The 56,348-nt window shown below is 70.7% G+C and carries 53 protein-coding genes and 1 pseudogene; 24 read left to right on the top strand and 30 right to left on the bottom strand.

The window, feature by feature from the left end:
- Positions 1-37: 37 nt before the first annotated feature.
- From FLX07_RS08300 to FLX07_RS08285, 4 genes are all read right to left on the bottom strand, one after another.
- Positions 38-1,078, bottom strand: a complete 1,041-nt coding sequence (locus tag FLX07_RS08300; protein ID WP_223853033.1) for a BMP family lipoprotein — start codon at positions 1,076-1,078, stop codon at positions 38-40.
- 314 nt (positions 1,079-1,392) lie between these two features.
- Positions 1,393-2,634 carry an amidohydrolase gene (locus tag FLX07_RS08295; protein WP_189104895.1) on the bottom strand — a complete coding sequence of 414 codons (1,242 nt, stop codon included), beginning with the start codon at positions 2,632-2,634 and terminating at the stop codon, positions 1,393-1,395.
- Positions 2,635-2,873: 239 nt separating this feature from the next.
- Positions 2,874-4,046 (bottom strand): glutamate--cysteine ligase, encoded by a 1,173-nt coding sequence (locus tag FLX07_RS08290; RefSeq protein ID WP_142569237.1) that lies wholly within the window; start codon positions 4,044-4,046, stop codon positions 2,874-2,876.
- 66 nt (positions 4,047-4,112) lie between these two features.
- The gene (locus FLX07_RS08285; RefSeq protein WP_079316017.1) at positions 4,113-4,313 is read right to left on the bottom strand and encodes an SCO4848 family membrane protein; all 201 of its coding nucleotides are present in this window, start codon (positions 4,311-4,313) and stop codon (positions 4,113-4,115) included.
- Positions 4,314-4,407: 94 nt separating this feature from the next.
- Here FLX07_RS08285 and FLX07_RS08280 point away from each other — a divergent pair, with 94 nt between their 5' ends.
- Complete coding sequence (locus FLX07_RS08280; protein ID WP_142569235.1) at positions 4,408-5,712, top strand: D-alanyl-D-alanine carboxypeptidase family protein; 1,305 nt, start codon at positions 4,408-4,410, stop codon at positions 5,710-5,712.
- Positions 5,713-5,743: 31 nt separating this feature from the next.
- On the opposite strand, the gene FLX07_RS08275 is transcribed toward FLX07_RS08280, so the two are convergent.
- The 3 genes from FLX07_RS08275 to FLX07_RS08265 all read right to left on the bottom strand — a co-directional run bounded on the left by FLX07_RS08275 (position 5,744) and on the right by FLX07_RS08265 (position 9,193).
- Positions 5,744-6,706: a YihY/virulence factor BrkB family protein gene (locus tag FLX07_RS08275; protein ID WP_223853032.1), complete on the bottom strand. Its 963-nt coding sequence runs from the start codon at positions 6,704-6,706 to the stop codon at positions 5,744-5,746.
- Positions 6,707-6,784: 78 nt separating this feature from the next.
- On the bottom strand, positions 6,785-7,801 hold the full coding sequence (gene trpS, locus FLX07_RS08270; RefSeq protein ID WP_142569233.1) for a tryptophan--tRNA ligase: 1,017 nt from the start codon (positions 7,799-7,801) through the stop codon (positions 6,785-6,787).
- 72 nt (positions 7,802-7,873) lie between these two features.
- A complete protein-coding gene (locus tag FLX07_RS08265; RefSeq protein ID WP_223853031.1) occupies positions 7,874-9,193 on the bottom strand; it encodes a hemolysin family protein in 1,320 nt (439 codons plus the stop codon).
- 158 nt (positions 9,194-9,351) lie between these two features.
- Between FLX07_RS08265 and galE the strand changes: the two genes are divergently transcribed.
- Complete coding sequence (gene galE / locus FLX07_RS08260) at positions 9,352-10,305, top strand: UDP-glucose 4-epimerase GalE (protein WP_142569230.1); 954 nt, start codon at positions 9,352-9,354, stop codon at positions 10,303-10,305.
- A gap of 157 nt (positions 10,306-10,462) precedes the next feature.
- Here the strand turns inward: galE and FLX07_RS08255 are convergent, their stop codons facing one another.
- Positions 10,463-11,227, bottom strand: a complete 765-nt coding sequence (locus FLX07_RS08255; protein ID WP_167748157.1) for a CARDB domain-containing protein — start codon at positions 11,225-11,227, stop codon at positions 10,463-10,465.
- A gap of 229 nt (positions 11,228-11,456) precedes the next feature.
- The gene (locus FLX07_RS08250) at positions 11,457-12,884 is read right to left on the bottom strand and encodes an MDR family MFS transporter (RefSeq protein ID WP_223853030.1); all 1,428 of its coding nucleotides are present in this window, start codon (positions 12,882-12,884) and stop codon (positions 11,457-11,459) included.
- A 56-nt stretch (positions 12,885-12,940) separates the two neighbouring features.
- On the opposite strand from FLX07_RS08250, the gene FLX07_RS08245 reads away from it, so the two are divergent.
- The gene (locus FLX07_RS08245) at positions 12,941-13,477 is read left to right on the top strand and encodes a PadR family transcriptional regulator (RefSeq protein ID WP_142569225.1); all 537 of its coding nucleotides are present in this window, start codon (positions 12,941-12,943) and stop codon (positions 13,475-13,477) included.
- 21 nt (positions 13,478-13,498) lie between these two features.
- Here the strand turns inward: FLX07_RS08245 and FLX07_RS08240 are convergent, their stop codons facing one another.
- The 3 genes from FLX07_RS08240 to FLX07_RS08230 form a co-directional block, all read right to left on the bottom strand.
- The gene (locus FLX07_RS08240) at positions 13,499-15,601 is read right to left on the bottom strand and encodes a serine/threonine-protein kinase (RefSeq protein WP_142569223.1); all 2,103 of its coding nucleotides are present in this window, start codon (positions 15,599-15,601) and stop codon (positions 13,499-13,501) included.
- A 196-nt stretch (positions 15,602-15,797) separates the two neighbouring features.
- Positions 15,798-17,015 carry an NADP-dependent isocitrate dehydrogenase gene (locus FLX07_RS08235; protein WP_142569222.1) on the bottom strand — a complete coding sequence of 406 codons (1,218 nt, stop codon included), beginning with the start codon at positions 17,013-17,015 and terminating at the stop codon, positions 15,798-15,800.
- A 106-nt stretch (positions 17,016-17,121) separates the two neighbouring features.
- Positions 17,122-17,406, bottom strand: a complete 285-nt coding sequence (locus FLX07_RS08230) for a DUF3017 domain-containing protein (RefSeq protein ID WP_142569220.1) — start codon at positions 17,404-17,406, stop codon at positions 17,122-17,124.
- A 156-nt stretch (positions 17,407-17,562) separates the two neighbouring features.
- Between FLX07_RS08230 and FLX07_RS08225 the strand changes: the two genes are divergently transcribed.
- Positions 17,563-18,765, top strand: coding sequence for an RNA-guided endonuclease InsQ/TnpB family protein (locus FLX07_RS08225; protein WP_142569218.1), 1,203 nt, complete (start codon positions 17,563-17,565; stop codon positions 18,763-18,765).
- Between the two features lie 34 nt (positions 18,766-18,799).
- Here FLX07_RS08225 and FLX07_RS08220 read toward each other — a convergent pair whose 3' ends face one another.
- Positions 18,800-19,921, bottom strand: a complete 1,122-nt coding sequence (locus FLX07_RS08220) for a citrate/2-methylcitrate synthase (protein ID WP_142569217.1) — start codon at positions 19,919-19,921, stop codon at positions 18,800-18,802.
- 181 nt (positions 19,922-20,102) lie between these two features.
- Between FLX07_RS08220 and FLX07_RS08215 the strand changes: the two genes are divergently transcribed.
- The gene (locus tag FLX07_RS08215) at positions 20,103-20,759 is read left to right on the top strand and encodes an FHA domain-containing protein (protein WP_142569215.1); all 657 of its coding nucleotides are present in this window, start codon (positions 20,103-20,105) and stop codon (positions 20,757-20,759) included.
- Positions 20,760-21,002: 243 nt separating this feature from the next.
- Here FLX07_RS08215 and FLX07_RS08210 read toward each other — a convergent pair whose 3' ends face one another.
- From FLX07_RS08210 to FLX07_RS08200, 3 genes are read right to left on the bottom strand one after another with little or no spacing between them, the layout of a single operon-like run.
- Positions 21,003-21,575: a hypothetical protein gene (locus tag FLX07_RS08210; RefSeq protein WP_142569212.1), complete on the bottom strand. Its 573-nt coding sequence runs from the start codon at positions 21,573-21,575 to the stop codon at positions 21,003-21,005.
- Between the two features lie 7 nt (positions 21,576-21,582).
- Positions 21,583-22,413 carry a hypothetical protein gene (locus tag FLX07_RS08205; RefSeq protein WP_142569210.1) on the bottom strand — a complete coding sequence of 277 codons (831 nt, stop codon included), beginning with the start codon at positions 22,411-22,413 and terminating at the stop codon, positions 21,583-21,585.
- 17 nt (positions 22,414-22,430) lie between these two features.
- Positions 22,431-23,840: a PE-PGRS family protein gene (locus FLX07_RS08200; RefSeq protein WP_142569208.1), complete on the bottom strand. Its 1,410-nt coding sequence runs from the start codon at positions 23,838-23,840 to the stop codon at positions 22,431-22,433.
- 57 nt (positions 23,841-23,897) lie between these two features.
- Here FLX07_RS08200 and FLX07_RS08195 point away from each other — a divergent pair, with 57 nt between their 5' ends.
- Both FLX07_RS08195 and FLX07_RS08190 read left to right on the top strand, forming a co-directional pair.
- A complete protein-coding gene (locus FLX07_RS08195) occupies positions 23,898-24,152 on the top strand; it encodes a hypothetical protein (RefSeq protein ID WP_142569206.1) in 255 nt (84 codons plus the stop codon).
- A gap of 87 nt (positions 24,153-24,239) precedes the next feature.
- Positions 24,240-24,914 carry a hypothetical protein gene (locus FLX07_RS08190; protein ID WP_142569204.1) on the top strand — a complete coding sequence of 225 codons (675 nt, stop codon included), beginning with the start codon at positions 24,240-24,242 and terminating at the stop codon, positions 24,912-24,914.
- Here FLX07_RS08190 and FLX07_RS08185 read toward each other — a convergent pair.
- Positions 24,853-26,685: a phosphatidylglycerol lysyltransferase domain-containing protein gene (locus tag FLX07_RS08185; RefSeq protein WP_142569202.1), complete on the bottom strand. Its 1,833-nt coding sequence runs from the start codon at positions 26,683-26,685 to the stop codon at positions 24,853-24,855. The genes FLX07_RS08190 and FLX07_RS08185 overlap by 62 nt on opposite strands.
- Positions 26,686-27,062: 377 nt before the next feature.
- Between FLX07_RS08185 and FLX07_RS37580 the strand changes: the two are divergent.
- A pseudogene (locus FLX07_RS37580) lies at positions 27,063-27,668 on the top strand (alpha/beta hydrolase); the annotation flags it as partial.
- Positions 27,669-28,027: 359 nt separating this feature from the next.
- Here FLX07_RS37580 and FLX07_RS08175 read toward each other — a convergent pair.
- The 4 genes from FLX07_RS08175 to purN form a co-directional block, all read right to left on the bottom strand.
- Positions 28,028-28,873 (bottom strand): bifunctional methylenetetrahydrofolate dehydrogenase/methenyltetrahydrofolate cyclohydrolase, encoded by an 846-nt coding sequence (locus tag FLX07_RS08175; protein ID WP_142569200.1) that lies wholly within the window; start codon positions 28,871-28,873, stop codon positions 28,028-28,030.
- A 38-nt stretch (positions 28,874-28,911) separates the two neighbouring features.
- Positions 28,912-29,079: a hypothetical protein gene (locus FLX07_RS36350; protein WP_167748156.1), complete on the bottom strand. Its 168-nt coding sequence runs from the start codon at positions 29,077-29,079 to the stop codon at positions 28,912-28,914.
- Positions 29,080-29,205: 126 nt separating this feature from the next.
- Positions 29,206-30,747, bottom strand: a complete 1,542-nt coding sequence (gene purH, locus FLX07_RS08170) for a bifunctional phosphoribosylaminoimidazolecarboxamide formyltransferase/IMP cyclohydrolase (RefSeq protein WP_142569198.1) — start codon at positions 30,745-30,747, stop codon at positions 29,206-29,208.
- Positions 30,744-31,400 (bottom strand): phosphoribosylglycinamide formyltransferase, encoded by a 657-nt coding sequence (gene purN, locus FLX07_RS08165; protein WP_142569195.1) that lies wholly within the window; start codon positions 31,398-31,400, stop codon positions 30,744-30,746. The genes purH and purN overlap by 4 nt, the downstream gene beginning before the upstream one ends.
- A 167-nt stretch (positions 31,401-31,567) precedes the next feature.
- On the opposite strand from purN, the gene FLX07_RS08160 reads away from it, so the two are divergent.
- The 3 genes from FLX07_RS08160 to FLX07_RS08150 all read left to right on the top strand — a co-directional run bounded on the left by FLX07_RS08160 (position 31,568) and on the right by FLX07_RS08150 (position 33,618).
- Complete coding sequence (locus tag FLX07_RS08160) at positions 31,568-31,972, top strand: hypothetical protein (protein WP_142569194.1); 405 nt, start codon at positions 31,568-31,570, stop codon at positions 31,970-31,972.
- Between the two features lie 175 nt (positions 31,973-32,147).
- Entirely contained in the window at positions 32,148-33,179 is a 1,032-nt protein-coding gene (locus FLX07_RS38315) for an MDR family NADP-dependent oxidoreductase (RefSeq protein ID WP_142569192.1), read from the top strand.
- A 19-nt stretch (positions 33,180-33,198) separates the two neighbouring features.
- On the top strand, positions 33,199-33,618 hold the full coding sequence (locus tag FLX07_RS08150; protein WP_142569190.1) for a MerR family transcriptional regulator: 420 nt from the start codon (positions 33,199-33,201) through the stop codon (positions 33,616-33,618).
- Here the strand turns inward: FLX07_RS08150 and FLX07_RS08145 are convergent.
- From FLX07_RS08145 to icmB, 4 genes are all read right to left on the bottom strand, one after another.
- The gene (locus FLX07_RS08145; protein WP_142569188.1) at positions 33,597-35,258 is read right to left on the bottom strand and encodes a cell division protein PerM; all 1,662 of its coding nucleotides are present in this window, start codon (positions 35,256-35,258) and stop codon (positions 33,597-33,599) included. The two genes, FLX07_RS08150 and FLX07_RS08145, sit on opposite strands and share 22 nt — an antisense overlap.
- A gap of 311 nt (positions 35,259-35,569) precedes the next feature.
- Complete coding sequence (sucD, locus tag FLX07_RS08140) at positions 35,570-36,442, bottom strand: succinate--CoA ligase subunit alpha (RefSeq protein WP_142569186.1); 873 nt, start codon at positions 36,440-36,442, stop codon at positions 35,570-35,572.
- Positions 36,442-37,623 carry an ADP-forming succinate--CoA ligase subunit beta gene (sucC, locus tag FLX07_RS08135; RefSeq protein ID WP_142569184.1) on the bottom strand — a complete coding sequence of 394 codons (1,182 nt, stop codon included), beginning with the start codon at positions 37,621-37,623 and terminating at the stop codon, positions 36,442-36,444. Before sucC ends, sucD begins: the two co-directional genes overlap by 1 nt.
- 157 nt (positions 37,624-37,780) lie before the next feature.
- Positions 37,781-38,182 (bottom strand): coenzyme B12-dependent isobutyryl CoA mutase small subunit, encoded by a 402-nt coding sequence (gene icmB / locus FLX07_RS08130; protein ID WP_142569183.1) that lies wholly within the window; start codon positions 38,180-38,182, stop codon positions 37,781-37,783.
- A gap of 317 nt (positions 38,183-38,499) precedes the next feature.
- On the opposite strand from icmB, the gene FLX07_RS08125 reads away from it, so the two are divergent.
- Positions 38,500-39,387: a hypothetical protein gene (locus FLX07_RS08125; protein WP_142569181.1), complete on the top strand. Its 888-nt coding sequence runs from the start codon at positions 38,500-38,502 to the stop codon at positions 39,385-39,387.
- Between the two features lie 201 nt (positions 39,388-39,588).
- Here FLX07_RS08125 and pcrA read toward each other — a convergent pair whose 3' ends face one another.
- A complete protein-coding gene (pcrA, locus tag FLX07_RS08120; protein WP_142569179.1) occupies positions 39,589-41,862 on the bottom strand; it encodes a DNA helicase PcrA in 2,274 nt (757 codons plus the stop codon).
- Between the two features lie 66 nt (positions 41,863-41,928).
- Between pcrA and FLX07_RS08115 the strand changes: the two genes are divergently transcribed.
- From FLX07_RS08115 to FLX07_RS38690, 4 genes are all read left to right on the top strand, one after another.
- Positions 41,929-42,648 (top strand): PIG-L deacetylase family protein, encoded by a 720-nt coding sequence (locus FLX07_RS08115; protein WP_189104903.1) that lies wholly within the window; start codon positions 41,929-41,931, stop codon positions 42,646-42,648.
- Positions 42,649-42,757: 109 nt separating this feature from the next.
- Positions 42,758-43,246, top strand: coding sequence for a hypothetical protein (locus FLX07_RS08110; RefSeq protein WP_142569177.1), 489 nt, complete (start codon positions 42,758-42,760; stop codon positions 43,244-43,246).
- A gap of 9 nt (positions 43,247-43,255) precedes the next feature.
- Positions 43,256-44,413, top strand: a complete 1,158-nt coding sequence (locus tag FLX07_RS08105) for a sensor histidine kinase (RefSeq protein WP_142569175.1) — start codon at positions 43,256-43,258, stop codon at positions 44,411-44,413.
- Positions 44,410-45,336 carry a response regulator transcription factor gene (locus tag FLX07_RS38690; protein ID WP_142569173.1) on the top strand — a complete coding sequence of 309 codons (927 nt, stop codon included), beginning with the start codon at positions 44,410-44,412 and terminating at the stop codon, positions 45,334-45,336. Before FLX07_RS08105 ends, FLX07_RS38690 begins: the two co-directional genes overlap by 4 nt.
- On the opposite strand, the gene FLX07_RS08095 is transcribed toward FLX07_RS38690, so the two are convergent.
- Positions 45,300-46,145, bottom strand: a complete 846-nt coding sequence (locus FLX07_RS08095; RefSeq protein WP_229689529.1) for a CPBP family intramembrane glutamic endopeptidase — start codon at positions 46,143-46,145, stop codon at positions 45,300-45,302. The genes FLX07_RS38690 and FLX07_RS08095 overlap by 37 nt on opposite strands.
- A gap of 110 nt (positions 46,146-46,255) precedes the next feature.
- The gene (locus FLX07_RS08090) at positions 46,256-47,716 is read right to left on the bottom strand and encodes a glutamate-cysteine ligase family protein (RefSeq protein WP_142569169.1); all 1,461 of its coding nucleotides are present in this window, start codon (positions 47,714-47,716) and stop codon (positions 46,256-46,258) included.
- Between the two features lie 127 nt (positions 47,717-47,843).
- On the opposite strand from FLX07_RS08090, the gene FLX07_RS08085 reads away from it, so the two are divergent.
- On the top strand, positions 47,844-48,089 hold the full coding sequence (locus tag FLX07_RS08085) for a transposase (RefSeq protein ID WP_229689528.1): 246 nt from the start codon (positions 47,844-47,846) through the stop codon (positions 48,087-48,089).
- Positions 48,090-48,136: 47 nt separating this feature from the next.
- Positions 48,137-49,321: an RNA-guided endonuclease InsQ/TnpB family protein gene (locus FLX07_RS08080; protein WP_142569166.1), complete on the top strand. Its 1,185-nt coding sequence runs from the start codon at positions 48,137-48,139 to the stop codon at positions 49,319-49,321.
- A 92-nt stretch (positions 49,322-49,413) separates the two neighbouring features.
- On the opposite strand, the gene FLX07_RS08075 is transcribed toward FLX07_RS08080, so the two are convergent.
- Positions 49,414-50,052, bottom strand: coding sequence for a response regulator (locus tag FLX07_RS08075; RefSeq protein WP_139573562.1), 639 nt, complete (start codon positions 50,050-50,052; stop codon positions 49,414-49,416).
- Complete coding sequence (locus tag FLX07_RS08070; RefSeq protein WP_373292475.1) at positions 50,049-51,227, bottom strand: ATP-binding protein; 1,179 nt, start codon at positions 51,225-51,227, stop codon at positions 50,049-50,051. The genes FLX07_RS08075 and FLX07_RS08070 overlap by 4 nt, the downstream gene beginning before the upstream one ends.
- A 143-nt stretch (positions 51,228-51,370) precedes the next feature.
- On the opposite strand from FLX07_RS08070, the gene FLX07_RS08065 reads away from it, so the two are divergent.
- The 6 genes from FLX07_RS08065 to FLX07_RS08040 all read left to right on the top strand — a co-directional run bounded on the left by FLX07_RS08065 (position 51,371) and on the right by FLX07_RS08040 (position 56,329).
- The gene (locus FLX07_RS08065; protein WP_142569163.1) at positions 51,371-53,314 is read left to right on the top strand and encodes a PspC domain-containing protein; all 1,944 of its coding nucleotides are present in this window, start codon (positions 51,371-51,373) and stop codon (positions 53,312-53,314) included.
- Positions 53,304-53,510, top strand: coding sequence for a hypothetical protein (locus FLX07_RS08060; RefSeq protein WP_142569161.1), 207 nt, complete (start codon positions 53,304-53,306; stop codon positions 53,508-53,510). The genes FLX07_RS08065 and FLX07_RS08060 overlap by 11 nt, the downstream gene beginning before the upstream one ends.
- A 57-nt stretch (positions 53,511-53,567) precedes the next feature.
- Positions 53,568-54,155 (top strand): CGNR zinc finger domain-containing protein, encoded by a 588-nt coding sequence (locus FLX07_RS08055; RefSeq protein WP_142569158.1) that lies wholly within the window; start codon positions 53,568-53,570, stop codon positions 54,153-54,155.
- A 201-nt stretch (positions 54,156-54,356) separates the two neighbouring features.
- On the top strand, positions 54,357-54,824 hold the full coding sequence (locus tag FLX07_RS08050; protein WP_142569156.1) for a VOC family protein: 468 nt from the start codon (positions 54,357-54,359) through the stop codon (positions 54,822-54,824).
- A 1-nt stretch (position 54,825) separates the two neighbouring features.
- Positions 54,826-55,707, top strand: coding sequence for a pyridoxamine 5'-phosphate oxidase family protein (locus FLX07_RS08045; RefSeq protein ID WP_142569154.1), 882 nt, complete (start codon positions 54,826-54,828; stop codon positions 55,705-55,707).
- A gap of 85 nt (positions 55,708-55,792) precedes the next feature.
- The gene (locus tag FLX07_RS08040; protein WP_142569152.1) at positions 55,793-56,329 is read left to right on the top strand and encodes a PadR family transcriptional regulator; all 537 of its coding nucleotides are present in this window, start codon (positions 55,793-55,795) and stop codon (positions 56,327-56,329) included.
- The last annotated feature ends 19 nt before the right edge of the window (positions 56,330-56,348 follow it).

Below are 56,348 nucleotides of genomic sequence, written 5' to 3'. Positions count from 1 at the left end.
TCCGTTATTCACCCCACGCCGCACCGTGACCGGGGCGTCAGCCTGGGGAAACCTTGAGCCTGCCGTGGATGATCTCCTGCTTGAGCCGCTCCAGGCGCGGATGGAGGTCGGCGATGTGGCCGCCGGTCAGGCTGTAGTCGACGCCGCCGCGCTTCAGGTCGTACACGATCCGGCCGCTGGTGACGGTGTGATCGGCGACGCCGGCGAGGTAGTCGTAGACCGCGACGTCGATCCTTTTGATCATCGAGGTCAGGATCACGTGGCGTACGGCGGGGTCGGCGCTCTTGGCCTGGTCGTAGTCGACGCCGATGGCCCACGCATCGGCCTGATCGGCGGCGCGGAACACCCCGGCGCCCGAGGCCCCGGCCACCTGGTAGACCACGTCGGCCCCGGCCCGGTACATGCGCCGCGCGGTCTTGCACGCCTTGTCCGGCCGGTCGAAGCCGCTCAGGTCGTGCGGGTCCGCGAGGTAGGCGATCCTGATCCGCGCCCGCGGCTTCACATGCTTCACGCCCTGGACGTAGCCGACTTCGAACTTCCTGACCAGCGGCGACCGGTTGCCCCCGACGAAGCCGACGTCGCCGGTGCGCGACCTCATCGCCGCCGCCGCGCCCATCAGGAACGAGCCCTGCTCCGAGGCGAACAGCAGGTTGGTGATGTTGGGGCCGGACACCGTCGGCTCGTCCACGATCGCGAACCGGGTCCGGGGAAACCTGGGGGCGATGCTCGCCAGCGCCGGCGCGTACGAGTAGCCGACGGCGATGATCGGGTCGTAGCCCGCCTCGGCGAGCGCCCGCACCCGCTCCACCTTGCGGCCGGCGGGCTCGCCCTGCGCGGCCTCGACCTCCCGCACCCGCAGGCCGGTCAGGTTGCGCTTGGCTTCGTCCACTCCGGCGGCCGCGGCGTCGTTGTAGGACCGGTCGCCCCGTCCGCCGATGTCGTACACGAGCCCGACCTGCAGCGGGCGGGAGCGCGGCGTCGTCGTCTCCGCACCGCCGCCGCATCCCGCGGCGACGGTCACGGCGGCGGCGACGGCACCCGCCATCACCGCCCGGAACGCCCGCAATCGGACCTCCAACCCGGAATGGTGGTCCCCGATCCGCGATACCCGCTGGGCGCGTGGGAGAACACGCCGGACAAAGACCCTGACCGATTAATCCGTTTTGAGTCAATATGGGCGAGTAAGGGATACCGATCTTCCGGACGCGGGGGGAGAGACGTCGGGCAGGGCGGTGTACGGTTCAGCGCCGTTCAGCGGCGCGGCGTTGTTCGGTGGCGCCATCCGTTCAGCGCGGCCTGTTCGGCGCCGTCTGGTCAGCGCGGCCTGTTCAGCGCAGTCTGGTCAGCGCCGTCTGGTCAACGTGGCCTGTTCGGTGCCGTCTGTTCGGCTGTTCAGCGGGCGCCGCCCCACAGCGCGGTCAGCGCGGTGGCGGCGAGAACCTTGACGCCGATCCCGATCGCCCGCTCGTCCACGTCGAACAGCGGCCGGTGGATGTCGACCTCGTCCACGACCCCCGGCGGCCGGGTCCCCAGCCGGGCGAGCGCGCCGGGCACCGATTCGAGGTACCAGGAGAAGTCCTCGCCGCCGAGGCTCTGCGGCGTGGGCACGGCCGCCCCCTCGCCGATGATCTGGGTGACCGCGTCGTGCAGCATCTGGATGCTGGTGGCCTCGTTCACCGTGGGCGGGGTGCCGCGCCGGTAGTCGATCTCGGCGTCCACGCCGTACGCGCCGGCGACCGAGTCGAGCAGGGCCTTGACCAGGTCGGGAGCCTGGTGCCAGGCATCCTCGTCGAGCGACCTGACCGTGCCCTGGGCGACCCCGACGTCCGGGATCGCGTTGGCCACCGAGCCCGCGGCGATCTGGCCCCACACGAGGCTGAGGCTGGAGCGAGGGTCCACCCGGCGCGACAGCGCGGCCGGCAACTCGGTGACGATCTTGCTGAGCGCATAGACGAGGTCGACGGTCAGGTGCGGCCGGGCGGTGTGCCCGCCCGGGCCCGCGACGCTGATGCGCAGGCTGTCGCAGGACCCGGTGATCGGGCCGGTGCGCAGGCCGACGTGCCCGACGTCGAGGCGCGGGTCACAGTGCACCGCGAAGATGCGGTCGACCTCGTTGAGGCCGCCGTCGCGCATGACCTCAAGCGCGCCGCCCGCGACCTCCTCGGCGGGCTGGAAGATCAGCCGGACCCGGCCGGGGAGCGCGCCCGCGTCGGCCTGCGACGCCAGGAACAGCCCAGCGCCGAGGACTATCGACGCGTGCACGTCGTGGCCGCAGGCGTGGCACGCGTTCGGGTTCGTGGAGCGGTAGGGGACGTCTTTCTCGTCCTCCATCGGCAGCGCGTCGATGTCGGCACGCAGGGCGACCGTTGGGCCCTCGTCCCGGCCGAAGTCCACCCACAGTCCGGTGCCGCGCGACAGCGGGCGCGGGGTGAGCCCGGCGTCCGTCAGCCGCTCAGCGATCTTCTCGGTCGTGCGATGCTCGCTGAAGGCGATCTCCGGGTGCGCGTGTACGTCGCGCCGGAACTCGATCAGCTCATCGTTGTGCCCGCGAAGGAATTCCGCCAGCTGTCCGGCCAGGTCGTTACTTCCCGGCACGGCCGCGTCCGGCGTAGCGAGCTTCGATGAGGTGGCCACGGGTCTTCCCTTCTCCGGCGCGCCGTCCCGCCACGGATCGCCGGATCGTCCATATGATCACAAAAGGTCACAGAAAAGCCTAAAAGGGTCAAGCGGGCGAGTCTCGCCTCCACCGACCCTTCAATCACAATCCTTCCATGCCGCGACCCTTCGATACGGCGGATTGCCCAGTATTTACACCGGCCTCCGCACGTTGTCAGAACTGAGGCACTGTTGCCGGATATATCAGGCCTACCCCGTCAGGTGGCTGATTGTCCGATCTCGTGGTTGGGGTTCGAGGTGACGAACCTGTCCTCGGCGAGCTCGATGACCGTGGCGTCGACCACGTCCTGGAGGGTCCCTCCGTCGGCGAGGATCGCCCGCTGGCGCTCGGATGAGCTCCCCTGCTCCAGCACCTCGGTCACGACCGCCAGTTCGTCGGCACAGCCGAGCCGCTCGGCGACGGGTTCGAGTTCACGCTGAAGTTCATACAATACGTCTCGCATCGGCGCCGTGGAGCCATGGTCGTCGGTGATGACGTCCGCGTCGAGGCCGTAGCGCGTGGCGCGCCACTTGTTGTCGCGCACCACCCACGCCGCCGGATGCGGCAGCGTGTACCCCCGGTCGAGCTGCTGATCGAACTGCTGCACGAGGCACTGGGTCAGCGCGGCCACCATGCCCACCTCGCGCGGCGTCGGGATGCCGTCGAACATCCGCACCTCGATCGTGCCGAAGTCGGGATGCGGCCGGATGTCCCACCACACCTCCTTGATGCTGCGGATCGTGCCCGCCCGCAGCAGCGTGTCCATGTACTCCTCGAACTCGGCCCAGTCGGCCAGCAGGTGCGGCGGCCCGGCCGTGGGCAGCGAGCCGAAGACGATGGCCCGGCTCGACGCCAGCCCGGTGTCCTGCCCTCCCCAGTAGGGGCTGGAGGCGGTGAGCGCGAGGAAGTGCGGCAGGTACGCCGCGAGGGCGTTGACGATCGGGATGACCTTGTCCCGGTCCTTGACGCCCACGTGGACGTGCACGCCGAACGTCTGGATCCGCCGGGCGAGCCACTGCAGGTCCTCGACCAGCTCCACGTAGCGCTGGCTCGGCGCGTAGACCGCGTCACGCCAGTCGCTGATCGCGTGGGTCCCCGTGCAGGCGAGCGCGATGCCGCGCGGCTCGACGGCCTCGGTCAGCCGGTCGATGCTCTTCTTCAGGTCCTGCACCGCCTCGGCCACCGTGTGGCAGACGTCGGTGATGATCTCGACCTGCGACTGCATGAGCTCGTGCATGGCCTTGGGCCGCGGCCCCTCGCTGAGATCGGGAACCGCGCCGAGCACATCCTTCGCGTCCTGGCGGAGATGACGCGTAAGCCGGTCGACGAGCTGAAGCTCCCACTCCACGCCGAGGGTCGCGCCGCGCGAGGGATTGAAGTCGATCGCCAAAGCTTGCCTCCATCACGTTCGGTCCCTGTCGACACTCAGGTCACAGTGGACAAGGTCGTTCCAGGATCAGGCCCTACCCTTCATCCATCCCCGCACGCCGACCGCCCCGAGCGCCAGTGCCAGGAGGATGTTCACCGCGATGAGTACGCCGTGGACGACGTAGAAGGAAGTCTCGTGCCCGTCGGCGAGGTTGAAGCCGAGGTTGATCCATTCGAAGATCATGAAAGCGGCGAGTGCCACGAGAAAGATCGATACACGTCTCGTCATGCTGACAGTATCGGGCGGCCGCCTGCGTGGCCCTGTGGCATATGGGGCATATGTCGCTTCATGCGAAGGCAGTCAAGGCTAGGCTGAGCGACCTATGGGGACGAACCTGCGGGCTCTCGCCGCGGACGTGACGGCGGCGGGAGTGCTGACGACGGCGCTGTTCGGCGCCCCTCCCGCCGCGGGCGCGGGGACCGTACCGGACCTGACACCGTGGCAGACCGGCACGGCCGTTGCCGGCACCGCGGTGGCCGGCACCGCCGTGGCCGGAATCGGCAAGGGCAACGGCACCGTGGGCGGAGACCTGCTCGCCGGACACGGGATCATCCGGCCCGCCGGGATCAAACCCCCGCCCAAGACCGAGGCCAGCGCGTACGTCGTGGCCGACGCCGACACCGGCGCGGTGCTCGCGGCCAAGGACCCCCACGGGCACTACCTGCCCGCGAGCACGCTCAAGACGCTGACGGCCGTCACGCTGATCCCCAAGCTCGACAAGAACCGCAAGGTCAAGCCGAGCGAGGAAGCCTCCAACGTGGAGGGCAGCGCCGTCGGCATCGTCCCCGAGCCGATCTACAAGATCGACGACCTCATGCGGGCGCTGCTCATGGTCTCCGGCAACGACGCGGCGGTCGCGCTCGCCGAGGCGAACGGCGGCGTGAAGAAGACGCTCGCCGACATGAACAAGGAGGCGCACAAGCTCCAGGCGTACGACACGGTGGCCAAGACGCCGAACGGCCTGGACGCCCCGGGCCAGCGCAGCTCCGCCTACGACCTCGCCCTGATCGCGCGGGCCGGGCTGGCGCTCCCGGACTTCCGCGAATACATCAGCACGAAGGTCGCGAAGTTCCCCGCGCCCAAGGACGACCCCAAGAAGAAGAAAAAGAAGAAGAAGCGCGATGACGACTCCGAGGCCAGTGAGTCTCCCGCGCCCGCCTACTACGAGATGGCCAACCACAACCGGCTGCTCGGAAGTTACAAGGGCATGCTCGGCGTCAAGAACGGCTGGACGTCCAAGGCTCTGGGCAGCTTCGTGGGGGCGGCCCGGCGGGACGGCCACACCATCCTTGTCGTGATCATGCATCACCCCGGCGGTTTCTGGGAGGAGGTCGCCAAGCTGCTCGACTGGGGCTTCGCCGCGAGGGGCAAGGTGGCCCCCGTGGGCCAGCTGGTCGGGCCGGCGCCCGACCCCAAGCCCTCCTCCTCCCCCCTGGCCGTACGGCCCTCTCCGACGCCGGGTGCGGCCGACGCGGGCGCGGCCAAGGCGCGCGGAGAGGACCCCGCCTCCAATGGTGCGGGCGCGACCACCCCGCTGCTGATCGGCGGCGGCGTCCTCGTGCTCCTCGCCCTCGGCGCGTACGGCCTGCGCCGGCGCCGCAGGACGCCCGGCGACGCCGACGGCTAGCGGGCAGGCGGGGCGGGGATGGCATGCTCGGTCAGGCGGGGCCTGTGGTGGGCGTGGTCGCGGGCGACGGCAGCGGGGTGGGCTCGGGCGGCGGGCCCAGCGTGGCCGTCGCCGTCCACGCGGCGGCGTAGAGGATCACCCGGGACGACAGGTTGATCCACAGCAGCAGCCCCACGACCACCGCGAACGTGCCGTACACCGGGTTGCGCAGGGTGCTGTAGAGGATCAGCGCCGCGAGCTGCTTCAGCACGCCGAAGCCGACCGCGCCCAGCAGGGCGCCCTTGAGCACGACGAAGAACGGCTGGGGCGGCTTGGCCAGCCAGCCGAGGATGACCAGGAAGAGCAGCAGGTCGGCGACGAGGCTCGCGGCGATCCCGGCGAGCCAGACCCCGAAGCCGGCCAGCGGCGAGGAGCCCAGGCCGAGCCATCCGGCGACCATGCTCGTGGCCCCCGTGGCGAACCCGCTCGCGATCACCGAGGCCAGCATGGCCAGGCCCATCAGCACGAGCGCGACGAGGTCGCGGAGCTTGCCGACGAAGTAGTTGAGCGGCGGCTCGCAGGTCATCCAGACCGTGCGCAGCGCCCCGCGCAGGGCGTCCATCGCGCCCAGCCCGGCGTACAGCAGGCCGAGCAGGCCGATCAGCCCTGCCCGGGCCCGGGCCCCGGCGAGCTGGTCGATGTGGAGCTGCCCGGCGAGCCCGGGAAGCTGGCTGTTGATCGCCTCGGTGAGCGTGGCGAGCGCGTCCGGGCGGATCGTCACGACATACCCGAACAGGGCGAACGCCAGCGCGATCAGCGGGAAGAACGACAGGAACGCGAAATAGGTGATGGCGCCCGCCAGCCGGTCCCCCGACTGCACCTGGTAGCGCTGGACGGTCCTGATGAGGTGGTCGAGCCAGGGAAAGCGGATCCGGTCGCGCTCGATCCACATCCGGCCCCACGCCTTGACTTCGTCGACGCGCCGCGTGACCCGGTCGACCATCGCCATCCCCATCGGCATGGTGTACCCGGAGAAGGCGTCTCGATGCGCGGCGACCACGGCCCGGGGCGGGGCCGCGGTCTCAGGCGTGGGTCACGCGGAGGTCGGCGGCGTGGGCAGCAGGCCGAGGCGCTCGCGGACCTGCTCCATCGTCTCGCGGGCCACCTTGCGGGCCCGTGCGGCGCCCGCGACCAGCATCCGGTCGAGCTCGGCCTCGTCGGCCAGCAGCTTCTCCGTACGCTCCCGGATCGGGGAGAACGTCTCGATGACGGCCTCGGCGACCTCCTTCTTGAAGGTGCCGTACCCCTGCCCGGCGAACCGGGTCTCCAGCTCGGGGATCGGCGTGCCGGTCAGCGCGGACAGGATCCTCAGCAGGTTGGTGACGCCCGGCTTGTTCTCCTCGTCGGCGACGACGTCGCTACCGGTGTCGGTCACCGCTCGCATGATCTTCTTGCGCAGGACGTTCGGCTCTTCCAGCACGTCGAGGATGCCCTGCGGGCTCGACGACGACTTGGACATCTTCGCGGTCGGGTCCTGGAGGTCGGTGATCTTCTCGACCTCCTTGAGGATGTACGGGCTCGGCACCTTGAACGTCTGGCCGTAGCGGCTGTTGAAGCGCTGCGCGAGGTCGCGGCTGAGCTCCAGGTGCTGCTTCTGGTCCACCCCGACCGGCACCTGGTCGGCCTGGTAGATCAGGATGTCGGCCGCCTGGAGGATCGGATAGGTGAACAGGCCGACGCTGGCCGAACTCTCGCCGTACCGCGCGGACTTGTCCTTGAACTGGGTCATCCGCCCGGCCTCGCCCATGCCGGTCTGGCAGATCAGGTACCAGGCGAGCTCGCTGTGCTCACGCACCTGGCTCTGCGCGAAGACCGCGGCCCGCTCCGGGTCGAGCCCCGCGCCGAACAGCTGGGCGGCGGCGATCCTGGTGCGCCGGCGCAGCTCCTCGGGCTTGGGCGCCACGGTCAGCGCGTGCAGGTCGGCGATGAAGAAGAAGGCCTCATGGGTGTCCTGCAGTGCCACGTACTGACGGATCGCGCCGAGATAGTTGCCCAGGTGGAACGAGTCGGCGGTGGGCTGGATACCGGACAGGACGCGAGCAAGAGCCATACGGCAATTCTGTCAGCAGTCGCGGGCTGCCCGCGACAGACACGGCCAGGGGTGGGCACAGCCGCCCGCCGCTCAGCCGGCGGTCACGGGCGCCGTGCTTTCGGGGGGATTGCGGGTGACGCGGACACGGGAGACGCGGCGTCCGTCCATCTCCGTCACGGTCAGCTTCACGCCCGGCGCCTCGGCGACCTCGCCGCTCTGGGGCAGGTGGCCGAGGGATGCCATGACGTATCCGCCCAGGGTCTCGTACGGCCCGCTGGGCAGCCGCACGCCCGTCTGCGTGTGGAACTCGTCGAGGTTGACCAGCCCCTCGACCTCCATGTCTCCGGCGATCACGCGTACGGCGTCGCCGCTCTCGTCGTATTCGTCGCGGATGTCGCCCACGAGCTCCTCGACCAGGTCCTCCAGAGTCACGATGCCGTCGGTGCCGCCGTACTCGTCCACCACGATGGCGAGGTGGTGGCCCTCGTCGCGCATCTCCGCGAGCGTGGCCAGGACCCGCTTGCTCGCCGGCACGAGCTTGACCGGACGGATCGGCACGACCTCGCTGATCGGCTCCAGCCGTCCGGTGCGCACGGGGTCGAGCAGATCCCGCACGTGGACGAACCCGATGACGTCGTCGTAGGTGTCGCGGTAGACGGGGAACCGGGAGTGCGGCATGGCCGCGGCGAGCACGGCGGCCTCGGCGAGCGGGGTGTCCACCGCCATGAACTCGACCTCCGTGCGGGGCAGCATGACCTCCCTGAGCTGCCGCTTGCCCGCCGCGAACACCTCGGCGATCACGTCGCGCTCGTCCTGGGTGAGGTCCGTGTGGCCCACGACCATGTCGCGCAGCTCCTCGGTGGTCATGGCCGCCCTGTCCGCGGACGGGTTGCCGCCGAGCAGGCGGACGACGCCGTTGGTCGACTTGGACAGCAGCCAGATCACCGGCCTCGACAGCGTCGCGATCCGGTCGAGCAGCGGGGCGGTCGCGAGCGACAGGTTCTCCGCCCGTTGCCGGCCGAGCCGCTTGGGCGCCAGCTCACCGAGCACCAGGGTCACGTACGAGATGGCCAGCGTGACGGCCACGAACGCGACGGACGCGGCCGCGCTCGGCCGCAGGCCCCACTGCTCAAGGACCGGGGCGAACCGCGGGCCCAGCGCGTCGGCGCCGAGCGCGGCCGACAGCACGGTCGCCACGGTCACCCCGACCTGGATGGCCGACAGGAAGCGGTTGGGGTCGCGGGCGAGCTTCTGCACCCGCGCGCCGCGGCGTCCCTCGTCGCGGCTCAGGCGGCGGATCTGGCTCTCCCGCAGCGAGACCATCGCCATCTCGGCCGCGGCGAAGAAGCCGCCGATCAGGATGAATATCAGGACCAGGGCGATGGTCACCGCGACGTTGCTCAACGTCATCAGTCCGTTCGGGTGTCAGGCAGGCCAGGCCGGTCGTCGCAATCCCCCGCGGCTTGCTGAGATTGCGGTACTGGTGGCATTTAACCCGCTCCTCCTGGGAACCGCGTAAGCTAGGCCCTGGACGTACATAATCCAACAGATTTGAACAGGAGTAAACAGTGAAGCTGCTGGTTACTGGTGGAGCCGGGTACATCGGCAGCGTCGTGGCGGCGCAACTCCTGGAGGAGGGGCACGAGGTCACGGTGCTCGACGACCTGTCGACCGGGCACGCCGACGCGGTGCCGCCCGGGGCCTCGTTCGTGCAGGCGTCGATCATCAAGGCCGAGGGCGTGCTCGCCGACGGCTATGACGCCGTGCTGCACTTCGCGGCCAAGTCGCTGGTGGGCGAGTCGGTCGAGAAGCCGGGGCTGTACTGGTCGCACAATCTCGGCGGCACGCTCGCGCTGCTCGACGCCATGCGTCGGACCGGGGTGAACCGGATCGTGTTCTCCTCCACCGCCGCCACCTACGGCGAGCCGGAGCGCACTCCCATCCTGGAGACCGACCCGACCCGCCCGGGCAACCCCTACGGCGCGTCCAAACTCGCCGTGGACACCGCGCTCACCGCCTTCGCCGGGCTGTACGGCCTCGGCGCGGTCAGCCTGCGCTACTTCAACGTTGCCGGGGCGTACGGCGCGTTCCGCGAGCGGCACACGGTCGAGACCCATCTGATCCCCAACGTCCTGAAGGTGGCTCTGGGCGAGCGCGAGTCGGTCAGCGTCTTCGGCACCGACTACCCCACGCCGGACGGCACCTGCGTCCGCGACTACGTCCACGTCGCCGACCTCGCCCGCGCGCACCTGCTCGCCCTCGACGCCTGCACGCCCGGTGAGCACCGGATCTACAACCTCGGCAGCGGCGCGGGCTTCTCGGTCAAGGAGGTCGTGGACGTCTGCCGCGAGGTGACCGGGCACCCCATCCCGACCACCGTCGCGGCGCGCCGTCCCGGCGATCCGGCCGTGCTGGTGGCGTCGTCGGAGAAGATCCAGCGCGAGCTGGGCTGGAAGCCGGCTCACGCGACGCTGCGGGACATGGTCGCCGACGCCTGGACCGCCTCCGCGAAGCCCGCCTGAACCCCGCTCCCCCGCGGGCTCCCCCGGCCGGGCTCTCGATCACCGGCCGGGATCTCGATGCCCGGCGGACTGCCGGTCCCCGGCTGGACTTCCCATCCCCGGCCGGACTCCCGACGCATGTGTGACCCGGCGGCCCGGCCGACGGCGCGCCGCCGGGTCAGGCCCGGCGCAGAGCCACCCGTACGCTCGCCTTGTTGTTGGCCGGGCGGCGGTCGCCGTAGCGGCGCGAGTAGACGGTGGCCATCGTCGCCACGGCGTGCGAGGCCCGGGACGGCACCCGGAACACGAGTTCGAGCAGCCCGCGCGACCCCGACCTGATCGGCGGCAGCGAGCACCCCACGAACTGGCGGTTCCCCCGGCAGCGCCCACCCCGGGCGGACTCCAGCCGGGCCTGGCGCGGCTGGAAGAACACGTAGGCGTCCCGCACGACGCGCGGCCCCCGGTTGCGCACCTCCGCCCGCACGGAGAACCAGTGGCCCGGGCGGATGAATTTGGTCGAGGAGCGGAACCGCATCGCCAGGTCGGCCCCCTCGTCGACCTTGTTCACCGCCTCGGCCGTGTTGTCGGTCTCGTCCTGGTCGAGCACCTCGGAGGACAGGTCGGCGCGCGCCCGCAGCGGACCGTGCGCGCCCGGCGCGATCACTCCCGTGATCGTCATGTCGCCCGAGCCGCCGGGCAGGACGTCGTCGGACGAGTGGCAGACGACCCGGTTGCGCGCCCGGCCGGGCTCGCACTCCGCCACGCCCACGTTGACGATCTGGAAGTCCTTCGGCAGCGCGACCCGCAGCGTCGGCAGCACGGCGTCCCCCGGGCCCTTGTTGTGCACGGTGACGTGGTAGGTCAACGGCTGCCCCGGTTGCGCCACCTTCGGCGAGGCGGTGATGCCGACCTTCAGGTCGGCCGTGCCCCATTGATTTTCCAACGGCTCCTTCACCGGCGCCGGCCGGGGAGGCTCCCCGGAGGCGGCGAGCGCCGGTTGCGGCGCTCCGGCGACGAACACACAGACCAAACCCGTGACGACCCTACGACCCACTGCCGCTCCCCCGAACGCTTGAGATCAATTCAATCGTGTCGGACGGGCCCCGCGCACCGTCCGACACGCCGCTCGCAGCGCCGCTGACGCACCGCTTCACGCCCGTCTCGCGCCCGTCTCACGCGGCGACGAGGTCCCGCTGCGGTGCGGGCCCGCCGAGCCGCGCATCGCCCCGCGGCAGCAGGGTGAGCGCGAGGAGGGCGACGACCGCGCCCACGACCCCCAGCCAGGGGATGACGGTCGCGGTCGCGGCGGCGTGAGCCGCGGGCATGCCGTGCACGGGCGCCTCCCGCGTCACCACCGACGTGTACGCCGTGCCGGCGACGGCCAGCGCGACCGAGCCGCCGATCTGCCGGAAGAACGTCAGGTTCGCGCTGGCCGTGCCGATATACCGGGGCGGGACGGATGTCTGGATCGCCACGGTGAGGCCGGACAGCATGGGCCCCATGCCGAGCCCGATCAGCGCCATCCATGCGGCGAGCAGCGGCGTCGAGGTGCCGACCTCGAGGTTCGCGCACAGCGCCGTGCCCGCGACGAGGAAGACCGGCGCGATCACCAGCCACGGCTTGTAGCGGCGCGTACGCGAGATGAGGGCGCCGGTGACCGCGCTGCCCACGACCATCGCCAGCATCAGCGGGTAGATGTGCAGCCCCGAGGAGGTCGCGCTCAGGCCGTGCGCCTCCTGGAAGTAGCGGGGCAGGAAGACCACCCCGGCGTACATGCAGAACGCCGTGAAGAACGACGCGACGTTGACCAGCGAGTACGTGCCGTTCGAGAACAGGTGGAGCGGCACGATCGGCTCGGCGGCCCGCCGCTCGACGAGGACGAACACCACGAGCAGCGCGAGCGCCGCGCCGAGCGGCCCGGCCACCGGCCCGCTCGTCCAGGTGTGGCCGTCGATCCCCTTCTCGGTCAGGCCGACGAGCAGGGCGCTGATCGCGGCGCTGAACACGGCGATGCCGGGATAGTCGGGCCGCGCCCCTCCGTGCCCCGGCCGGTGCGGCAGCCGCCACACGATGATGGCCACGAGGACGGCGCCGATCGGGACGTTCACGTAGAAGGCCCAGCGCCAGCTCGCGTGGTCGGTGAACAGGCCGCCGAGGAACGGCCCGGCGATGTAGCTCAGCGCCATGACGCCGCCGAGGGCGCCCTGCACCTTCCCGCCGCGCTCCGGCGGGAACAGATCGATCACCAGCGCCAGCGACAGCGGCAGCAGCGCGCCCGCGCCGAGCCCCTGCACGCCGCGGAAGGCGATGAGCTGCCCCATGCTCTGCGCCGCCCCGGACAGGATCGAGCCCAGCAGGAAAAGGACCACCCCGACCAGCAGGAGCGGCTTTCGCCCGTACGCGTCGGAGAGCCGGCCGTAGAGCGGGACCGTAACGGTCGAGGTGAGGAGATAGGCGGTCACCACCCAGGTGTAGAGGCCGGTGCCGCCCAGCTCGGTGGTGATCCTCGGCAGCGCGGTACCGACGATCGTCTGGTCGAGCATCGCCAGGAACATGCCGCCGAGCACGGCGAACAGGAGGAGTCCGTTTCTGGATCGCATGTGTCGAAGGTGACATGTAAGTTCTGACATGTCAATCCGGAGGTATAGTTGGAGGCATGTCCCTGCGCATGGCTCTTCTCGGTGTGCTGTCGGCCTACGGCTCGGCGAGCGGCTACGACCTGACCAAAGGGTTCGAGCGGTCCGTGGCCCACGCCTGGCAGGCGGGGCACAGCCAGATCTATCCCGAGCTGGCGAAGATGACCGCCGACGGGCTGGTCACGGTGGAGGCAGAGGGAGCGCGGGGGCGCAAGATCTACTCGATCACGCCGGAGGGCCGCGCGGAGCTGCGCGCCTGGCTGATCGGGCACGACCCCACGGGTCCGGCCCGCAGCGAGATCGCGTTGCAGGCGTTCCTGCTCCCGCTGCTCGACCCCGGCGAGGCGCTGGCCGTGCTGGAACGGCTGAAGACATACGCGGAACGGAAGCTGGCCGAGCTGGAGGCCCTCTGGGCGGCCAAACACGCCTCCCCCGTCCCGGAGGGGACGTCCGGGGTCAGGTTCGGCGATCTCGCCCTGGACCTCGGCATCCGGCACACCCGCACCACGCTGCAGTGGGTGAACGACGCCATGGCCCAGCTCGAACGCCGGGCCTGACCCACCCGCCCGGCGGAGGCCTCACCCGCAGGCGAGCTCGGACGGCGCGTCCCGTTCGGGATCGAAGTCGACGTTGCCGAAGTGCTTGCGCAGCAGGTCACGCATCGTGCCGTCGCCGTACATGCTGATGATCGCGTCCTGCACGGCCCGGCAGGTGCGCACGTCCTTCCTGGGCAGGCCCACCGCGTAGTGCTGGTCGGTCAGCCGCAGACCGAGCACCGACAGCTTCAGGCCCGCCACGCGGTCGGCGAAGCCGGCGATGATGAGGTCGTCCCCCGGTATGGCGTCGACTTTGCCGGAGGTCAGCAGATCCATGCACTCGGCGTAGTTGCCCGCCCGGACCTGCTCGACTTTCACCTTGGCGGCGACGAGCCGGGCGGTGGTGCTGCCGGCGGGCGCGCACATCCGGCGCCCGGCCAGGTCCTCCAGCTTCTCGATCCGCGAGCCGCCGAGCACCAGCAGGTCGGCGTGGGCCGTGTAGTACGGCCCCGCGAAGGTCACCGCGTCGTCGCGGTTGTCGTCGTAGGAGTAGGTCGCGACGACCATGTCCACATCGTGGTCGGTCAGCGCGCGCACCCGGTCGTTGGCGCCGAGCCTACGGAAGGTGATCCCGTTGGCGGGCACCTTGAGGCTCCTGGCGATGGACGTCGCGACGTCCACGTCGAACCCGCTGAACCCGTTCGCCTGCTCCAGGCCGACCCCGGGCACGTCCCCCCGCACGCCGATCGTCAGCCGTCCCGTCCGCTGCGCCTTCTCGTAGACGGAGGCGTACGCCGGGCTCGGCCGCGGCGTGACCGCGGCGTCCGCGGTGCCGTCACCGGGCGCGCTGCCGAATGCGAAGCCGGTCTTGGCGGCGATGATCGCGGCCATGGCGGCCACGACGGCGAGCACCGCCGCGAGCGCGCCGACGAGGCCGTTCCGGCGGCGCCGCGCCGGGCCGGTCCCTGCCGGCCCGGTATCGGTCGGCATGATCCCGCCAGGCCCCGTCCCAGCAGGCCCGGTCCCAGCAGGCCCAGTACCGGTCGGCATGATCCCGCCAGGCCCCGTCCCGGCAGACCCGGTCCCGGCAGACCCGGCCCCGGTCGGCGCGGGCCCCGTCACCTCGAATATCCCCGTGCCGTCCCCCGTCCGCGCTCCGTCCCCCGTCCACGCGCCGTCTACCGTCCGCGCTCCGTCCGCCGGCGAGTGGCCCGCGCCCGTCGCCAGGACGCGGCCCGGACTCGTGCGCGCGAGGCGCGTGACGTCGGGGTCGGCCGCCTGCGCGGCCCCCTCGGACAGCACGACCGCCGACGCGTCGCCCGACACCGCGCGGCCCAGCAGGCGCAGCAGGATCTGGTCGGCCGTCGGCCGCTCGTCCGGCGACTTGCGCAGGCACGCTCGGACCACTCCGCCGAGCGGCTCGGGCAGCATCGCGGTGTCGATGTCGTGGTTGAGGATGCGGTTGAGCACGACCGCGATCGAGTTGCCGCCGAACACGACGTCGCCCGTCGCGGCGTACGCGATCGTGGAGGCCCAGGAGAACACGTCGGCCGGGGGCCCGACGTCGCCGCCGGAGATCTGCTCGGGCGCCATGTAGGCGGGTGTGCCGATCGCCCGGCTGGTGATCGTGGCGGTCGAGTCGAGGAGGCGGGCGATGCCGAAGTCCACCACCCGGGGCCCGTCCACGGCCAGCAGCACGTTGTCGGGCTTGAAGTCGCGGTGCACGATGCCCGCCTGGTGGATCGCGGTGAGCGCGGTGGCCGTGCCGACCGCGAGCCGCTCCAGGACCGAGCCGGTCAGCGGCCCGTTCTCCTCGACAGCCTCGCTCAGCGACCGCCCGTCGATGAACTCGCTCGCAATGTACGGCGTGTCGCCCTCCAGGTCGGCCGCCAGGACCCGCGCGGTGCAGAAGCTCGCCACGCGCTGGGCGGCGCGCAACTCCCGCGCGAAGCGGGACCTGGCGATCGCGTCGCCGGAGAACTTGACGTGCAGCAGCTTGACCGCGGCCTGCTCGCCGGCCTGGCCCTGGCCGAGGTAGACCACGCCCTGCCCGCCCTCGCCGAGACGGCCGGACAGCACGAAGGGACCGAGCCTGGTCGGATCCCCCGGTTGCAACGGCGCGATCTGCGGCATCCCGTTCCCCACGATTCGGCAAAAGTATCCGGCCACCCAGAACTTTACGGCCCCGGTGTGACGGTTCCGCGGCCCGATACCGCGCCGTGACGTCAGGAAACCGTGACAAAGGAGCGAGCGGCCCCTACCCCGGAGTCACGGGAAAGGGGCCGTCCGGAAACGTCCGGGCGGCCCCCTGCCGGTGAAGCGGTGTTCCGGTGAAGCGGTGTTACAGCGCCATCTTCTTCTTGAGGTTCTCGTCGAGCGCCGCGAGGAAGTCCTGCGTGGTCAGCCACTCGGCGTCGCCGCCGACCAGAAGCGCGAGGTCCTTGGTCATCTGACCGCCCTCGACGGTCTCGACGCAGACCTGCTCCAGCTTCTCGGCGAAGTCGATGACCTCGGGCTGGTTGTCGAGCTTGCCGCGGTGCTGCAGGCCGCGGGTCCACGCGAAGATCGAGGCGATCGGGTTGGTGGAGGTCGGCTTGCCCTGCTGGTGCTGGCGGAAGTGGCGCGTCACCGTGCCGTGCGCCGCCTCGGCCTCGACGGTGCGGCCGTCGGGGGTCATGAGCACGCTGGTCATGAGGCCGAGCGAGCCGAAGCCCTGCGCCACCGTGTCCGACTGGACGTCGCCGTCGTAGTTCTTGCAGGCCCAGACGTATCCGCCCTCCCACTTCAGGGAGGCGGCCACCATGTCGTCGATCAGGCGGTGCTCGTAGATGATCCCGGCGGCCTCGAAGTCCGCCTTGAACTCGGTCTCGTAGACCTCGGCGAAGATGTCCTTGAACCGGCCGTCGTACGCCTTGAGGATCGTGTTCTTGGTCGACAGGTAGACCGGGTAGCCGCGGTTGAGGCCGTACCGCATGGAGGCGCGGGCGAAGTCGCGGATCGACTCGTCCAGGTTGTACATCGCCAGGGCCACGCCGGAACCGGGGAAGTCGAAGACGTTGAGCTCGATCGGCTCGCTGCCGTCCTTCGGCGTGAACGTCAGCGTCAGCGTGCCCTCGCCGGGGATCTTCAGGTCGGTGGCGCGGTACTGGTCGCCGAAGGCGTGACGGCCGACGACGATCGGCTTGGTCCAGCCGGGCACGAGCCGCGGGATGTTCGACATGATGATCGGCTCGCGGAAGATGACACCGCCGAGGATGTTGCGGATCGTCCCGTTCGGGGACTTCCACATCTTCTTCAGGCCGAACTCCTCGACGCGGGCCTCGTCCGGCGTGATCGTCGCGCACTTCACGCCCACGCCGTACTGCTTGATGGCGTTGGCGGCGTCGATCGTGACCTGGTCGTCGGTGGCGTCGCGGTGCTCAATGCCGAGGTCGTAGTACTTCAGGTCGACGTCGAGGTAGGGAAGGATCAGCTGGTCCTTGATGAACTGCCAGATGATCCGGGTCATCTCGTCGCCGTCGAGCTCGACGACCGGGCCCGCTACCTTGATCTTGGGCATGCGTGGGGTTCCCCTTCTGATTAACTGGCCAGCACGTCCTTTTTGAGGCTCACTGGCCGTTGAGGCTATCGGACGGGTGTGGTAAGTCCGCGACGAGGTCGTGTTCCTACGAGTCGTGCAGCCGCAGCAGCATGAGCAGCGAGCCGATGACGAGCGCCGCGCCGAACGCCGCCAGCGTGAGCGCGTCCATCCGTCTGCTGCGCACCGCGAGCGCGCCCGCCCGCCGTTCGGAGACCGTCACCCGGACCAGGGATCCGGCGAGAAAGCCGAATCCCATGATCGCACCGCCCGCGGACACCGGCGCACCCAGGCCGATCACACCCAGCCCGGCGGCCGCAGCCGCCACCACCAGCAGGTACGGCCCCCAGGCCGTGCTCTCGCTCGTTCTCACCGCAGCCTCCGGAGGAAGCCCGGTCCTTCAGGGCCGGGAGGAATCCGGACCACATCACGGGTGACCCGGCGAAGCCGTGACAGCCCAGCGCGCGAAGCACTCACGACTTTGCTCCTTTCGCTGACCAAGCAAACAAGGGGACAGTAAATTCCGAACATGCGTACGGCCTACAAGGTGCGGGTGTACCCCACCACCGAACAAGCTGCGGTGTTGAACCGCACGTTCGGCTGCGTACGCCTGGTCTGGAACACGGTCCTGGCATGGCGGCAGGCCCGCTACCGCAACGAAAGTGAGACAACCTCTTACGCGCAATCGGACCGGTACCTGACCGAGTTGAAACGCGACGGCGGCCACGACTTCCTGTACGAGGTCTCCAGCGTCCCGTTGCAGCAGGCGTTGCGGCACCAGCACACGGCGTTCGCGAACTTCTTCGCCGGACGCGCCAAATACCCGCGGTTCAAGTCCCGCCACGGCCGCCAGTCGGCGACCTACACCCGCTCGGCGTTCCGCTGGCGCGACGGGCGACTGTTCCTCGCGAAGATGGACCACCCGCTCGAGTTTGTGTGGTCCTGGCCCGCCGTGGACCCTGCGACGATCAACCCGACCATGGTGACCATCACCCGCGATGTCGACGGCCGCTGGTACGCCTCCCTGGCCATGGAGGAAGCCGCCGAACCCGAGCCGCTGCCCACAGGCGGGGCGTCGGCCGGCATCGACCTGGGCGTGACCGATTTCGCCGTGCTTTCGACCGGACAGAAGGTCACCAACCCACGCCATCTGGAGCGCAAGGCGAGGAACCTGGCCCGCTACCAGCGGCGCATGGCCCGCAAGCAGCGCGGGTCCAACAACCGGGCCAAGGCCAAGGCGAAGGTCGCCCGCGCCCACACCAAGGTCCGCGACGCCCGCGCCGACTTCCTGCACCGCACATCTACCCGCCTGGTCCGCGACCACGACCTGATCGTGATCGAAGACCTCAACGTCAAAGGCATGGTCCGCAACCGGCACCTCGCCCGGGCGATCTCTGATGCCGGGTGGGGGGAGTTCCGCCGCCAGCTCGAATACAAAACCCAGCGGTACGGCCGGCGTCTGGTCGTGATCGACCGCTGGTATCCGTCGTCCAAGACGTGCTCGGCGTGCGGGCACCTGCTCGCCGCACTCTCCCTGTCCACCCGGCACTGGTCGTGCCCGGACTGCGGCACCCGGCACGACCGGGACGTCAACGCCGCCAAGAACATCCTGGCCGCTGGTCGAGCGGTGTCTGCCTGTGGAGCTGACGTGAGTCCGCAAGGGTCCTCCCTTCGGCGGTCGGCGGTGAAGCAGGAAACCCAGCCCGCGAGGGGTGGAATCCCCCGCCCTTAGGCGGGGAAGGAGTCAAGTCTCTCCCATGCCTGTTTCAACGCTCGTCGATGGGCACCCACTTCTGGTCACGCTCGCCGATGTACTCGCTGTCCGGCCGGATCAGCCGGTTGTCGGCGTGCTGCTCGATCACGTGGGCGGTCCATCCAGACATCCGGCTGACCGAGAACACGGGCGTGAACAGGTCCGTCGGGATGCCGAGGTAGTGGTAGACGGTCGCCGCGTAGAAGTCGACGTTCGGGTACAGGTGCTTGTCCGCGAAGACGACCTCCTCCATCTCCCGCGACATCCGGTAGTAGGTGTCGTCGCCCGAGGCCTCGGCCAGCTCCTGCGACATCCGCCGCAGATGCGTCGCACGGGGGTCCTCGGTCTTGTAGACGCGGTGCCCGAATCCCATGATCTTCTCGCCCGCCGCCAGCTTGTCCCGTACGGCCTGCGCGACCCCGCGTGGGTCCAGCGCTTCCAGCGTACGCATGACCTGCTCGTTCGCCCCACCGTGGAGGGGGCCCTTGAGCGTGCCGACGGCGGCGACGATCGCCGAGTGCATGTCAGACAGCGTCGCGGCGCACACGCGGGCGGCGAAGGTGGACGCGTTCATCGTGTGGTCGGCGTGCAGCACCAGGCAGGTGTCGAAGATCTCGACCTCGCGCCGCTCGGGGCGGCGGCCGGTGATCTGCAGCAGGAAGTTCGCGGCGGTGCTCAGCTCGGGATCGGGCGCCGGGATGTCCGCTCCCGTCCTGGCCGCGTGGTAGCGGGCGACCAGGACCGGCTGCTGCGCCGTGAGCCTGGCGGCCTTGCGGCGGTTGGCGTCGGCGGCGTTGGAGTCCTTGTCCGGGTCGTCGGCCGCGGCCAGTGAGACCAGGGTGCGCAGCGCCTCCATAGGCCCCTGCTTCCCGGCGAGCTCGGAGATGTCGCTCTCGACGAGTGCGCCCAGGGTGCGGCCTTCGGCCAGCTCCGCGCCGTAGTCCGCGAGTTGCCGGCGGGTCGGCAGCGTGCCGCGCTGGAGCAGGTGGGCCACCTCCTCGAAGGTGGCGTGGCCGGCCAGCTCGTGGATGTCGTATCCCCGGTAGGAGAGACGGCCGGCCGTGCCGTCGATGTCGCTGAGCGCTGTGGACGCGGCGACGACATCGGCGAGGCCTTTGGTGGGCTTGTCCGCCATAAGTGTTTCCTCCGCTTATCTCCGCCCGAAGTCTACCCGTGAGCAGGTAAAGCGCCCCTCAAAGGTCCAGACCAATTTCACGATTGATTCTGCTCACGGCAAAGGCGATTCCCCCTCGCCACGGGTGGGTAAGCCGCAGCTATAGGGAAAGTAACGGCGGGCTACCTGGGGAGGAACTGCCGTGGAGGGGCCGTTCATACGGATCGAGGACAGCGGCGAGGTGGTGCCGCTGCGCCCCGACGTCACCACGATCGGCCGCGGCCGAGGCGTGGACATCCGGCTGACGGATCCGAGCGTGTCACGGCTGCACGCCGAATTCGTCCGTCGCGGGCCCTACCTGTACGTCGTGGACCTGGGCCTGTCCCGCAACGGCACCCGGGTGAACGGCAGGCCGATCGCCAGGAGGGTGCTGGACGACGGCGACGTCGTCTCCTTCGGAGCCGCGCGGGCCCGGGTGGGCGGGATCCCGCGGGAGGACCTCGCCCCCGAGGTCGAGCTGCGCCGGGCCGCCGCGCCGGAGCTCACCCGCCGGGAGGTCGACGTCCTCACCTCGCTGTGCCGTCCCGCGCTGTCCGACGAGGCGTTCGTGGCGCCCGCGACGGCCCGGGAGATCGCCGACGACCTCGTGGTGACCGAGGCGGCCGTCAAGCAGCATCTGCTGCGGCTTTACCAGAAGTTCCGCATCCCGGAAGGCACCAACCGGCGCACCCGGCTCGCCAACGAGGTCGTCGCCCTCGGCCTGGTGCGGCCCACGCCGGTCGTGCCGCCACAGCGGGGAACCGGGCCGGCCGAGCCGGAACCGCAGCCTCGCACCAGCGCGGGCCGCCGGGCGTCCTGAACCAGCGGCACACCGGCCGCCGAGGGCGCAAGCCGTCCCACCCCCCGCGGCCGGTGGAGCGTTCCGAACGGTCCACAGGCGTATACAGCCGCGGGGCGTCCTCACCCCCCACCAACCGGTAACGGAGACGGAGACAGCCAAGCGAGAAAGATCAGCGCATCGACCGCTCGTTGACCGGCGGCGCCGGCCGCACCACAGGCCATCGGCGCGGGCGGCCGGAGAGGCGTCCGGAGCCGTGGTGATTCATCGGTCACCGTACCCACCGTTGAAGAACGACGTGACCCCGGACATGATCGCTCCCGTGATGCTCAGCCCACTCGTGTCGGCACCCTGAAGGACGATGGCCAAGGCGAGATCCGTAGCGTCGGCGTCCGATAGGACGGTCAATGCGAACTTCTGCCCCGTGGGGTCCACACTGGACAGCCTCACCAGAGGGCCACGTGCGCTCTCGCGCAACTCTTCCCCTCTTGAACCGAACAGGTAGGTGTAGTCGCGTTCCCCCAGTTTGATGCTGAAGCCGCGATCCTCCCTGCGTAGAGCACGCCGGTTTCGGGCGAGGCTGGCGGTGGCTCCGCCTACAACCAGGCGCGTTTCGGCGTCGATCGGGATGTATCCCTGTCTAAGGAGGTCCGGATGAGAAAGCGACGCCTTCGGCAACCCCTTCGCGAGGAGGGTGGCCTCTCTGGGAAACCTGGAGATCGTAAGAGATACCTCCCCGTACGGACTCGCAGTACCGACAAGGACCAGGAAGATTGCTTCCTGCTCCCGGCGGTCAGCAGGCCGTTGCAGCACAAGATCAAACGTGAACTCTGGCATGTCACCCTCACCGCTCGACGGAAATAGGCAGTTCCTCGACGCCGGGCAGGAGCTGACTGATCAGCTCCCAGACACGTGGCGTCTCGGTGAACACGAGCCTGAATTCGCTGTCTGAGGTCACCGTCCCCGGCAGGATCGGCTCTGCGGGACGCTCACGCAGCCAATATCCGAGAGGGCCGCAATCCAGCACCGTGATGCCGCGAACGTCGGTGCCTCCGCTCTCCCGGTTGTTCCACGCCACGGTCATCCGCCAGTTGCCGTTGAGCTGGAGCAGAAGGTGCGTGAAGACCGTCAGTTCGGGATCGGCAAGCCCGCCCTCCACGGCTAGCACTGCGCGCAACTGCTCGGCGGCCTCCTCCACGTCGCCGGTGTCCGCTTCGGACAGTGCCACGAATCCGGCGTCCACCACGCCGATCGTCGTCGTGACGACCGCGACCGCGGGTGGGTTGGCATCCCTGTCGCGCAAGCCCACGACGCGTGCCAGCGACCAGACCAGAGTGCTGGGATCGGTGCGGACAAACTCGGACTCCGGTTCGCCCGGCCACCCCTCGTACACGTAGCAGGCGTCGTTCCCGATGACCGCGCCGTGGTTCGTCATCCCCTGGCCGCCGGTGGTCTCGATCTGGACGAGCACGATCGGCTCGGCGAGGGCGTCCGTCAGGCGGGCGAGTTCGGGGATGACGACGTCGTCGTCACTGATCACGCCGATCGCCTGCAACTCCTGCCGCGCCTTCACCAGGTCGCTCGTGACCCGTTTCCCTTCGTACAGGCACCCCAGGACTCCCAAGTGCTCGGGACCGAACCGGTATCGGTCACGTCCGCTGTCGAAGGACGGCATCGTCGCTCTCCCCTGCGCTAGTCGAACGGGTTGAGACTGGAGAGAACTTTCTTGGCTCCGTCGCCGATCGCCTTGCTCGCCTTCTTCGCACCGGCCTCGATGTCGTCCCAGTGTTCAACGACCTTCGCGCCGAGATAGACGGAACCGGTGATGACGGTAGCGCCGATGGTGACGGGATTAGGACAGACCAACGCGGCGGTGAGTGAGGCGTTGAATCCCACCTCGGCAACATCCGCGACATAACCGGCGCCGTTGCGCTTGAAGGCGTCTCTGGGATCGCCCTGTGAGATGACGTTGGCGGCGCTGTAGCCGGTGGCGACGATTTGCCCTGCCAGGTTGCCCAAACGAAGGAAACCGGCGGTCCGGACGACAGCCCCCATCCGTGTCAAAGCAGCGGGCTCCACCTTCAGAGTCCTCGCAGCGATCTCCATCTTCTGCGAGTTCCCGGTGGCCTTCCAGACTTTGAGCAGACTGGCCTGACCAGAGGCCTTCACCTCCTCACCCGCGTGGGTTTTGCCGCCCAGCAGCGCGGCTAGCTGATTGTTCCCGAAGGCTCGGTTGAGGAGGTTGTTCGCCCGGACACCAACGAGGGCTCGTCCGGCTTCCACAGCTCGGCCAGCGGCGTCCAACTCCACGTGGTGAGGAAGCAAGGTCACGTAATCGCGATAGAGCTTGCTTTTCATGAAGAGCCGGCGAGTGAGACCGGCGAGGCCGGTACCCGGTGCGGTGACGGATCTCGGGGCCAGCGCGAGGTTCTTCACGAGAGCCTGGAGTCGCGGGCTTGCGTTGACCACGCTGCTCTCCTTGACCAGCGTGCTTTCCTTGGCCTTCGCCAGCAGTGGGTTGACTGCCGGTCTCAGGACGTTGTTGTGGAACAGCACGCGGCTGAGGGACACGGCTTGGGTGGTGACGATTGGGGCCGCCGTGGTGACTCCGCGGACATCGCCCACGATTTTGAGGATGTTGGCGACCGTCGCCTCGTGCGGTTCGAGGGCCGGAATGGCGTGCGCGACGGCGGCGGCCTTCAATCGCGTGAGGTAGTCGTCCAGCGACTCTTCGGGCTTGCGCTGGAAATCCGAATTTCCGGTCTTGTTCGCCCAGTCCGCGACCGAGTTGACGGAGATGAGAGTCGCCGGGTCGATCTTGTTGCCATTCGCGACGATTTCCAGCGGTGGAAAACCGGCCCACGCGAGCCCGGCGAACGGGTCGCCGGTCTGCAGTCGTCCAATCGCCGCCCGCCGCCTCAACTCCTTGGCCGTGTCACTCCCCCAGCCCGGCATTTCCCCCAGCGGTGTGACGAATTGGGACGCCTGCAGGGGCCAGGCACGCTTAAAAACCTCATCTGCCGACCTGTTCAGGTCGTCCATAAGGCCGGCCAGACGTTCAAGCTCTTCTGGCCTGAAGCTCCGCGTCACGCCTTCCCCCATGCGGCGGGAGCCTACCTGTAACTTATCCTCTGATAAAGCGCTCCGAGAGGAGAAAAGGTGTCGTCTCCGCCCGAGGTGCAGGAACTCGAAAGCAGGGCCGCCAAACTTCGGGAATTAGCCCACGACGTGGAAAAACTGGTCGACAGCGTGAACGGTATGGCCGCCACTATGGAGTGGTCGGGCCCGTTGACCGACCGGGTACGCGGTGAGATCGGAACCTGGAGAACGCGCTGCGGCACGGTGGCGGCTCGGCTTCTCGACGAGGCCGATCGGCTGCAACGCGAGGCTCGCGACCTGGCGAACAGGCGCTGACGGGGCGACATGCCAGACAACGTGCAGAACAAAATCCGCGAAGGCCCCGTCGAACGGGACGTCGACCGATCGGCAAGGGAGCATGCGATGCGCAGGGTTCTGACCTCCGTGGCGGCGGTCGCCGTGGCGACGGTGATGGCTACGGTGACGGGCGCGAGTCAGGCGAAAGCGGCGCCGGTGGCGCGCGTGACGGCCACGGCGGCGGACGCGAGCCAGGCGTCCGCTCCGGCCGGGCTGCCCAAGGGGTTCCTGCTGAACGAGGCCAAGGTGAACGGCCCGCACCGGCCATGGGAGCACCTGAAGCTCACCGACAGCCGGAAGAGGCCCCTTGAGGTGAACCCGTGCGGACGCAGGACCGCCCGCGACGGCCGCAGCGCGAGCCGTACGTTCACCTATGTGGCGGAGACCGTCTACCGCAGCGAGCAGGTCGTGCTCTACCCGTCGGAGCGGGCCGCGAAGGCCGCGATGAAGTCCGTACGCGCCGACCTGGCCGAGTGCGCCGCGAGAGGCCGCGGCGCGAACCGTCACTCGTACAGGTGGAAGAGCACCAACGTCGGCGACGAGGCCCTCCGGGTCGGCGGCTTCTTCTTCGAGAACCGCTCCCGCACCGTCATCGTCCGCAAGGGGAGCGCGGTGGCGGTCTACGTCAGGACCGGCCTGGTGACCAAGAGCCTTCCGGTCTCCCAGTTCCGCCCGCTGATCACGGACGCCCGGACGATGGCCGCCAAGCTCTGCGACCTCCCCGGCGTCTGCCGCCGGTGACCGCGTCGGGGACGGCCTGCGGGCGGCGCCACCGCTGGAACGGGCCGTTCCCCCGGCCCAGGCCCGGCAGCGTGAGGAACGCCTCCGCCCGGAGCGCGGAGACGCCGATGCGCGGCAGGTCGCGCGCGGTCGGGTAGACCAGGAACCTCGGCACCCACAGCGGGCTGAACTTGGCGTTGAAGCGGTACAACGACTCGATCTGGAACCAGCGGGACAGGAAGACGAGGACGCCGCGCCAGGCGCGCAGCACCGGCCCCGCCCCCAGCCGCTCCCCCCGCGCCAGCGCGGAGCGGAACATCGCGAAATTCAGCGACACCCTGGCCACGCCGAACTCCGGCGCGGCCTGCAGAGCCCGGACGATCAGCAGTTCGTTGAGCCCGGGGTCGGCGTCGCGGTCGCGCCGCATGAGGTCGAGGGAGATCCCGTCGGCTCCCCAGGGCACGAAATGCAGGACGGCCCGGATGTCCCCGCCCGGCGGCTCCTCGCCCTCGGGCGCGGCCCGGTGGGCGGTGACCACCAGGCAGCCGGCGTCGGCGGGGTCGCCGAACCGGCCGAGCGCCATCGAGAAACCCCGCTCGGTCTCGGTGCCTCTCCAGAAGTCGGCCGCGTTGCGGATACGCTCGCGGTCCGCCTCGCTCAGGTCGCCCGTCCGCCGCACCCGGCAGGTGTAGCCGAGCCGCTCCACCCGCTTGACCATCTGGCGCACGTTGCGCATGGCCCGGCCTTCCAGTGTGAAACCGGCCACCTCCACGACGGCCTCGTCCCCGATCTCCAGCGCGTCGAGTCCGCCCTCTCTGGTCCACACCTCGCCGCCGGTCTCGCCGCACCCGATGACGGCGGGGACCCACGCGTGCCGCCTGGCCTCCTCCAGGAACCGCCTGATCGCGCCGGGCCACGCCTCCGGATCGCCGATCGGGTCGCCGCTGGCCAGCATCACCCCGGCGACGACCCGGTAGGCCACGGCGGCCTTGCCACTGGGCGAGAAGATCACGCTCTTGTCCCGGCGGAGCGCGAAGTATCCGAGCGAGTCCTGCCGGCCGTACCGGTCGAGCAGGGCCCGCAGACGCCGCTCGTCGTCCTCGGTGAGCGCCGCGACCGGCCGTTCCGGCCGGAGGGCCAGGTAGATCGTGGTGACGGCGGTGAGCGCGCCGAGCCCGGCGAGTGAGAAGTAGACCAGGTCGCCGGCGCGCTCGGACGTGAACGCGACCGGCCCCTCCAGGCCTACCAGGCCGAGCACGACGTGCCACAACTGGTCGCCGAAGCCGGGGTGGTCGGCGATCGTCTGATGGTACGCGGCGATGAGGATCCACCCGATCACGACGTCGAACGCGCCGAGCACCAGCAGGTTCCACAGCGCCCGCCAGCGCGAGCGCGGGTCGGACAGGGCGTAGAACTCCCGTCTGTTGACCAGCAGCACCACACACAGGAGCAGCGACACCGACGCGGCGACCGGGCGCCGGTGCAGCGCCTCGAGCACGACGCTCACCGTCAGCAGCACCACGACCGCGCGCCACGCCCGCGCCTTCCGCCGCCTGAGAGCGTGGGCAAGCATGATCAGCAAGATCCCGACCAGCAGCGACGCCGTCTCGGCGAGCGTGGTGACGCTGCCCGGCAGGACGCTCGCGATCTCGCTGATCCTGCTTCCGCGCAGGCGCGGGAACACGCCCTTGACGATGTCCAGGATGCCGATGATCAGCGCGGCGTACGCTGCCGCTGCGGGCACCCATGGACGCGCTATCCCGTTGCGGGAGATGTGTGTCCGACGGCTCACGGACGAGACCTTAGGTGGCGATGTTCGCTCCGCGGACACGGATCGCGATCCTTAACCGCTCTCTTACGCCTGGCGGGTACCTTTGCATGAACCGGCACTACGGGGGACTTTAGGAGAGGCCGGATTTGGGGCTCACAACGGCGCACGTGCAGGTCCTGTTCGTCGCGCTCGCCGTCGGCGGGCTGGTCGCGACGGTCTGGCTGTGGCCCCGGCTGAGCGGGCCGTCCTGGCGCTCCATCGCCGTGCGGGCAGGCGTGCTGGTCGCGGACCAGGCCCTGCTGGTGCTCGCGATCGCCGTCGTGGTCAACGCGTACTTCGGATTCTTCGGCTCGTGGGGCGACCTGCTGGGGACGAACGCGACCGACGCGCCGGCGATCATGGCGGACCCGGCGGGTACGGCGGCCGGCGGTGGCCTCGTCCGGGTGCTCGACAGCAGGCCGGTGCGGGTCACCAGGCCGAAGGCCGGCCTGCCCGCGGGGCGCCTGGAGCAGGTGACGATCGCCGGGGCGAGGACAGGACTGAGCTCGCCGGCGTACGTGTACCTGCCGCCGCAGTATTTCGACCCGAGGTACGCCGGGCGGCGCTTCCCCGTGATCCTCGGCCTGACCGGCTATCCGGGCGACGAGGAGAACCTGGTCAGCCGGCTCGACCTGCCCACACGCGCGGCGACCTCGATCCTCACCCACGAGATCGGCCCGACCGTCCTGGTGCTCATGCGCCCCACGATCGCGCCGCCCCGGGACACCGAGTGCGTGGACGTGCCGGGTGGGCCGCAGGTCGAGACGTACTTCACGGCGGACGTACCGCGGGCGGTGACCGCGGCGTTCCGGGTCGGCACCGGAGCCGCCAACTGGGGCATTCTCGGCGACTCGACCGGAGGTTACTGCGCACTCAAGCTGACCATGCGGCACCCCGACACGTTCTCGGCCGCGGTGTCCCTGTCCGGATATTTCCACGCTCTGGTGGACGTGACCACGGGCGACCTGTTCGGCGGGAACCGGCGACTCCAGGACGAGAACGACCTGATGTGGCGGCTGGCCAACCTGCCGGCCCCGCCGGTGTCCGTCCTGGTGGCGAGCAGCCGTCAGGGCGAGTCCGGCTACCGGGCGACGACGGAGTTCACTGCGGCGGTCAGGGCGCCCATGCGGGTGTCCTCCCTGATCCTGCCGAGCGGGGGCCACAACTTCGCCACCTGGAACAGGGAGCTCCCCCAGGCCCTGCCCTGGCTCGCCCAGCAACTGCACGCGCCCGCGCAGGCGCCGTCCCGGCACGGGGGCGTCCCCATGCGCGGGGAGAACGCCGGGAGATCCCGCCGGTCGGCGGATCAGGCCCGGTCGGTGGATCAGGCCCGCTCGGCGGCCTCGACGACGTTGGCCAGCAGCATGGCCCGGGTCATCGGCCCCACCCCGCCGGGGTTGGGGGCGACGAAGCCCGCGACCTCGCGTACGTCGGGGGCCACGTCACCGGTGAGCTTCCCGTCGACCCTGGAGACGCCCACGTCGAGCACGGCCGCGCCGGGCTTGACCATGTCGGCGGTCACGAGGTGGGGCACCCCGGCCGCGGCGACGACGATGTCCGCCCGGCGCACGTGGGACGCCAGGTCCTGGGTGCCGGTGTGGCAGAGCGTGACGGTGGCGTTCTCCGCGCGGCGGGTGAGCAGCAGGCCCAGCGGCCGGCCCACGGTGATGCCCCGGCCGACCACGACGACCTCGGCGCCCTTGAGCGGCACGCCGTACTCCTGGAGGAGGACCACGATGCCGCGCGGGGTGCACGGCAGCGGGGCGTCGACCATGTGGACGAGCCTGCCCAGGTTGACCGGGTGGAGGCCGTCCGCGTCCTTGGCCGGGTCCATGCGCTCGATGAGCGCCTGAGTGTCCAGGTGGCGCGGCAGCGGCAACTGGACGATGTAGCCCGTGCAGGCCGGGTCGGCGTTCAGCTCGTCGACCGCGGCCTCCACCTCCGCCTGGGTGGCGCTGTCCGGAAGGTCCTTGCGGATGGAGGTGATGCCGACCTCCGCACAGTCGCGGTGCTTGCCCGCGACGTAGATCTGGCTGCCCGGATCCTCACCGACGAGGATCGTGCCCAGGCCGGGGGTGACACCCCGGCCGGCCAGGGTCTTCACCCTCTCCGCCAGCTCACTCTTGATCTTGGCGGCGGTCGCCTTGCCGTCCAGAAGCCGCGCGGTCATGGCTCTCCCTGTCCTTCCAGGTGGTCATTCCGAGTGCTTTACCGTCCCCCCTCGCGCCGCTCGATGATCCGGCGGGTGAAGGGAATGAACTCCACGATGCGCCAACCGAAGTAGGCGGCCAGCGCGACGACGGGCAGCAGCGCGATGGGGCTGTTCCACACGCCGTTCATCGTCGCGAAGGAGCTCATGATCATGTCAAAGGGCATGGAGGGACTCCGTGGGGAGGATGGGGTGGGCGCTTCAGGCTAACCGCCCCCTAGGGGTGATCGTGCCTTTTTCATCCCATCCATCCCGACAGCCGCCCCTCCATGGCGGTACGTCGGACTTCTCGATCAGTGGAAGAAGTGCCGGGTGCCGGTGAAGTAGAGCGTGATGCCCGCTTCCTTCGCCGCCTCGACGACCAGTTCGTCGCGGATCGAGCCGCCCGGCTCGACGATCGCCTTCACCCCGGCCTCCGCCAGCACCTGCAGGCCGTCGGGGAACGGGAAGTACGCGTCGGAGGCGCCGACCGACCCGGTCGCGCGCTCACCGGCCCGGGAGACCGCCAGCCGGGCCGAGTCCACCCGGTTGACCTGGCCCATGCCGACGCCGACGGTCGCGCCGCCGGAGGCGAGCAGGATCGCGTTGGACTTCACCGAGCGGCAGGCCCGCCAGGCGAAGGCCAGGTCGGCCAGCACCTCGGGCGAGGCCGCCTCTCCGGCCTTGAGCTCCCACGCGGACGGGTCGTCGCCCGGCGCGTCCGCCCGGTCCACCGTCTGCACGAGCAGGCCGCCGTCGACGCGGCGGAACTCCGCGGCGTTCGACGGCCCCTGCGGGCAGGCGAGCAGGCGGATGTTCTTCTTCTCCCGGAGCACGTCGAGGGCGTCCGCCGCGAACGACGGCGCGACCACCACCTCCGTGAAGATCGGTGCGATCTGCTCGGCCAGCTCGCGGGTCACCTCGCGGTTGACCGCGATCACCCCGCCGTACGCGGAGACCGGGTCGCACTCGTGCGCCTTGCGGTGCGCCTCGACCACGTCGGCGCCCACCGCGATCCCGCAGGGGTTGGCGTGCTTGATGATGGCCACGCACGGCTCGGCGAAGTCCCAGGCGGCGCGCCAGGCGGCGTCGGCGTCCACGTAGTTGTTGTAGGACATCTCCTTGCCGTGGAGCTGCTCGGCGTTGGCCAGGCCGTCCTCGCCGCCGGTGTAGAGGGCCGCTCCCTGGTGCGGGTTCTCGCCGTACCGCAGGGCGGTCTTGCGCTTCCACGCCGCGCCCATGAAGGACGGCCAGTCGCCCTCGGGCGCGTACACGTTCGCGAACCAGGACGCGACCGCGACGTCGTAGGAGGCGGTGTGCGCGTACGCCGTGGCGGCCAGCCTCCTGCGCTCGGTCAGCGAGAAGCCGCCCTCGGCGACCGCGGCGAGCACCTCGCCGTACGCCGAAGGGTCGACGACCACGGCCACCGTGCCGTGGTTCTTGGCGGCGGCGCGGATCATCGCGGGCCCGCCGATGTCGATCTGCTCGACGCACTCGGCGTCGGAGGCGCCGGAGGCGACCGTGGCGGCGAACGGATAAAGGTTCACCACCGCGAGCTGGAACGGCTCGATCTCCAGCTCCTCCAGCTGCTTGACGTGGGAGGAGTTGGCGCCGTCGGCGAGCAGCCCGGCGTGGACGCGCGGGTGGAGGGTCTTCACCCGTCCGTCCAGGCACTCGGGGAATCCGGTGAGCGACTCCACCTTCGTGACCGGCACGCCGTAGGAGGCGATCGCGGCGGCGGTGCCGCCGGTCGACACGATCTCCACGCCCGCGGCTTCGAGCCCCCGCGCCAGGTCTTCGAGACCCGTCTTGTCGTAAACGGTGATCAGCGCACGGCGGATGGCGATGCGGGTCACTTCGTGATCCTTCCTGGTGTCCGGCCTTCTGCGGCCTGTCCTGCGACTCGTCCCGTCCCCAGGCGCACAGTCCGCCCGGTCAGGGTCCAGCCCTCGCGGGCCATGCGGCCCACGGTCTCGACGAGGAGACGCCGCTCGACCGTCTTGATTCGCTCGTGCAGCGACTCCTCGTCGTCCCCCTCCCGTACGGGCACCGCCTCCTGGGCGATCACCGGGCCCGTGTCCACGCCGGCGTCGACGAGGTGGACCGTGCAACCGGTGACGCGGACGCCGTACGCGAGGGCGTCGCGCACGGCGTGCGCCCCGGGGAAGGCGGGCAGCAGCGCCGGATGGGTGTTGACGACGGGGAACGCGCTCAGCATGCGAGGGCCGAGGATCTTCATGAACCCGGCGGAGACCACCAGATCGGGCTTGTGCTCGGCGACGCGCCCGGCCAGCCTCTCGTCCCACTCTTCCCGGGTGGGGTGGTCGCCCACGCTCTCGACGAACGTGGGGACGCCGGCGCGCTCGGCCCGGGCAAGGCCCTCGATGCCGGTACGGTCGGCCCCGACGGCCACGACGGACGCGCCGAACGCGTCGTCTGCCGCCGCGTCCAGCAGCGCTTGTAGGTTGGTCCCCGAACCCGAGACGAGGACGACGAGCCGGACGGACAGAGCGGAACTCCTTCGTAAGCTGCCTTCGTTTTGCAGGTGATTGCCGGGAGATGGTTCCTTAGAGAGTGGTCGAGCGTGGAGGGCCGTCCCTCAACGCAGCTAAAGCGTATCGGGCGCCGGCCATCACGACTTACGACGGGTTATGCGGAACGCGAGGCGAGAAGACCGTGACACCACCCCTACAGACGCCGACCCCTGCGACCGGAGGGCGCAGGGCCCTCGTGCTCGCCCTCATGGCGCTCGTCTTCACACTGATGCTGCCGGCGGCCGGGCTGGCGCTGTCGCTGTTCGCGGTCGTCATCGCGATCCGTGACCTGCGCCTGCTCAACCGCGAACGACGCGGGATCGGGATGGCGACCGGGGCCGTCGTGCTCTCGTCGCTCGCCTTCGTCCTGGGGATCGTGACCACCGGGTTCCAGCTCTACTTCTCCGACGAGCTCACCGCGTACAACGAGTGCCGCAAGGGCGCGGGCACGGTGGCGGCCCAGCAGGACTGCTCCGAGCAGCTGATGCGGGCGTTCGAGCAGAAGATGGGCGTGGCCTGGCCCCAGGGCGTCCCGGCCCCCGCCTGAACGCACGACCGCATGGGAGCCGTCCGCGCCGTCGCGGACGGCTCCCACGGTCTTGCCTCTGACGCACGGGTCAGGGGTTAGCGTCGCGGGGCCGTGCGGCTGCGCCGCACGAACGGTTCCCCTCCGGCACCGTTCCCCTCCGACACTATTCCCCTTGACACCGTGGGAGTTCCCCATGCCCCGAACCCTGCCGCACACCGCACGGGAGATCCGGCTCGCCGAGGTTCCGTCCGGCCTTCCCGGCCCAGAGCACCTGACCGTGGCCGAGGTCCCGCTGCCCGTGCCGGGGGCCGGTGAGGTCCTGGTGCGCAACCGCTGGTTCCAGGTCTTCCCCTCGCTGCGCACGCTGATCGCCGGTGGCGTGCCAGGCACGCCCTTCCCACCGCTTCGTCCCGGAGACGCGCTGTTCGGCCCGGCCGTCGGCGAGGTCGTCACGGCCCCCTTCGTCAGGGGCACGGATGACGGCGGGCTGCGGCCGGGCGACCTGGTCGCGCACTTCCAGGGGTGGCGTGAGTACGCCGTGGTCCCCGTGTCCGCGCCGCTGGGGGACGCCCTGCCCGATCCGGCCGCGCATCTGGCGTCGGGCGCCACCGCGTACGCCGCCCTGACCCGGATCGCCCGCCTGCGCGCGGGCGAGACGGTGCTCGTCACCGGGGGCGCCGGAGGCGTCGGGTCGCTCACCGGCCAGATCGCCCGGCTGCTGGGCGCGGCACGCGTGATCGGCACCACCGGCTCCCCGGCGAAGGCCGAGCGGATGACCGCCGAGCTCGGCTATGACGCGGTGGTGCTCCGCGACGGGAGCCCGATCGGCGGGCGGCTCGCCGAGGCGGCGCCCGGCGGCGTCGATGTGGTCGTCGACACGGTCGGCGGCGAGCAGCTTCAGGCGGCGGTGGCCGCGGCGCGGCCCGGTGCCCGCATCGTCGTGGTCGGCACCCTGGCCACGCAGCTGTCGGCCGCGTCCGGCGGCACGACGGCCCCGGTGGAGCTGGACGCCTTCCAGCTCATCGCCAGGAACATCACCCTCCGCGGCCTCACCGGCGTCGGCGACGAGATCCACGCGGAGTGGACGGAGCGTTTCGGCGCCTGGCTCCGCTCGGGCGCCGTCGTCTTCCCGCACACGCGGATCACGGGCATCGAACACGCGCCGCGGGCGTTACGTGAGTTGTTCGAGGGGCGGCACATGGGAACGGTCGTCGTAGAAGTCTGAGGACGGCACAGGAGGGCTCATGCGGATCGGCGACGCCGCGGCGGCGGCCGGGACCACGCCACGCGCGTTGCGCCTGTACGAGCAGCGTGGGTTGCTCCTGCCGCCTCCGCGTACCTCGTCGGGCCAGCGGGAGTACGGTCCGCGGGACATCGCCCGCATCCGCCTGGTGCGCCAGTTGCTCGCCCTCGGCCTGACCATCGAGGACGTCGCCCGCTGCGCCGACCGCCTGGACCTGCTGGAGGGCGACACGCTCCCGCCGTACGGCAGCCCCGGCTGCTCCGGCGGCGGCGGAGGCGAAAGCGGCGGCGGAAGCGGCATCGTGCAACGCCGGATCGCCGTCCTGGACGCCGAGATCGCCCGCCTGACGGACCTGCGCGACCGCCTCGCCTCGGCCGTCGCCGAGCCTCCTTCGCGGGCTCAGTCGCGGTCCCAGACGTAGGGATCGACGTAGATGACGTGACCCCCGCGGTCGTCGCTCTCGTCGACGATGTCCTTGCGCGGCTTCGGCGGGGGGCTCGGGGCACGACGCTTCGCGGCCGGTCCGCGCGGGATGCCGGCTGCCGGAGGAGTGGCGCCGGCCTGCCGCGCGCCCATGTCGTCGAAGGTCTCCGCCGCCGCCGCGGCGTGCTCGTCGGTCCAGTCGTCCCTGATGACCGGGATCGGCTGGGTGTCGGCCTCGGTGGCGTCCAGCCAGTGGCCAGGCAGGTGGGCGCCGCGGGCGGGCCGCACCCGCCCGGCCGCCTTGGCGATCGCGGCGCCGGCCTTCCGCACCGGCTCGGGCGGGGTGGCCGGCCGCCGGGAGATCAGCCACCAGTTGGCGATGCCGGCCGAGATGCCGGCGGCCACGCCGACCTCGAGCGTGACCGACAGCGCCACCTCCCAGGGAGAGGGCCCCACAGCGGCCAGGCCCGCCCCGCCGAGCGGGCCGCCCGACAGCGCGGCGAGCGTTCCCGCGACGAGGCCGGAGGTGATCCCGCAGACGAACCCCCACAGCGGCGCGGCCTCGATCGACGGAGTCGGCGCGACGCGGGCCGTCACCACGCCGGCGACCGCCCCGGCCGCGAACGGCACCGCGATCACGCCCATGACCCAGGTGGGCGCGGCGCCGGGCGACGGCAGGGCGCCCAGCAGCGGCAGCATGGGCACCGCGCTCAGCTTGACCCCGGTGGGCGCGACCAGCGTCCCGACGCCCACGGCGAAACCGGGCCCCGAGATGTAGGCCATGCCCCAGATGACGGCGTTGAAGAAGTAGAGGACCTCCAGGAGCAGGAGCAGCAGTCCGCCGACAACTCCGGGGCTGAGGACCTCCGACATCTGCTGGATCCGGGCGAAGTCGACCACCACCGCCCCGAGGACCAGCACGGCCCCGGCCACGAGCATCAGCGAGGTCGCGACGGCCGTGCCGACCACGAGCGACCGCGGCCGCTCCGGCAGCAGGCGCAGCATCGACCGCCATGGCCCGATCGTGCGGGCGGTGGCCACCGAGCCGGTGACGAAGGCCAGCAGCAGGTGGCTGACCAGCGCCTCCCCCAGGAACGGCTGCATGATCTCGTTGCCGGAGACGAGGGCGATCACCCCGGCGAGCAGCGCGTACGGCGCGGCCAGTGAGATGCCGGCTTGGGCGATGAGCACGAGCTGGGCGCGGCGCCGGGCGTTCTCAAGGTCGCGCGGCGTGCCCTTGGGCAGCCGGGCCGGCATCCGCACCCGCAGGTCGGCGTCCCGCGCCATCCACAGGCCCGCCCGGTAGAGCAGCACCCCCGGCAGGATCATCAGGCCGATGGGCAGCAGGCCCACCCGGCCGCCGGGGATCGCGAAACCGGCGTGGTGGGCCGCGAGCCAGAGCTGGCAGGCCGTGCGGAAGACGCCGGGCAGGCCCTCGCCGAACGGCCCGCGAGGCGCGGCCATCCAGCCGATGAGCGTGAGCGTGGTGAGCACGGCGAGGCCGACGCCGAGCGTCCCGACCGCGGCCAGCATGCCGGAGACGGGAAGCGGCCGGCGGGTCTCCTCGTCGTCGCCGCCGCCCATGCGGCCGAGCACGGCGCGGGGAGCGGTCCTGAATTGATCGAGAAGGCCCGTCACGCTACCGCATCATCCCAGCCCCGCCGTCTCCTTCCACGTCGCCACGCCGCCCACCCCCCAAAATCGCCGTGATCTTGTAGTTTGTTGCGCATCAGCCGCCCGAGCTGGACACGGAGCATCCGTGATCTTGCAGAAAAATCGCGGACACCTCTGCGACCTGGGCTCATACGCATCGTGACCTTGCACTTCATCGGAAAGTGCAAGGTCACGAATGACGGAACCGCTGGCAGGAGCGCCGATCGCCCGGCGACTGCATGATCACCAACGATGGTGGCGCAGGCCAAAGGGGCCGCCTGCGACAAACTACAAGATCACGAGGACATGATGTCGCGCATCAGGCGGGCGGTCTCGCTGGGCGTGCGGCCCACGCGGACGCCGACCTTCTCCAAGGCCTCCTTCTTGGCCTGGGCGGTGCCGGCGGAGCCGGACACGATCGCGCCGGCGTGGCCCATGGTCTTGCCCTCGGGCGCGGTGAACCCGGCGACGTAGGCGACAACCGGCTTGGTCACGTGCTCGTCGATGTAGGCCGCGGCGCGCTCCTCGGCGTCGCCGCCGATCTCGCCGATCATCACGATCGCGTCGGTCTCCGGGTCCTCCTGGAACGCCTGGAGGGCGTCGATGTGCGTCGTGCCGATGACCGGGTCGCCGCCGATGCCGACGCAGGTGGAGAAGCCGATGTCACGCAGCTCGTACATGAGCTGGTAGGTCAGCGTGCCGGACTTCGACACCAGGCCGACGCGGCCCTTGGTGGTGATGTCGGCCGGGATGATGCCCGCGTTGGAGGCGCCCGGCGAGGCGATACCGGGGCAGTTCGGGCCGATGATGCGGGTCTTGTTGCCCTTGGAGACGGCGTACGCCCAGAACTCGGTCGTGTCGTGGACCGGCACGCCCTCGGTGATGACCACGCACAGCGGGATCTCGGCGTCGATGGCCTCGCGGACGGCGGCCTTGGTGGCGGCCGGGGGCACGAAGACGACGGACACGTCGGCGCCCGTCTGCTCCATGGCCTCCTTGACCGTGCCGAAGACCGGCAGGCCCTCGTGCGTGATGCCGGCCTTGCGGGCGTTCACGCCGCCCACGACCTTGACACCGGCGGCGAGCATGCGGCGGGTGTGCTTGGTGCCCTCACCGCCGGTCATGCCCTGCACGATGATCTTGCTGTTCTCGGTGAGCCAGATAGCCATTACGCACCTACCGCGGCGAGCTCGGCGGCGCGCTTGGCCGCTTCGTCCATGGTGTCGACAAGCTCGACCCGCGGGAGCGCGGCGTCGGCCAGAATCTGCCGCCCCAGGGCGGCGTTGTTGCCGTCCAGGCGGACGACCAGCGGGTGGGTCACTTCCTCGCCCCGGCCCTGCAGAAGCTGGAAGGCCGAGACGATGCCGTTGGCGACCGCGTCGCAGGCGGTGATGCCGCCGAAGACGTTCACGAAGACCGACTTCACCGACGGGTCGGACAGGATGATCTCCAGGCCGTTCGCCATGACCTCGGCCGAGGCGCCGCCGCCGATGTCGAGGAAGTTGGCCGGCTTGGGCTGGCCGGGGAACTCCTCACCCGCGTACGCCACGACGTCGAGCGTGGACATGACCAGGCCCGCGCCGTTGCCGATGATGCCGACGTTGCCGTCCAGCTTGACGTAGTTGAGGTGCTTCTCCTTGGCCCGGGCCTCCAGCGGGTCCTCTGCGGCCTTGTCGACGTACGCGGCGTGCTCCGCCTGGCGGAAGTCCGCGTTCTCGTCGAGGGTGACCTTGCCGTCGAGCGCCTTCACCTGACCGTCGGCCGACAGGATCATCGGGTTGACCTCGACGAGCGAGGCGTCCTCGTCGACGAAGACGGCCCAGAGCTTCTCGATCAGCTCGGCGGCGCCGTCCAGCGCCTGCTGCGGCAGGCCGCCCGCCACCGCGATCTCGCGGGCCCTGGCGCGGTCGACGCCCGTCAGCGGGCTGACCGGCACCTTCGCCACCTTCTCCGGCGCGGTGTGCGCGACCTCCTCGATGTCCATGCCGCCGGAGGCGGAGCAGATGGCGAGGAAGGTGCGGTTGGCACGGTCGAGGAGGAAGGAGAAGTAGTACTCCTCCGCGATCTGGCTGGCCTCCTCAATCAGGACCTTGTGGACCGTGTGGCCCTTGATGTCCATGCCGAGGATCTGCGTCGCCTTCGCCTGCGCGTCGGCGACGTCGTCGGCCACCTTCACGCCGCCGGCCTTGCCGCGCCCGCCGGTCTTGACCTGGGCCTTGACGACAACGCGTCCGGTGAGCTGCTCCGCAGCCGCCCGCGCCTCCTCCACGGTGTGCGCGACGATTCCGCGCGGCACCGGGATGCCGTACTCCGCGAAGAGCTCCTTCGCCTGATGTTCGAACAGGTCCACGAGGGTCCGTCCCTTTTGATGTCCGAGGCCGGGCGCCGTCGTCCCGCCCGGCGTTTCCGCGCATGAAGCCTAGTCCCCGTACGAGCGTGCGCGCGTCGCCGGGTCCCGCTGGAGCCTTGCCAACAATCCAGGAGTACGGCAGTGTTGGGCAAATTGCCTAAACGATGGCGGGAACCGCCGAACGGACCCATTCCACGATCTCCTGTGTCGTGGATCCGGGCGTGAAAATCCTCGCGACCCCCATCGTGGCCAGTTCGGGAATGTCGGCCTCGGGGATGATGCCACCGCCGAACACGACGATGTCCTCGGCGCCCTCCTCACGCAGCACTTCGAAGAGCCGGGCGAACAGCGTCATGTGGGCGCCGGACAGGATGGACAGCCCGATCGCCGCCGCGTCCTCCTGGATCGCCGTACGGACGATCTGCTCCGGCGTCTGGTGCAGGCCGGTGTAGATGACCTCCATGCCCGCGTCGCGCAGCGCCCGCGCCACCACCTTGACCCCGCGGTCGTGCCCGTCGAGCCCCGGCTTCGCGACGACGACCCGAATCCTGCCTGCCATGAAGACCTCCTTACGGTGCCCGCTGCCCGAAGCGTAACCGCCGCCCGGGTCCGGACCGTGGAACGGCCCCGCATCGGCCGCCCGCCGGCCGCTCCCGCAGACCGTTCACGAGCCCGCCTCTCCTGACGGATCACCGTGCCCACGTTCGATCGGAACACATCCGAACTTTCGCAGCGAATGACAATCAGCCCGCATCTCGGATTACAAAATGAAAACTCACAGGAAATGTGGATTTTCGTGACACCCTTGTGATCATTTTTGGAGAAGATTCCCCGGCTGCCCTCATGATCACGAGGGCACTTACGGGAGGAATCACCTTGAAGCGAGCACTCATGGCGCTGGCGTGCGCCGCGACGGCCGCGCTCGTGGCGCCCGCCGTCGCCGCCCCCGCGCACGCTCACACCACCACCGACAGCCAGGCCCGGCCCCTGGACCCCACGGCCGCGCTCAAAAAGGCATTCGTCCCCGGCCGTGGCGTCCGGTTCACGTCCTCGGAGACGATCGACGTCGGTGGCATTGCCACGGTCAAGTCCAGCGCCAAGGGCCGCCTCGCGTTCGGCCGCTCCGGTGTCACCGGATCCGACGTGACGGGGAGAATCAATTACGGCGCCCTGCTCGACGAGGATCTCGAGGGCGCCGACAAGCCCACCCGGACCATCACCGTCGGCCGTACGGCCTACGTCACCGGCGGCGTCTTCTCCAGCCTGTTCCCCGAAGGCAAGAAGTGGCTGCGCACGCCCGGGAAAAACCCGGCCGACGTGCTGGGGAGCAACGGCGTGCCCGTCAACCCGCTGGACGCGCGCACCCTGAAGGCGGTGCTCGCGACCACGAAGGCCAAGGGCGCGGGCGGCGTCGTCAACGGCGCGAGGACCACGCTCTACCGGGGCGCGATCACGCTGAAGCAGCTCGCCGCGGTTGAGCCGAGCCTGAAGAAGGGCCTGACCGCCTCCGAGGCCAAGACCGTGGTCGCCTGGAAGATGTGGGTGGGCGGCGACCAGCTCATACGGAAGGTCCAGACGACCCTGACGCTGAAACTCAAGTACGAGAAGATGACCATGGAGGTCGACGCGAGCAGCGCCGTCTCGTTCGTCGGCTGGGGTTCGAGGGTCACGGTCAAGGCGCCGCCGAAGAGCCAGGTCGCGAGCATGGCCGACCTTCTCGGCAGCGTGCCCGACATGCCGGACACCATCGATCTGGGCGACTGAGTCGCGTCGGCCACCCGCGCACGGGTGACACCGCGCTGCCGAGCCCCCCGCGAGGTGTGAGGCAGAGGCGGCCGGTTCCAGGGTGACCGCCACCCGGGGGCCGGGCACAGGTGGCGGCCGGAGCGGGTTTCCCGCCCGGCCGCCCAACCAATCGCCGCCGCCTCGTACACCCCAGGAGCACGGGCGCCGGGCAGCAGCGGCTCAGAGCTTGTCGATCGGGGCGTAGGCGAGCAGCAGGGTCTTCTCGCCCTCACTGCCGAAGTCGATCTTCACGCGCGTCTTCTCGGCCTGACCGTCCACGGCCACCACGGTGCCGAGCCCGAACGTGTCGTGGGTGACCCGGTCGCCCGGCGACAGGTTCGGGACCTGCCGGCCACCCGTCTTCTGCGCGGGAGCCGTACGGGCCGCCGGGCGGGAGGTCGCGGCGGACCAGGCGGTCTTGCCCGGGTCGCCGCGCCACTCGACCAGGTCGCCCGGCACCTCGGACAGGAAGCGCGAGGCGGGGTTGAACGACGGCGCGCCCCACGCCGAGCGGACCGCCGACCTGGACAGGTAGAGCCGTTCCTTGGCCCGGGTGATGCCGACGTACGCCAGCCTGCGCTCCTCCTCCAGCTCCTTCGGGTCGCTCAGCGAGCGCATGTGCGGGAAGACGCCGTCCTCCATGCCCGTGAGGAAGACCACGGGGAACTCCAGGCCCTTGGCGGTGTGCAGGGTCATCAGCGTGACCACGCCGCCGCTGTCGTCGCCCTCGGGGATCTGGTCGGCGTCGGCGACCAGCGAGACCTGCTCCAGGAAGTCGACGAGCGTGCCCTCCGGGTTCGCCTCCTCGAACTCGGCGGCCACCGAGATCAGCTCGTTGAGGTTCTCCAGCCGGCTCTCGTCCTGCGGGTCGCCCGAGGTCTCCAGCTCCGTCCGGTAGCCGGTGGAGCTCAGCACCTCCTCCGCCAGGTCGGACAGCGGAAGCTCCTTGGCGCGCAACTCGTCGAGTAACGCGACGAAGTCACGGATCGCGTTCAGCGAGCGGGTGGCCACCCCCGGCGCCTCGTCGGCCCGGCGCAGCGCATCCCAGAAGGCGATGCGCTCCCGGTTGGCGAACGCCTCGACCATCGCCTCGGCGCGGTCGCCGATGCCGCGCTTGGGCACGTTGAGGATGCGCCGCAGCGACACCGTGTCGCTCGGGTTGGCCAGGACCCGCAGGTAGGCGAGCAGGTCCTTGACCTCCTTGCGCTCGTAGAACCGCACCCCGCCCACGACCTTGTACGGCAGGCCCGTGCGGATGAAGATCTCCTCGAACACGCGGGAGGCGGCGTTCGTGCGGTAGAAGATCGCCACCTGGCCGGGGGCGACGCCGTGGTCGTCGCCGAGCCGGTCGACCTCCTGCGCGACGAACATGGCCTCGTCGTGCTCGTTGTCGGCCGCATAGCCGATGATCTTGGCGCCCGCGCCCTGGTCGGACCACAGGTTCTTCGGCTTGCGGCCCTCGTTGCGAGAGATGACCGAGTTGGCGGCGTTCAGAATCGTCTGGGTGGAGCGGTAGTTCTGCTCCAGCAGGATCGTCCGCGCGTCCGGATAGTCGCGCTCGAACTCCAGGATGTTGCGGATCGTCGCGCCGCGGAAGGCGTAGATCGACTGGTCGGCGTCGCCGACGACCACCAGCTCGGAGGGCTCGACGCCCTCCCGCACCACGTCGCCGTCGACGGTGCGCACCTCGGGCCGCCCGACCAGCTCGCGGATCAGCGTGTACTGCGCGTGGTTGGTGTCCTGGTACTCGTCGACCATCACGTGCCGGAACCGCCGCCGGTAGTGCTCGGCCACGTCGGGGAAGAGCTGGAGCAGCGTGACCGTCAGCATGATCAGGTCGTCGAAGTCCATCGCGCCGGCCTCGGTGAGCCGCCGCTGGTAGGTGCGGTACGCCTCGGCGAGCGTCCGCTCCAGATGGGTCGAGGCCCGGTCGGCCGCCGTCTCGTAGTCGATCAGCTCGTTCTTGAAGTTGCTGACCTGGGCCGAGAAGGACCGCGGGGGGTAGCGCTTGGGGTCGAGATCGAGCTCACGGCAGACCATCGCCATGAGCCGCTGGGAGTCGGCCTGGTCGTAGATCGAGAAGCTGGAGGAGAAACCCAGCCGCTTCGCCTCGCGCCGCAGGATCCGCACGCAGGCGCTGTGGAACGTCATGACCCACATGGCCCTGGACCGCGGCCCGATGAGCTTGTCGACCCGCTCCTTCATCTCCCGGGCGGCCTTGTTGGTGAAGGTGATCGCGAGGATCTCCCCCGGCTGGACGTCACGCTCCGCCAGCAGGTAGGCGATGCGGTGCGTCAGCACCCTGGTCTTCCCGGAGCCGGCCCCGGCGACGATCAGGAGCGGACTGCCCTGGTGGATGACGGCGTCCCGCTGTTGCGGGTTGAGGCCGTCGAGCAACGGATGAGTGGCGGCTCGGGTGGACACTCTCCTTAGGTTATGACCGCGCGCCGACATCCGGAGCCCACTCGCCCGGCAAGTCACGTTTAAGGTGATGTGCCGAACCATGAGGAGGGGCTGCTCGTGCTGGACGAGGCGGAATTCAAGAAGGTGCTGATGGTCGTCGCACACCCCGACGACATCGACTTCGGCGCGGCGGGGACGGTCGCCCGCTTGACCGAGGCGGGGGCCGAGGTGGCGTACTGCCTGGTCACGGATGGCGACGCGGGCGGGTTCGACCGTGCGGTGGACAACGGCGGCATGGCGGCGCTGCGCCGGACCGAGCAGACGGCCGCGGCCAAGTGCGTGGGCGTGAGCGACCTGCGCTTCCTCGGCTACCAGGACGGTGCGGTCGAGCAGACGCTCGGCCTGCGGCGGGACATCGCCCGGGTGATCCGCCAGGCGCGGCCGGACCTGGTCATCACCTCGACCCCCGAGCGCAACTACGCGCGGATCAGCCCGAGCCACCCCGACCACCGCGCGGTCGGCGGCGCCACCCTCGACGCCGTCTACCCCGACGCCCGCAATCCCTACGCCTTCCCCGAACTACTCGCCGACGAGGGCCTGGAGGCCTGGACCGTCCGCGAGGTGTGGCTCACCGGCGGAATGACCCCCGACCACTACGTCGACGTCACCTCGACCGTGGACCGCAAGATCGCCGCGCTGCGCGCGCACGAGAGCCAGACCTCGCACATCCCCGACCTGGACGGCATGATCAGGGGCATGCTCTCCGGTCACGCCGCCGCCGCGGGCCTCCCCGAGGGCTCGTACGCGGAGGCGTTCCAGCGGGTGATCACCGCCTGAGCCGGGCGGACCGGGTCCTCCACCCCCGGGTGGAGATCGCTGATCTCCACCCCGGTTTTCCACCCTCGCGCCGATCCGGTGCGCGCCCGATATTCCTACCGTCGAGCGCATGGAAACCACACAGATCGTCGCCCTCACCCTCGTCGTCGTCGCCGTCGTGATCTACCGGCAGATGAGGCCGAGGCCCGTCGCCAGGCCCGTGGTGTTGATCATCGCCGCAGTGATGATCCTGGCCGGCCTCGGCGGCGGCGGGCTCGTCGACGCCGGTCACGCGTCCCTGAGCATCGCGGTGCTCGTCGCGGAACTCCTCCTGGCCGCGGGTCTCGGCGTGCTGCGGGCCATGACGACGCGCGTGTGGCGCGACCAGCACGGCGTGGCGTGGGCGCAGGGCGGCGTCCCGACCCTCATCGCCTGGGTGGGCTCCATCGCCGTCCGGGTCGCGATGATGGCCCTGACCTCCTTCCTCGGCCTCGCCTCGTCGCAGAGCTCCGTGCTCCTGTTCGTCGGGGTGACCCTCGGTGTGCAGTTCCTCGTCGTCGCCCGGCGGGCGAACGCCCTGCCCACCAGCCCCGCATCGGGTATCCAGACGGCCCGCTAACGTCGGGACGTGCCCAGTCGTGACGGATATGTCCAGGCCGGCCGAGAGTCCAGCCGCAGGAACGCGATCGCCGGCGCGTTCCTGCGGCTGGCCGTGATCGCCCTGCTGGTCGGCGGGCAGGCGACCGGCCCGCCGGGGTTCGGCCTGACCGGCGATAGGCTCGCCATCACCGCGCTGACCGCCGCGATCGCCGTGACGCTGTCCCTCATGGTCGTCATCCGGCTGCGGCCGATCCTGCCGGGACGCTGGAACGACGGACCGGCGGAGGCCGTCCTCATCGGGCTCACCATCGTGGCGGCCATCGCCCTCGACATGGTCTCCGACAGCAGCCCGGCCGTCGCCGTGCTCATGTTCGCCGTTGGGGCCGCGGCCGTACGGCATCCGCTGAGATGGTCGCTGCCGCTCCTGCTGCTGGCCCTGGCGGGCCTGGGATCGAGCGCCATGGGACTGCTGCCGCCGGTCTCCCCCGAGGCGCAGCAGCGCGACCTCAGCCTGTGCGTCTCGATCTGCGTGGTCTTCGCGGTCGCCTACGCCATCAAGCAGCGCAGGGCCGCCACCGCCGCCCAGGCGGGCGAGGCCGTGCTGGCCGAGCGCGCCCGGATCGCCAGGGAGATCCACGACATCCTCGCGCACTCCCTGTCGGCGCAGATCGTGCATCTGGAGGGCGCCCGGCTGCTGCTGCGCGCCGACCGGTCGCAGGAGGCCCTCGACCGGGTCGAACGCGCCCGTGAGCTGGCCAAGCAGGGCCTCGACGAGGCACGCAGAGCCGTCGCCGCGCTCCGCGACGACGCCCAGCCGCTGCCCGCCGCACTGGACGCGCTCGCCGGGGAGTTCCGCGACGCGACCGGCAGGGAGTGCGCCGTCGTCGTCTCCGGTCACGAACGCCGGCTGCCGCCCGAAACCGAGCTGGCGATGATCCGCACCGCCCAGGAGGCCGTCACCAACGTGCGGCGGCACGCTCCGGGCTCCCCCGCCACCGTACGGCTGAGATTCGGCGACCGGACGTGCGAGCTGGAGGTCGTCAACCCCCCGAGTGACGCGCCGGGGACGCCGGGAGGAGGATACGGTCTCGTGGGTATGCGCGAACGCGCCGAACTCCTGGGCGGCACGCTGGAGGCAGGCGAGACCGAGCACGGTTTCCGGGTCCGGCTGCGGGTGCCGGCATGACCGCCCGCGTGCTCGTGGTCGATGACCAGGCCGTGGTGCGCGACGGGCTCGTCCTGCTGCTCGGCCTGCTGCCGGACATGGAGGTGGTGGGGTCGGCGTCCGACGGCGAGGCCGCGCTCCGCCTGGTCGCGGGCGAACGGCCCGACGTGGTGCTCATGGACCTGCGCATGCCCCGGATGGACGGGGTCGAGGCGACCCGGCGGATCCGCGCCGAGTTCCCGGACACCCAGGTCGTCGTGCTCACGACGTACACCGACGACGAGTCGGTCTTCGCCGCGCTGCGGGCCGGGGCGCGCGGCTTCCTCACCAAGAGCGCCGACGCCGAGGAGATCGCCCGTGCCGTCACCACGGTGATGAACGGCGACGCGCAGCTCGACCCCGGCGTGCAGCGCCGCCTTCTGAACACCGTCACCGGCACGGGAGGCGACACCGGCGCCGCACCACCCGGCGGGACGCCCGGCCCGGACGCCGCGCCGCACCGGTCGCGGTTCTCGACGCGCCACGCCCGCGAGACACCCCGAGCGGGCCGGAGGCCGGGAGCGGGGACGCCCCCGGACGCCGGGGCAGCGCGAAGCGCCGGACCGTCACCAGGCGCCGGACCGTCGTCCAGCACGGGGCCAATCTCCAGCACGGGTCCATGGTCCGGCACGGGGCCAATCTCCAGCATCGGGCCGTCGTCCAGCACCGGGCCCTCGTCCAGCGCCGGTACGCCGCCCGACGGGCTGACGCCGCGCGAGGCGGAGGTCCTGCGGCTCATCGCGCGCGGCCTGTCGAACGCCGAGATCGCCGGCACCCTTTTCATCAGCGAGGCCACGGTCAAGACGCACATCAACAACCTCTTCGCGAAGGTCCGGGTGCGCGACCGGGCCCAGGCGGTCGCGTACGCCTACCGGACCGGCCTGGCCGACCCCCGCGAGGGCTGATCGAGGCGGCGCGCCACCCGGGCGGCGGCATAGCCGAGGGAGTTCGTCGCCAGGTGGAGCAGCGCGGGCGCGAGCAGCCCGGCGCGGTGGCGCAGCCCGTGGAACACGAGCCCGGCCACCGCAGTGGACGCCACCGTCCCCGCCACCAGCCGCGCCGTCTCCAACCGCGCCGTCCTCACCGTCCTCACCGTCTCCTGTCCCTCCGTCTCCCTCCTCACCGCTTCCGGTCGTGCCGTCCTCATGGGGCCGGCGGCCTCGTCCGGGGCCTCCCCGGCGGTCAGCCGGCCGAGAGCGGGGTTGGCCACGGCCATGTCCATCGCGGGCAACACGTGCCACAGCCCGAACAGCGCGGCCGAGACGGCGACGGCCGTACGCGGCGGGAGCGAGCGGCCGAGCAGGGCGGGCAGCACGCCGCGGAAGCCCACCTCCTCCAGCAGCACGGTCCCGAAGGGCACCTGGACCAGTGCCTCCTCCAGCACCCGGCGGCGCGACAGGGCCAGCGCGCGCTCGTCGTGGAACAGCGCGCGGGTGCGGGGGTGGGCGACGCCCGCCGCGTAGACGGCCGCGACGCCGGCGGCGAGCGCGCCCCCGGTCACGGCCCCGGCGCGGGCGCGGCGCACGCCCAGCTCCCGCCAGGTGATCCCCTCGCCGCGGGCGATCAGCAGCAGCGCGCCGGTCGCGACCGCCGAGGTCAGCGGCGCCCACCGCCGGGCGGCCCGGTTGTTGAGCACGTTCGCGGCCGTGAGCACGCCGAGAGCGCCGAGAACGCCGCCCAGCACACCCGTCCGCCTGGTCCGGTTCGTCGTCACGCCCGCCATGCTCCCATCGCCACCGGCGCACACGAGGCTCCCGGCGACCGCCGCCTCTAAATAGCCATTTAGGCGGCAAAGATCTGCATCTGTCGCCGAACGCGAGCTTTTTAGATTCCCCAGGTGTGGACGGGCTCGTTGGTGTGCATGTGCTGCAGGTAGCGGAGCGTCATACGGCGCAGCGCCTCGTGGTCCCCGCCGAACGCGCGGGCCGCCCTGACCTGCCAGTCCGCCCCCGTACGGCCGGTCACGCAGCGCCGTTCGATGATGCCGAGCAGCCGGTCGCGCTGGACCGGGTCGACCTCCCACAGGTCGAGCCCGTGGTAGGCCATGGGCAGCAGCCTGCGCAGGATCAGCTCGGCGGCGGGCACCTCCCCCAGGCCCGGCCAGTAGAGGCGGGCGTCGAGGCCGTACCGCGCGGCGTTGCGGAGGTTGTCCTCGGCGGCGGCGAAGGACATGCGCGTCCACACGGGCCGCCCGGCCGCCGGGAGCACGCGCATGAGCCCGTAGTAGAACGCGGCGTTGGCGGCGATGTCGGCCACCGTCGGTCCGGCGGGCAGCACGCGGTTCTCCACCCGCAGGTGGGGGATGCCCTCGGAGACGTCGTAGACGGGCCGGTTCCAGCGATAGACGGTGCCGTTGTGCAGGCGCAGCTCGTGCAGCTCGGGCACCCCGCCCTCGTCGAGCACCCGCCTCGGGTCCTCCTCGTCGCACAGGGGCAGCAGCGCGGGGAAGTAGCGGACGTTCTCCTCGAACAGGTCGAAGACCGACGTGATCCACCGCTCCCCGAACCAGACGCGCGGCCGCACGCCCTGGGCCTTCAGCTCCTCCGGCCGGGTGTCGGTGGCCTGCTCGAACAGGCTGATCCTGGTCTCGCGCCACAGCTCCTTGCCGAACAGGAACGGCGAGTTGGCCGCGACCGCGACCTGCGGACCGGCGATGACCTGGGCCGCGTTCCAGTGGTCGGCGAACGTCTCGGGACTCACCTGCAGATGGAGCTGCACGCTCGTGCACGCCGCCTCGGGGGTGATGCTGTCGGCGTAGGTGTCGAGCCGCTCCACTCCCTCGATCATGAGGTGCAGATCCTCGCCACGGGCGGCGAAGATCTGCTCGTTCAGCAGCTTGTAGCGGGGGTTGGCCGACAGGGTCGCCTCGCTGACGTCGCTCTCGCGCAGCGTCGGCAGGATGCCGACCAGCATGAGCTGCCCGCCGACGCGCGCCGCCCGCTCCCGCGCCCGGTTGAGGCGCAGCCGTACGGACTCCTCCAGCAGGCGGCTGCCCTCGCCGGACAGCACCTGCGGCGGGACGTTGATCTCGACGTTGAACTGGCCCAGCTCCGTCGCCCAGTCGGGCTCCGCGATGGCGGCCAGGACCTCGGCGTTCTTCATCGCCGGCTCGCCCCGGGAGTCGACCAGGTTCAGCTCGATCTCCATGCCCATCCGGGGCCGGTCGCACTCGAACCGCGACTCCCGCAGCATCCCCGCCAGAACGTCCAGCGACAGCTTCACCTTGTCCCGGTAGCGGCGGCGGTCCTCCCGGCTGAAGGAGACGGAGGGTACGTCACGGCCCATCAGAACCTCGGCAGGGGATCATCGCCTTCAGGCGAGGGGGGAATACCGTCCCTGGCTGGTTTGCCTCTGGCCTCATCGCGAGTTCCTCTCGTGTGGGTTATATGGACGGTGCTTTCATCGTGATCGTGTGACTCGTCAGGTGCGCGTCTCCCACGGTGCGGCCTATGACCTCGGGTACCACGTGGTGTGGTGTCTGAAGTACGGCTGTCCCGTTCTGGCTGGCCCGGTGAAGGCCCGCCTTGAGGAGCTGGTCCGCGCCAAAGTCGGTGAGCACGGTTGGGAGACCGCAGCGCTTGAGGTGATGCCCGACCACGTGCATCTGTTCGTTATTCCACGCTTCCTGCCTCCAGCTTTTGTCAGCGCCTTCCAGTAGCGTGGTGATTTGATTACTGAAGGTGAGAGGAACGTGGGGGGGTAGGTGTGCGCCAGTCGTTCAAGTTCCTGCTGCGCCCCACCAGCAAGCAGGCCGCCTCGCTCGCCGCCTGCCTTGAGGATCACCGCCAGCTCTACAACGCCGCCCTGGAGCACCGACGGACCGCCTACCGCAGGGCTGGCGTCACGGTTCGCTACGGTGACCAGTCCGGGGAGTTGAAGCACATCCGTGCCGATGACCCCGCCGGTCAGGGCCGGTGGTCGTTCTCCTCTCAGCAGGCCACCTTGCGCCGGTTGGACAAGGCGTTCGCGGCGTTCTTCAAGCGGGTCCGAGAAGGGCACGTGCCGGGGTTCCCCAGGTTCAAGGGGCGCGGCTGGTTCGACACGGTGGAGTGGCCGAAGGACGGGGACGGCTGCCGGTGGGACTCCCAACCCGAGCACCCCACGGCGACGTTCGTCCGTTTGCAGGGCATCGGGCACGTTCGGGTGCACCAGCACCGCTCGGTGCGGGGCCGGGTGAAGACGATCAGCGTGAAACGGGAAGCGTCCCGCTGGTACGTGGTGCTGTCGTGTGATGACGTGCCTGCGCAGCCGCTTGCCTCGACCGGTGCGGCGGTCGGTGTCGACATGGGCGTCGTCTCGCTGGTCACCACCAGCGACGGGGAGCGCTTGGCCAACCCGCGCCACTTGCAAGCGTCCGCTCATCGTCTCGCAGTTCTGCAGCGGGACCTTGCCCGTACCAAACGGGGGTCCAGGCGACGCCGGAAGGCGGTGGCGCGAGTGGCGGCGCTGCACGCGAAGGTCCGCCGTCAGCGCTTGGACGGCGCGCACAAGGCCGCCCTCACCCTGGTCCGCAGCTATGACGTGATAATGCACGAGGACCTGCGGATCGCGATCATGACCCGCTCGGCTTCGGGCACAATCGACAACCCCGGCCGGAAAGTCGCCCAGAAGTCCGGCCTCAACCGAAGCATCCTGGACGCGGGTTGGGGGGTGTTCCTGCGTGTGCTCGCGCACAAGGCTGAAAGCGCCGGTCGAGAGCTGATTGCGGTGAACCCCGCCAACACCTCCCGCACATGCGCCCGTTGCGGGCACTGCGCGCGGGACAACCGCCTCACCCAAGCCGAGTTCGCCTGTACGTCGTGCGGGCATACCGCGCACGCCGATATGAACGCGGCCATCAACATCCTCAGGGCAGGGCTTGCCCTTCGTGACGCTGCGGAAGCGGCCTAGCGAGAAGCCGCTCCCCTCAGGCAGCGGAGGAGTCACTCACCGAGCGTCGCATGCCGAGGGGCGATCGCACCAGACGGATCCGTGCGAACGGTTCAGACCAGACGCCTGGCGGTGGCCCAGCGCGACAGCTCGTGCCGGTTGGACAGCTGCAGCTTGCGCAGCACGCTCGACACGTGCGTCTCGACGGTCTTCACCGAGATGAACAGCTCCTTGGCGATCTCCTTGTAGGCGTACCCCCGGGCGATCAGCCGCAGCACCTCGCGCTCCCGCTGGGTGAGCGAGTCGAGCTCGGGGTCGATGGGCGGGGCCTCCGTCGAGGCGAACGCGTCGAGGACGAACCCGGCCAGCCGCGGCGAGAACACCGCGTCGCCCTCGGACACCCGGTTGATCGCGTCGGTCAGCTCGGCGCCACTGATCGTCTTGGTCACGTAGCCCCGGGCGCCGCCCCGGATGACTCCGATCACGTCCTCGGCCGCGTCCGACACCGACAGCGCGAGGAAACGCACCTGGGAGCCGGAGCCGAGCACGCGCCGCAGCACCTCCTGGCCGCCGCCGCCCGGCATGTGCACGTCGAGCAGCACCACGTCGGGCTGCAGCTCGCCGATCGCCGTCACCGCCGACTCCACGTCCTCGGCCTCGCCGATCACCTGGATCGACGGTCCGAGCTCGGCCCGTACGCCGGACCGGAACAGCCGGTGGTCGTCGACGATCAGCACGCGTACGGTCTTCATTGCTGCTCCCTCTTCATGGTCAGCATGACCTCGGTTCCGTCGCCCGGCTCGGTCCTGACCCGGGCGCTTCCCCCGTTGCGTTCCATCCTGCCGATGATCGACTGGCGGATGCCCATCCGGTCACTGGCGACGTCGTCGAGCACGAAGCCCTTGCCCCGGTCCCGGACGAACACCGTCACCTCGTCGGCCTCGACCTCGGCGTAGACGGAGACGACCGGAGCACCACTGTATTTGCACGCGTTGACCATCGCCTGCCGGGCGGCCTGCAGCAAGGCCACCAGGCCCTCGTTCAGCTCGCAGTCGCCCACGCAGACCACCTCGATCTGCACGCCGTGGGCGTCCTCCTCCTCGGCGGCGACCCGCCGTACAGCGGCGGCGAGGCTGGCGTCGGCGTCCTGCTTGGGCTGGTAGAGCCAGTTGCGCAACTCCCGCTCCTGCGACCGGGCGAGCCGGGCGACCTCCCGCGCGTCGTGGGCGTTGCGCTGGATGAGGGTCAGCGTGTGCAGCACCGAGTCGTGGACGTGGGCGGCCACCTCGGCCCGCTCCTCCTGCCTGATGCGCTCGGTGCGCTCCCGCTGGAGCTCCTTCACGAGCGAGGCCAGCCAGGGCGCGGCGATCATCAGCATGCCGCCGACGACGACCGCGGTGAACACGAGCCCGGTCCCGGCCTTGGCCAGCTCGCCGCTCGCGGCCAGGAAGCCGATCGCGCCCACGACGACGAGCAGCGCCCCGATGCCGGTGCGCACCCAGGTCGTGCTGACCTGTTTGACCGCGCCCGACATCCACCGCTGCCGCCGTCCCGGATCGGCCTGCTGCCACAGGATCAGCGCGCCGATGCCGCCGACCGCGATCGGCCACGTGCCGAACCCGCCGCTGGAGGCGCCCGTCATCCAGGCGAAGCCCGCCAGCGCCAGCCACAGCACGCCGTACGCGGCGAGCTGGCCCCACTCGCGGGCCGGCCGGCGGCCCTCCGCCTCCTCCTTGGGGGTGAACATCCACAGCGCGGCGTACGCCACGACGCCCAGCCCGTCGACGACGGTGAGCAGCACGAACGCCAGGCGCAGCACGACGGGGTCGAGCCGTAGCTGGGCGGCGGCGCCCTGCGCGACGCCCGCGACCACCCGGCCCGAGGCGGGCCGGACCATCCGGGGGTACGCCACGGGGGCGTTAGGCATCTCAGACATCTCAGGAAGCATCGTCACACGTCACAAACCCTGCGCGCATCAGGGCATGCCCTGACCCCGCCCCTGAGGGGTCGGGGACGAGTCAGGGGTTCCCCCGATGGCAGGGATACGGCGGGCGAGGCCAGGATGGGACCATGACCGAGGCACCACCGACCCCTGCTCCCGACTCCGCCGGCGCGCCCGAACCCGAGAAGGTGCTGAGCCGTTCCCGGGACGGCCGCATGATCACGGGCGTCTGCGCGGGACTCGGCAGGTTCACGGGCATGGACCCCGTGCTCTTCCGGGTCGGTTTCGCGGTGCTGGTCCTCGCCTCCGGCATCGGCGTCCTGCTGTACGTCGCGGCGTTCCTGCTGATGCGCCAGCCGGACGGCGGCCCCGGCCACATGGAGCAGTGGACCCGGCGGCTGTTCGACGCCGAGACCGTGCTCGCGCTGCTGGCCGCGGTCTTCGCGTTCGGCCTGATCATCAACGTCGCCTCCGGGGGGATCAACCGCGGCACGATCGTGGTCGGCACGCTGCTGGCCATCGTGCTGATGGCCGCCCGCGCGCGCGGCGTCGACCTGCTGACGATGGCCAAGTCGATGCCCGACCGAGCGACCGGACGGCGCGGTATGACCCGGGCCACTCCGAACTTCGCGCCGTTCTCGCCCTTCACCCCGCCGCCCGCCGGGGAGCCGTACGGAGCGGCCGGCGCCCCCGGGGCGGGAGCTCCGACGGCGGGGACACCGCCGCAGGCGCCCGCGACGGGCGCAGCGGTCCCCGGCCCGTCGGCGGGCAGACCCACAGACAGCGCCGTGGACGACACCACGCTCCACGGCACGACGGCCCACGACACAGCGCTCCACGGCACGGCGCTCCACGACACGGCGGTCCAGGCCGCGGCCGTGGACGACACCGCGATCCACGACACGATCGCCCAGGCTCCGGCGGCACCCCCGAAGGCCGTGGACGACACGCTCGTCCAGGAGACCGTAGCGGGGGACGCGGGGGACGCTGCGGCACCGTCGGGGCGGGCCGACGGCGATCCGCCGACCCGGCCCTTCGAACCCCTCGCCCGGCTGGCCGCGGAGCCCGCCCCCGGCAGCACGTCGTACACCCCAGACCAGACCGCCCCGGACCCGCACGCCACGGGACCGGACGTCCCCGGGGCGCCGGCCGGCTGGGCTCCCGGAGCGCCGGGGCCCTCCGTCTCCGCGCCTGCGGCCGGCAGCGGCTACCGGCGGCTGTCCGACCTCGCCCGCGAGGCACGGGCAGGCGCGTACGGCGACCGCGGCTCCCAGGACCACCTGCACGGCATGGGGAGGCCCGGAGCCGGAGGGCACGGCTACGGAGCCGGAGAACCCTTCGCCCCCCACGGCCCCTACACGAGGCGGGAGCCGTACCAGCCCTACGGGTCGCCCTACGCCCCGCCGAGCCCCTACGCCCCGCCCACGCCGCCGCCCGCGCGGCCGGCGAGGCCCAAGCGGCCCAGGTCGTTCGTCGGCGGCCTCACCATCTGCCTCGCCCTGATCGTTGGAGGGATCATGGTCACCATGCAGCGGACCGGCTCCGGCTCGGTCGGCCTGCCGGTCGTCGGCGGGGCGGTCCTCGTCACGATCGGGGCCGGCCTGCTGGTCGCGGCGTGGTTCGGCCGGGGCGCGGCACTGATCGCCGCGGGAACGATCGTGGCCCTCATACTCGTAGGAAGCTCGACGGTGAACGGCATACCCCGCAAGGTCGGCAGTTTCGTCTGGCACCCCGTCGGCACCGTCCAGTCGCCCGGCGCCTACGAACTGGGCATCGGCGAGGGGAAGCTCGACCTGAGCGATGTGACGCTCGCGCCGGGCGGCCGCGTCAGGTTCGACGCCTCGGTGTCGATCGGACAGCTCACGGTGATCGTCCCGTCGACCGCCCGCGTGGAGGTGCACGGCTCGGCCAAGCTGGGCGAGGTGAGGATCGACCACAGGGTCGAGGACGGCGGCGACGTGCGGTTCGACCGTGTCCTCGATCCGGAGACGCCCGTGGAGGGCGACGTGCCGACGATCGAGCTGTACGTCAAGGCCGGGGTCGGCGACGTGGAGGTGCGCCGTGGGGCCTGAGTCGCAGCCCGAGCGCCCGCGCCGGACGCACCGTACGAACTGGATGTCCCTGCTGTGCGGCCTGCTGTTCATCGGCATGGGCGTCCGCTACCTGACCGGGCCCGATCCCGACGCCGTCATCATGGCGCCCGTCCTCGTCGGGGGGCTGGGCTTCGCGGCCTTCGTCGCCATCCTCGCCAAGGCCGTCCGCCGCTGAAGCTCTCGCCCGCTTTCTCTCACGGGGACGGCCGGACTATCGCGTTAGACTGATCCGGTGTCCTCGTCGCTGGTCCTGGAATTCGTGAGCACCGTACGCGCCAATCGGTCCGGCCCTGTGGACGCGCTGGAGGACGCCGGCGGGCTGACCGTCTGGGTCGCGGACCACGCGCCCGATCTCGGCGTCGACCCCGCCACGTTCGTCGCCACTCCCGAGATGCACGAGGATGTCGTGGCGCTGCGGCAGGCCATCCGCGCGCTGCTCGCCCGGGCCGTGTCCCCCGGGCGGGCGAGCGGCGCGGACGCGACCGTGCTGCCGGCCTTCGAGTCCTCCCTCGATCTCGTGAACGCCACCGCGGCGTCGGTGCCGGTCACCCCACGGCTCGAATGGCCGCAGGACGAGGCGCCCCGCGCCCGGACCCTGCCCGCGCGTGCCGCCGGCGATTCCGCCCGCCTGCGCGCGACCCTCGCGTCCGCCGCGATCGACCTGCTGGCCGGGCCGTACCGGACTCAGCTGCGTGCCTGCCCGGCACCCCGGTGCGTGTTGTATTTCGTCAAGGAACATCCGCGCCAGGAGTGGTGCTCGGCGGCCTGCGGGAACCGCGCCCGAGCGGACCGCCACTACCGCCGGCACAAGAACGCCTGAACCCCGGGCCGTTCGCCCCTTCGATCGGGCCGCCGCCCGCTCTCCCGTCGGCCGCGCTCGCGCCGTCTCGCCTGGTCACCGGTGCCGCTCGTCAGGCGAGAGCGGCCCGGCTTCTAATGGACTGCAACGGTGATGTCCATTAGTCTTCCCTCCATCTTCTAATGGGACGAACCATTAGAAATCACCACGAAGGGAGCGGCTGTGAGCTTCACCACGGGGCACATCGGCCTGAACGTCTCCGACCTCGACAGGTCCGTCGGCTTCTACCGGAAGGTCTTCGGCTTCGAGGTGGCCGCAGAGTCGGGCGCAGAGTCGGGCGGGGAGTCGGCCGAGGAGACGCGTCGGTACGCGTTCCTCGCACAGAACGGCACGCTGGTGCTGACGCTGTGGCAGCAGAGCGAAGGCACGTTCGCCGCCGGCCTGCCGGGGCTGCACCACCTGTCCTTCGAAGTGCCGGACATCGACGCCGTACGCAGGGCGGAGGCCGTCGTCCGGGAGACCGGGGCGACGATCCACCACGGCGGCATCGTGCCGCACCGCGAGGGCGGCTCCTCGGGCGGCCTGTTCTTCGAGGACCCCGACGGGATCCGGCTGGAGATCTACGCGCCGAGCGGCGCCGACGAGCGCCCCGCCCCCCGCTCCGACGCTCCGACCTGCGGCTTCTTCTGAGATGCGGCACGCGGGAGAGAGCGCGGTCCAGCGCCGCACGGGTGTCCGGCTGGCCGGGCACGGATCGGCCCGCGTACGGGCCGAGATCCCCGAGGTCGCCGCGCGGTTCCTGGAGTCCCAGCGCATGGTCGTGATCGGCGCGGAGGACCATGAGGGCCGGGTGTGGGCCGCGCCGCTCACCGGCCGGCCCGGGTTCGTCGCGCCGTCCGGCGACCGCACGATCCTCGTGGACGCGGTGCCCGTCGCGCCGCTCGCGGGGGTGTTCGACGACGAGCACGACATCGGCATGCTGGCCGTCGAGCCGTGGACCCGGCGGCGGATGCGGGTCAACGGGCGCGCCCGGCGGGACGGCGACCACCTGATCGTACGGACCGAGCAGGTGTACTCCAACTGCCCCAAATACCTGCAGAAACGTACCATCGTCGAGGACCTGGAGCCCGGTGAGCGGACGTCGCGGTCCGGGGACCGCCTGTCGGAGGCCCAGCGGGAGTGGATCAGGGCCGCCGACACCTTCTTCGTCGCGACGCACGCGCCCGGGCTCGGCTCGGACGTCTCGCACCGCGGCGGCAACCCCGGGTTCGTCGAGGTGGTGGACGACCGGCGGCTCGTCTGGCCCGACTACGCCGGCAACCTGATGTACATGACCCTCGGCAACCTGGAGCTGAACCCCGCCGCGGGCCTGCTCTTCCTCGACTGGGCCACCGGCGACGCGCTGCACCTGACCGGCAGAGCGCGGGTCGACTGGGAGCCCCGTGAGGTGCCGGGAGCCCAGCGGCTCGTGGAGTTCGACGTCGAGCATGTGCTGGAAGCCGGCGGCGCGAGCCCGCTGCGCTGGGCGTTCGAGGAATACTCGCGCTTCAACCCGCCCGTCGGGGGCGCGTGAGGGCGGCCCGGAGAGGGCGCCGGCACGAAGGAGGCGAGGACGCCCGAGTCGCCAGGAGCATACTCAGTATGCATACTGAGTATTCATGTCGGTACGACACGGCCTGCTCGCCCTCCTGCGCCGGGGCCCGCGCTACGGCTATCAGCTCAGGGCCGAGTTCGAGGCGTCCACGGCGACGACCTGGCCACTGAACATCGGGCAGGTCTACACGACGCTGTCCCGCCTCGAACGCGACGGCCTGGTGTCCCGCGACGAGCAGGGCGACCGGGACGAGCAGGGCCGGGTCCGCTACGCCATCACCCCCGACGGCCGCGACGAGCTCGACCGCTGGTTCGCCAGACCCGTCTCCCGGGCCGACCGGCCCCGCGACGAACTTGTCATCAAGCTCGCGATGGCCGTCACCACGCCCGGCGTGGACGTGGCGGCGGTCATCCGGGCCCAGCGGTCCGCGACGATGCGGGGCCTGCAGGAGCTCACTCGCGCCCTGCGGACCCTCGACGCGTCCACCGAAGCCGCCCAGCGCCTGGTCGTCGACTCGATGATCTTCCATGCCGAGGCGGAGCAGCGCTGGCTCGACCACTGCGAGGCCGTCCTCGCCCGTCCCTCCGAGGAGAATCCGTGACCGAACCCCGATCCGCGGA

Origin of the sequence: Microbispora bryophytorum, assembly GCF_006874465.1 — a bacterium.
In the GTDB taxonomy this organism is placed as follows: domain Bacteria; phylum Actinomycetota; class Actinomycetes; order Streptosporangiales; family Streptosporangiaceae; genus Microbispora; species Microbispora bryophytorum.
The sequence above is the reverse complement of the archived record's forward strand: the minus strand, read 5'-3'. Positions and strand labels throughout refer to the sequence as shown.

What these genes read in the sequence shown, in the direction of transcription:
- FLX07_RS08285 (WP_079316017.1), bottom strand. Translation starts at nt 4,313, where the DNA reads ATGACGAGACGTGTATCGATCTTTCTCGTGGCACTCGCCGCTTTCATG.
- FLX07_RS08280 (WP_142569235.1), top strand. Translation starts at nt 4,408, where the DNA reads ATGGGGACGAACCTGCGGGCTCTCGCCGCGGACGTGACGGCGGCGGGA.
- FLX07_RS08275 (WP_223853032.1), bottom strand. Translation starts at nt 6,706, where the DNA reads ATGGGGATGGCGATGGTCGACCGGGTCACGCGGCGCGTCGACGAAGTC.
- trpS (WP_142569233.1), bottom strand. Translation starts at nt 7,801, where the DNA reads ATGGCTCTTGCTCGCGTCCTGTCCGGTATCCAGCCCACCGCCGACTCG.
- FLX07_RS08265 (WP_223853031.1), bottom strand. Translation starts at nt 9,193, where the DNA reads ATGACGTTGAGCAACGTCGCGGTGACCATCGCCCTGGTCCTGATATTC.
- FLX07_RS08250 (WP_223853030.1), bottom strand. Translation starts at nt 12,884, where the DNA reads ATGCGATCCAGAAACGGACTCCTCCTGTTCGCCGTGCTCGGCGGCATG.
- FLX07_RS08245 (WP_142569225.1), top strand. Translation starts at nt 12,941, where the DNA reads ATGTCCCTGCGCATGGCTCTTCTCGGTGTGCTGTCGGCCTACGGCTCG.
- FLX07_RS08235 (WP_142569222.1), bottom strand. Translation starts at nt 17,015, where the DNA reads ATGCCCAAGATCAAGGTAGCGGGCCCGGTCGTCGAGCTCGACGGCGAC.
- FLX07_RS08225 (WP_142569218.1), top strand. Translation starts at nt 17,563, where the DNA reads ATGCGTACGGCCTACAAGGTGCGGGTGTACCCCACCACCGAACAAGCT.
- FLX07_RS08220 (WP_142569217.1), bottom strand. Translation starts at nt 19,921, where the DNA reads ATGGCGGACAAGCCCACCAAAGGCCTCGCCGATGTCGTCGCCGCGTCC.
- FLX07_RS08210 (WP_142569212.1), bottom strand. Translation starts at nt 21,575, where the DNA reads ATGCCAGAGTTCACGTTTGATCTTGTGCTGCAACGGCCTGCTGACCGC.
- FLX07_RS08205 (WP_142569210.1), bottom strand. Translation starts at nt 22,413, where the DNA reads ATGCCGTCCTTCGACAGCGGACGTGACCGATACCGGTTCGGTCCCGAG.
- FLX07_RS08200 (WP_142569208.1), bottom strand. Translation starts at nt 23,840, where the DNA reads ATGGGGGAAGGCGTGACGCGGAGCTTCAGGCCAGAAGAGCTTGAACGT.
- FLX07_RS08190 (WP_142569204.1), top strand. Translation starts at nt 24,240, where the DNA reads ATGCGCAGGGTTCTGACCTCCGTGGCGGCGGTCGCCGTGGCGACGGTG.
- FLX07_RS08175 (WP_142569200.1), bottom strand. Translation starts at nt 28,873, where the DNA reads ATGACCGCGCGGCTTCTGGACGGCAAGGCGACCGCCGCCAAGATCAAG.
- FLX07_RS36350 (WP_167748156.1), bottom strand. Translation starts at nt 29,079, where the DNA reads ATGCCCTTTGACATGATCATGAGCTCCTTCGCGACGATGAACGGCGTG.
- FLX07_RS38315 (WP_142569192.1), top strand. Translation starts at nt 32,148, where the DNA reads ATGCCCCGAACCCTGCCGCACACCGCACGGGAGATCCGGCTCGCCGAG.
- FLX07_RS08150 (WP_142569190.1), top strand. Translation starts at nt 33,199, where the DNA reads ATGCGGATCGGCGACGCCGCGGCGGCGGCCGGGACCACGCCACGCGCG.
- sucD (WP_142569186.1), bottom strand. Translation starts at nt 36,442, where the DNA reads ATGGCTATCTGGCTCACCGAGAACAGCAAGATCATCGTGCAGGGCATG.
- icmB (WP_142569183.1), bottom strand. Translation starts at nt 38,182, where the DNA reads ATGGCAGGCAGGATTCGGGTCGTCGTCGCGAAGCCGGGGCTCGACGGG.
- pcrA (WP_142569179.1), bottom strand. Translation starts at nt 41,862, where the DNA reads ATGTCGGCGCGCGGTCATAACCTAAGGAGAGTGTCCACCCGAGCCGCC.
- FLX07_RS08110 (WP_142569177.1), top strand. Translation starts at nt 42,758, where the DNA reads ATGGAAACCACACAGATCGTCGCCCTCACCCTCGTCGTCGTCGCCGTC.
- FLX07_RS38690 (WP_142569173.1), top strand. Translation starts at nt 44,410, where the DNA reads ATGACCGCCCGCGTGCTCGTGGTCGATGACCAGGCCGTGGTGCGCGAC.
- FLX07_RS08090 (WP_142569169.1), bottom strand. Translation starts at nt 47,716, where the DNA reads ATGGGCCGTGACGTACCCTCCGTCTCCTTCAGCCGGGAGGACCGCCGC.
- FLX07_RS08075 (WP_139573562.1), bottom strand. Translation starts at nt 50,052, where the DNA reads ATGAAGACCGTACGCGTGCTGATCGTCGACGACCACCGGCTGTTCCGG.
- FLX07_RS08070 (WP_373292475.1), bottom strand. Translation starts at nt 51,227, where the DNA reads ATGCCTAACGCCCCCGTGGCGTACCCCCGGATGGTCCGGCCCGCCTCG.
- FLX07_RS08065 (WP_142569163.1), top strand. Translation starts at nt 51,371, where the DNA reads ATGACCGAGGCACCACCGACCCCTGCTCCCGACTCCGCCGGCGCGCCC.
- FLX07_RS08045 (WP_142569154.1), top strand. Translation starts at nt 54,826, where the DNA reads ATGCGGCACGCGGGAGAGAGCGCGGTCCAGCGCCGCACGGGTGTCCGG.
- FLX07_RS08040 (WP_142569152.1), top strand. Translation starts at nt 55,793, where the DNA reads ATGTCGGTACGACACGGCCTGCTCGCCCTCCTGCGCCGGGGCCCGCGC.